The organism is Mycetohabitans endofungorum (assembly GCF_037477895.1).
Lineage (GTDB): Bacteria > Pseudomonadota > Gammaproteobacteria > Burkholderiales > Burkholderiaceae > Mycetohabitans.
The window spans coordinates 115,343-173,013 of sequence record NZ_CP132745.1 but is presented as its reverse complement, the minus strand read 5'-3'; the positions used below and the strand labels follow the sequence as shown (position 1 = coordinate 173,013).

At 58.5% G+C, this 57,671-nt stretch carries 37 protein-coding genes and 18 pseudogenes (2 of these 55 running past the window's edge); 23 read left to right on the top strand and 32 right to left on the bottom strand.

The features are described 5' to 3' along the window. From RA167_RS13050 to RA167_RS13040, 3 genes and pseudogenes are all read left to right on the top strand, one after another. Positions 1-3,342: pseudogene (locus RA167_RS13050) on the top strand (non-ribosomal peptide synthase/polyketide synthase) (its annotated part extends 16,425 nt beyond the left edge of the window); the annotation flags it as partial. A gap of 157 nt (positions 3,343-3,499) precedes the next feature. Continuing rightward, a complete protein-coding gene (locus RA167_RS13045) occupies positions 3,500-3,802 on the top strand; it encodes a hypothetical protein (protein ID WP_338877530.1) in 303 nt (100 codons plus the stop codon). Positions 3,803-3,883: 81 nt separating this feature from the next. Next, positions 3,884-4,675: a cupin-like domain-containing protein gene (locus tag RA167_RS13040; protein ID WP_175972477.1), complete on the top strand. Its 792-nt coding sequence runs from the start codon at positions 3,884-3,886 to the stop codon at positions 4,673-4,675. 677 nt (positions 4,676-5,352) lie between these two features. On the opposite strand, the pseudogene RA167_RS13035 reads toward RA167_RS13040, so the two are convergent. Beyond that, positions 5,353-5,718, bottom strand: a pseudogene (locus RA167_RS13035) (IS66 family transposase); the annotation flags it as partial. A gap of 249 nt (positions 5,719-5,967) precedes the next feature. Between RA167_RS13035 and RA167_RS13030 the strand changes: the two are divergent. The 3 genes and pseudogenes from RA167_RS13030 (at position 5,968) to RA167_RS13020 (ending at position 10,479) form a co-directional block, all read left to right on the top strand. After that, positions 5,968-6,989 (top strand): annotated as a pseudogene (locus RA167_RS13030) (IS481 family transposase). Between the two features lie 22 nt (positions 6,990-7,011). Continuing rightward, positions 7,012-7,439, top strand: a pseudogene (locus tag RA167_RS13025) (hypothetical protein); the annotation flags it as partial. 1,024 nt (positions 7,440-8,463) lie between these two features. Next, positions 8,464-10,479 carry a sigma-54-dependent Fis family transcriptional regulator gene (locus RA167_RS13020; RefSeq protein WP_076788606.1) on the top strand — a complete coding sequence of 672 codons (2,016 nt, stop codon included), beginning with the start codon at positions 8,464-8,466 and terminating at the stop codon, positions 10,477-10,479. A gap of 248 nt (positions 10,480-10,727) precedes the next feature. Here the strand turns inward: RA167_RS13020 and RA167_RS13015 are convergent, their stop codons facing one another. After that, entirely contained in the window at positions 10,728-10,931 is a 204-nt protein-coding gene (locus tag RA167_RS13015) for a DUF6900 domain-containing protein (protein ID WP_076788020.1), read from the bottom strand. Positions 10,932-11,032: 101 nt separating this feature from the next. Here RA167_RS13015 and RA167_RS13010 point away from each other — a divergent pair. The 3 genes and pseudogenes from RA167_RS13010 (at position 11,033) to RA167_RS13000 (ending at position 11,856) form a co-directional block, all read left to right on the top strand. Continuing rightward, positions 11,033-11,274 (top strand): annotated as a pseudogene (locus RA167_RS13010) (antitoxin). Then, positions 11,271-11,639, top strand: a complete 369-nt coding sequence (locus tag RA167_RS13005; RefSeq protein WP_217697110.1) for a PIN domain-containing protein — start codon at positions 11,271-11,273, stop codon at positions 11,637-11,639. Before RA167_RS13010 ends, RA167_RS13005 begins: the two are co-directional and overlap by 4 nt. Positions 11,640-11,658: 19 nt before the next feature. Continuing rightward, positions 11,659-11,856 carry a hypothetical protein gene (locus RA167_RS13000; protein ID WP_076788019.1) on the top strand — a complete coding sequence of 66 codons (198 nt, stop codon included), beginning with the start codon at positions 11,659-11,661 and terminating at the stop codon, positions 11,854-11,856. Between the two features lie 34 nt (positions 11,857-11,890). Here RA167_RS13000 and RA167_RS12995 read toward each other — a convergent pair whose 3' ends face one another. The 4 genes and pseudogenes from RA167_RS12995 to vapB all read right to left on the bottom strand — a co-directional run. Beyond that, the gene (locus RA167_RS12995) at positions 11,891-12,685 is read right to left on the bottom strand and encodes a Fic family protein (RefSeq protein ID WP_076788018.1); all 795 of its coding nucleotides are present in this window, start codon (positions 12,683-12,685) and stop codon (positions 11,891-11,893) included. 436 nt (positions 12,686-13,121) lie between these two features. Next, a complete protein-coding gene (locus RA167_RS12990) occupies positions 13,122-13,472 on the bottom strand; it encodes a type II toxin-antitoxin system ChpB family toxin (protein ID WP_076788017.1) in 351 nt (116 codons plus the stop codon). Continuing rightward, positions 13,466-13,717, bottom strand: a complete 252-nt coding sequence (locus RA167_RS12985) for an AbrB/MazE/SpoVT family DNA-binding domain-containing protein (RefSeq protein ID WP_076788016.1) — start codon at positions 13,715-13,717, stop codon at positions 13,466-13,468. The genes RA167_RS12990 and RA167_RS12985 overlap by 7 nt, the downstream gene beginning before the upstream one ends. 118 nt (positions 13,718-13,835) lie before the next feature. Further along, positions 13,836-14,005 (bottom strand): annotated as a pseudogene (gene vapB / locus RA167_RS12980) (type II toxin-antitoxin system VapB family antitoxin); the annotation flags it as partial. Between the two features lie 317 nt (positions 14,006-14,322). On the opposite strand from vapB, the gene RA167_RS12975 reads away from it, so the two are divergent. Further along, a complete protein-coding gene (locus tag RA167_RS12975; RefSeq protein ID WP_076788015.1) occupies positions 14,323-14,724 on the top strand; it encodes a GreA/GreB family elongation factor in 402 nt (133 codons plus the stop codon). 130 nt (positions 14,725-14,854) lie between these two features. Here the strand turns inward: RA167_RS12975 and RA167_RS12970 are convergent, their stop codons facing one another. The 10 genes from RA167_RS12970 to RA167_RS12925 all read right to left on the bottom strand — a co-directional run bounded on the left by RA167_RS12970 (position 14,855) and on the right by RA167_RS12925 (position 26,238). Next, entirely contained in the window at positions 14,855-15,556 is a 702-nt protein-coding gene (locus RA167_RS12970; RefSeq protein ID WP_076788604.1) for an ABC transporter ATP-binding protein, read from the bottom strand. After that, positions 15,556-16,323, bottom strand: a complete 768-nt coding sequence (gene livG / locus RA167_RS12965; RefSeq protein WP_076788014.1) for a high-affinity branched-chain amino acid ABC transporter ATP-binding protein LivG — start codon at positions 16,321-16,323, stop codon at positions 15,556-15,558. The genes RA167_RS12970 and livG overlap by 1 nt, the downstream gene beginning before the upstream one ends. Beyond that, complete coding sequence (locus RA167_RS12960) at positions 16,320-17,570, bottom strand: high-affinity branched-chain amino acid ABC transporter permease LivM (protein ID WP_370643033.1); 1,251 nt, start codon at positions 17,568-17,570, stop codon at positions 16,320-16,322. Before RA167_RS12960 ends, livG begins: the two co-directional genes overlap by 4 nt. Positions 17,571-17,578: 8 nt before the next feature. Further along, positions 17,579-18,505, bottom strand: coding sequence for a high-affinity branched-chain amino acid ABC transporter permease LivH (gene livH, locus RA167_RS12955; RefSeq protein WP_076788012.1), 927 nt, complete (start codon positions 18,503-18,505; stop codon positions 17,579-17,581). Positions 18,506-18,654: 149 nt separating this feature from the next. Next, positions 18,655-19,767: a branched-chain amino acid ABC transporter substrate-binding protein gene (locus tag RA167_RS12950; protein WP_076788011.1), complete on the bottom strand. Its 1,113-nt coding sequence runs from the start codon at positions 19,765-19,767 to the stop codon at positions 18,655-18,657. Between the two features lie 552 nt (positions 19,768-20,319). Next, a complete protein-coding gene (locus tag RA167_RS12945) occupies positions 20,320-20,589 on the bottom strand; it encodes an HU family DNA-binding protein (protein ID WP_076788010.1) in 270 nt (89 codons plus the stop codon). A 175-nt stretch (positions 20,590-20,764) separates the two neighbouring features. Then, a complete protein-coding gene (gene boxA, locus RA167_RS12940) occupies positions 20,765-21,985 on the bottom strand; it encodes a benzoyl-CoA 2,3-epoxidase subunit BoxA (RefSeq protein WP_076788009.1) in 1,221 nt (406 codons plus the stop codon). 22 nt (positions 21,986-22,007) lie between these two features. Continuing rightward, positions 22,008-23,435 (bottom strand): benzoyl-CoA 2,3-epoxidase subunit BoxB, encoded by a 1,428-nt coding sequence (boxB, locus tag RA167_RS12935; RefSeq protein ID WP_076788602.1) that lies wholly within the window; start codon positions 23,433-23,435, stop codon positions 22,008-22,010. 50 nt (positions 23,436-23,485) lie between these two features. After that, positions 23,486-25,156 (bottom strand): 2,3-epoxybenzoyl-CoA dihydrolase, encoded by a 1,671-nt coding sequence (boxC, locus tag RA167_RS12930; protein ID WP_076788008.1) that lies wholly within the window; start codon positions 25,154-25,156, stop codon positions 23,486-23,488. A gap of 116 nt (positions 25,157-25,272) precedes the next feature. Then, positions 25,273-26,238, bottom strand: coding sequence for a helix-turn-helix transcriptional regulator (locus RA167_RS12925; RefSeq protein ID WP_139337175.1), 966 nt, complete (start codon positions 26,236-26,238; stop codon positions 25,273-25,275). 181 nt (positions 26,239-26,419) lie between these two features. Here RA167_RS12925 and RA167_RS12920 point away from each other — a divergent pair, with 181 nt between their 5' ends. From RA167_RS12920 to RA167_RS12910, 3 genes are all read left to right on the top strand, one after another. Next, positions 26,420-26,887, top strand: a complete 468-nt coding sequence (locus RA167_RS12920) for a DUF4863 family protein (protein ID WP_076788600.1) — start codon at positions 26,420-26,422, stop codon at positions 26,885-26,887. A 99-nt stretch (positions 26,888-26,986) separates the two neighbouring features. Then, positions 26,987-28,591 (top strand): benzoate-CoA ligase family protein, encoded by a 1,605-nt coding sequence (locus RA167_RS12915; protein ID WP_076788007.1) that lies wholly within the window; start codon positions 26,987-26,989, stop codon positions 28,589-28,591. Between the two features lie 7 nt (positions 28,592-28,598). Further along, complete coding sequence (locus RA167_RS12910; protein WP_083706112.1) at positions 28,599-29,543, top strand: alpha/beta fold hydrolase; 945 nt, start codon at positions 28,599-28,601, stop codon at positions 29,541-29,543. Here the strand turns inward: RA167_RS12910 and RA167_RS12905 are convergent. After that, positions 29,509-29,979, bottom strand: a complete 471-nt coding sequence (locus RA167_RS12905; RefSeq protein WP_076788006.1) for an Lrp/AsnC family transcriptional regulator — start codon at positions 29,977-29,979, stop codon at positions 29,509-29,511. The two genes, RA167_RS12910 and RA167_RS12905, sit on opposite strands and share 35 nt — an antisense overlap. A 186-nt stretch (positions 29,980-30,165) precedes the next feature. Here RA167_RS12905 and RA167_RS12900 point away from each other — a divergent pair, with 186 nt between their 5' ends. From RA167_RS12900 to RA167_RS12875, 6 genes and pseudogenes are all read left to right on the top strand, one after another. Continuing rightward, positions 30,166-31,545, top strand: coding sequence for an amino acid permease (locus RA167_RS12900; protein WP_076788005.1), 1,380 nt, complete (start codon positions 30,166-30,168; stop codon positions 31,543-31,545). 31 nt (positions 31,546-31,576) lie between these two features. After that, positions 31,577-32,773, top strand: a complete 1,197-nt coding sequence (locus RA167_RS12895; RefSeq protein ID WP_076788004.1) for an amino acid aminotransferase — start codon at positions 31,577-31,579, stop codon at positions 32,771-32,773. A 6-nt stretch (positions 32,774-32,779) separates the two neighbouring features. After that, positions 32,780-33,074 (top strand): annotated as a pseudogene (locus RA167_RS12890) (hypothetical protein); the annotation flags it as partial. Between the two features lie 291 nt (positions 33,075-33,365). Continuing rightward, positions 33,366-34,015 (top strand): annotated as a pseudogene (locus RA167_RS12885) (response regulator); the annotation flags it as partial. A gap of 3 nt (positions 34,016-34,018) precedes the next feature. Continuing rightward, positions 34,019-35,320: an ATP-binding protein gene (locus RA167_RS12880; protein ID WP_076788001.1), complete on the top strand. Its 1,302-nt coding sequence runs from the start codon at positions 34,019-34,021 to the stop codon at positions 35,318-35,320. Between the two features lie 158 nt (positions 35,321-35,478). Next, positions 35,479-36,579, top strand: a pseudogene (locus tag RA167_RS12875) (IS3 family transposase); the annotation flags it as partial. Positions 36,580-36,876: 297 nt separating this feature from the next. On the opposite strand, the gene RA167_RS12870 reads toward RA167_RS12875, so the two are convergent. From RA167_RS12870 to RA167_RS12835, 7 genes and pseudogenes are all read right to left on the bottom strand, one after another. Continuing rightward, entirely contained in the window at positions 36,877-37,278 is a 402-nt protein-coding gene (locus RA167_RS12870; protein ID WP_076788000.1) for a hypothetical protein, read from the bottom strand. A 32-nt stretch (positions 37,279-37,310) separates the two neighbouring features. Further along, complete coding sequence (locus RA167_RS12865) at positions 37,311-38,396, bottom strand: hypothetical protein (protein WP_076787999.1); 1,086 nt, start codon at positions 38,394-38,396, stop codon at positions 37,311-37,313. Positions 38,397-38,512: 116 nt separating this feature from the next. Then, positions 38,513-38,794, bottom strand: a pseudogene (locus RA167_RS12860) (ISKra4 family transposase); the annotation flags it as partial. Positions 38,795-39,839: 1,045 nt separating this feature from the next. Then, positions 39,840-40,244 carry a hypothetical protein gene (locus RA167_RS12850; protein WP_076787996.1) on the bottom strand — a complete coding sequence of 135 codons (405 nt, stop codon included), beginning with the start codon at positions 40,242-40,244 and terminating at the stop codon, positions 39,840-39,842. Between the two features lie 32 nt (positions 40,245-40,276). After that, positions 40,277-41,362, bottom strand: a complete 1,086-nt coding sequence (locus RA167_RS12845) for a hypothetical protein (RefSeq protein ID WP_076787995.1) — start codon at positions 41,360-41,362, stop codon at positions 40,277-40,279. A 116-nt stretch (positions 41,363-41,478) separates the two neighbouring features. Then, positions 41,479-41,760: pseudogene (locus RA167_RS12840) on the bottom strand (ISKra4 family transposase); the annotation flags it as partial. Between the two features lie 435 nt (positions 41,761-42,195). After that, positions 42,196-42,618 (bottom strand): annotated as a pseudogene (locus RA167_RS12835) (integrase core domain-containing protein); the annotation flags it as partial. A gap of 46 nt (positions 42,619-42,664) precedes the next feature. Between RA167_RS12835 and RA167_RS12830 the strand changes: the two are divergent. Both RA167_RS12830 and RA167_RS12825 read left to right on the top strand, forming a co-directional pair. Then, the gene (locus RA167_RS12830) at positions 42,665-43,198 is read left to right on the top strand and encodes an IS110 family transposase (protein WP_217697109.1); all 534 of its coding nucleotides are present in this window, start codon (positions 42,665-42,667) and stop codon (positions 43,196-43,198) included. Continuing rightward, complete coding sequence (locus RA167_RS12825; protein WP_083706108.1) at positions 43,128-43,691, top strand: IS110 family transposase; 564 nt, start codon at positions 43,128-43,130, stop codon at positions 43,689-43,691. Before RA167_RS12830 ends, RA167_RS12825 begins: the two co-directional genes overlap by 71 nt. A 260-nt stretch (positions 43,692-43,951) precedes the next feature. Here the strand turns inward: RA167_RS12825 and RA167_RS12820 are convergent. From RA167_RS12820 to RA167_RS12790, 7 genes and pseudogenes are all read right to left on the bottom strand, one after another. After that, a pseudogene (locus RA167_RS12820) lies at positions 43,952-44,593 on the bottom strand (transposase); the annotation flags it as partial. Positions 44,594-44,818: 225 nt separating this feature from the next. Next, complete coding sequence (locus RA167_RS12815) at positions 44,819-45,280, bottom strand: rubredoxin (protein WP_076787993.1); 462 nt, start codon at positions 45,278-45,280, stop codon at positions 44,819-44,821. Positions 45,281-45,380: 100 nt separating this feature from the next. Further along, a complete protein-coding gene (locus RA167_RS12810) occupies positions 45,381-45,620 on the bottom strand; it encodes a DUF3597 family protein (RefSeq protein ID WP_083703593.1) in 240 nt (79 codons plus the stop codon). Then, positions 45,607-45,904 (bottom strand): annotated as a pseudogene (locus RA167_RS12805) (hypothetical protein). The gene RA167_RS12810 and the pseudogene RA167_RS12805 overlap by 14 nt, the downstream one beginning before the upstream one ends. A gap of 172 nt (positions 45,905-46,076) precedes the next feature. Continuing rightward, positions 46,077-46,443 (bottom strand): annotated as a pseudogene (locus RA167_RS12800) (transposase); the annotation flags it as partial. Between the two features lie 70 nt (positions 46,444-46,513). Beyond that, on the bottom strand, positions 46,514-53,578 hold the full coding sequence (locus tag RA167_RS12795) for an amino acid adenylation domain-containing protein (protein WP_286133136.1): 7,065 nt from the start codon (positions 53,576-53,578) through the stop codon (positions 46,514-46,516). Positions 53,579-54,385: 807 nt separating this feature from the next. Then, positions 54,386-54,607 (bottom strand): annotated as a pseudogene (locus RA167_RS12790) (transposase); the annotation flags it as partial. Between the two features lie 115 nt (positions 54,608-54,722). Here RA167_RS12790 and RA167_RS12785 point away from each other — a divergent pair. Continuing rightward, positions 54,723-54,845: pseudogene (locus tag RA167_RS12785) on the top strand (integrase core domain-containing protein); the annotation flags it as partial. Positions 54,846-54,989: 144 nt separating this feature from the next. Beyond that, positions 54,990-56,687: pseudogene (gene ligD, locus RA167_RS12780) on the top strand (non-homologous end-joining DNA ligase); the annotation flags it as partial. A gap of 352 nt (positions 56,688-57,039) precedes the next feature. Here the strand turns inward: ligD and RA167_RS12775 are convergent. Next, positions 57,040-57,671, bottom strand: the end of a protein-coding gene (locus tag RA167_RS12775; protein WP_139337171.1) for a hybrid sensor histidine kinase/response regulator. Its footprint extends 1,828 nt past the window's final position; the window shows 632 of its 2,460 coding nt (coding positions 1,829-2,460); the start codon falls outside the window, past its right edge; its stop codon occupies positions 57,040-57,042.

Here is a 57,671-nt window from a genome sequence, read left to right as displayed (position 1 = left end):
TCGGGCGAGCGACTCCAGCACCAGAGCGACTACTGGCGCACGACGCTTGCCGAGGCACCGGTGCTGCTTGAACTGCCAACCGATCGGCCTCGTCCAGCACAACAATCGTTTGCCGGCGCACACGTGCCGGTGCGCATTGATGCACCAACCACGCGTGCGCTCAAGCGCCTGAGCCGCGAGCATGACACGACACTGTTTATGACCGTGCTTGCCGCGTGGAGTGCGGTGCTCTCACGCCTGTCGGGTCAACACGATTTGGTTATCGGCACGCCAAGCGCTAATCGCAACCATCAAGCAATCGAGCCATTGATCGGCTTCTTTGTGAACATGCTCGCGTTACGCATTGATTTGTCTGACGAGCCAGATATAGCGCAACTGCTGCAGCGCGTACAGCGCAGCACATTGGCCGCTCAAGCACACCAGGAGTTACCGTTCGAGAAAGTCGTCGAGATCGTACAGCCGCCGCGCCGGTTAAACCATACACCGTTGTTTCAAGTCGTGTTCTCTTGGCAGAATAAAGAGTTGAGCGAGTGGCACTTGCCAAACATTAACGTAGTACCCGTTACGCCACGTTACGATGTTGTCAAGTTTGACCTTGAACTCAATCTCCAGGAGGAAGACGATGAAATTATCGGCAACCTAAGTTATGCCACTGCATTGTTTGATCCTCTAACCATTGAGCGGCATGTCGGTTACTTGCAAGTAATGTTGCGTGCGATGGTAACTGACACGAGGCAACCGATTGTGAGCGTCGATATTCTCGCGCCCGCTGAACGTGAATTGTTGCTTCAAACCTGGAATGCGACAGAAGCGCCTTACCCGCAACACCAGTGCATTCACCAGTTGTTCGAGGCACAAGTTGCACGCACACCGGATGCTATCGCACTGGTGCATGAGGACCAAACACTCAGCTATGCCCAGCTCAATGCTCGGGCCAACCGCCTCGCCCATCAACTGATTCAACTGGGCGTTGTGCCCGATGCTCGCGTAGCGATCTGTGTGGCACGTAGCCCCGCGATGGTGGTAGGCCTGCTGGCGATCCTGAAGGCCGGCGGTGCCTATGTGCCGCTTGACCCAGCCTATCCGTGCGAGCGTCTGGCCTACATTCTCGCCGATGCGGCACCGGCAATCGTGTTGGCGGATGAGACCGGTCACGCCGCATTGGGTCAAGCCGCGCTCGCCTGCTGCACCGTGCTGGACCCGAATGTGCTCCCGCCGCGTGCGGACGCCAATCCCCAGGTGCCGAGCCTCACCGCCCGTCATCTCGCATACGTGATCTACACGTCTGGCTCAACCGGCACTCCAAAGGGCGTCCAAAATGAGCACCGGGCGCTCATTAACCGTCTAACCTGGATGCAACAAGCTTATGGTCTAACACCTGATGACCGAGTTCTCCAGAAGACATCTTTTAGCTTTGACGTTTCCGTTTGGGAATTTTTTTGGACGTTGCTTAACGGGGCCACCCTTGTCATGGCAGCGCCTGATACCCACAAAGATCCCTCTGCTCTGTCGGACATAATAAGGCAACAATATATTACTACTGCTCATTTCGTGCCGTCCATGCTCAGTACTTTCCTGCATAGTGCATGCGTTCGGCGCTGTACGTCTGTAAAGCGGCTTATCTGCAGTGGCGAGGCCCTGCCGGCCGCAAGTGTCCGGCTTTGCCAGACACTGCTGCCTCATGCGCAATTGTATAACCTGTATGGTCCAACTGAAGCGGCAATTGATGTAACGGCTTGGACTTGTCCCATAAAATACACGGGAGAAAGTGTTCCGATAGGCCGACCGATTGCAAACACCCGGGTTTATTTGCTGGATGCTTACGGTCAGCCAGTGCCGCTGGGCGCGGCTGGAGAATTGCACATCGGTGGAGACGGTGTCGCACGTGGCTATCTAAACCGCCCCGAGCTCACGGCTGAGCGCTTCGTTCCCGATCCGTTCTCGGATGTACCCGATGCGCGGATGTACAAAACCGGCGATTTGGCTCGCTACTTACCTGATGGTAATTTGGAATTTCTCGGTCGCAATGATTACCAAGTAAAAATCCGCGGCTTTCGCATCGAGCCGGGCGAGATCGAAGCATGCCTGCTCGCACACCCACAAGTGCGTGACACAGTAGTGCTTGCGCGCGGTGAAGACCACAACACGCGGCTCATCGCATATACGATAGCCGATCCTGATGACTCGCTAGCCAGTACGCTGCGCGCGCATGCTGCGGCCCACCTGCCCGAGTATATGGTGCCAAGCGCGTTCGTGCGACTGGACGCGTTTCCGCTGACCCCGAACGGTAAGCTCGATCGCCGTTCGCTGCCCGTGCCGGATGACGACGCGCTCGTGCACCAAGCCTATGAAGCGCCGCAAGGCGAGCTTGAGACGACACTGGCAGCAATCTGGGCTGAGCTACTTGGCGTCGAGCGCGTGGGCCGGCATGATAGCTTCTTCGCGCTCGGCGGCCATTCGCTCCTCGCGGTGCGGTTGATCAGCCGTATTCGGGCAATATTAGGCATTGAACTTAACATTCGCGCGCTGTTGGAAGCACCCACTGTCGCGGGATTAGTTCATCGTTCACTTCAGCTAGATGGCACCGAAGACGATTCATTTGATGTTTTGCTCCCTATTAAATCAACAGGTAATCGGCCACCTCTTTTTTGCATCCATCCCGTCGGAGGTTTAAGCTGGCATTATAGAAGCCTGGTCAACCACTTAAATACTGACCAGCCTGTTTACGGACTTCAAGCCAGGGGACTCAACGACTTGCAACCAACAGCGGCAAGCATCGAGGCAATGGCGTCAGACTATATAAAGCAGATTCAACGCATCCAACCCAGCGGGCCTTATCATCTGCTGGGATGGTCCTTTGGTGGCAATGTCGTGCACAACATGGCAACACAACTCGAGCAACAAGGCGAAAAAATCGCATTACTAGTTTTGCTAGATAGTTATCCAGACCATACTAATCATGCTCAACAAAATGACGTGCCAAATAGAGACCTCTATATTAATTACATTACTCTGTATGGAGATAATAATCTTCCTGAAGTCGAAGAATATTTGTGGAAAAAAATCCAAAATGTTGTAAAAAACAACAACAAAATCATTAAAAACTTTTCCCCTTCAGTCTATTGTGGTGACATGCTATTCTTTCGTGCCACGATAGTAGAAAGTGAAGCTGTTCCACTTATCTCTTCTGACGTATGGCAGCCTTACGTGTTGGGAAATATTGAAACTTATGATATTCATTGCAAACACTCTGATATGAGCCATCCAACACCAACCGCTGAGATAGGCCAAATTTTGTCGCAAAAGTTAGATAAATTATCAAATTCCGATGTCGTTTCCTGATGATTTACATTTGAAGTCTACAGATTATTAGGAGGTACGCATGGATCCGAAGAAGTCAATAGCAGAAAGAGATGTATTTCGCCAGCCACATCACAAGCGGATTAAATTTAATTATTCTCCTAGTCAATTTCATCAATTAAATTGATTGAACGTCGCAATGAACATTAGCATTATTAATGCACAAAGGGCAGCCGGAGCTGTCTCAGCGGCTGAATTACTGTACATACAGCACGTACCCAAGCTGCCGGATGAAAAAATTGTCTGGCGATGGCTTAAGATCTGGCATCTGGCATCTGGCATCTGGCATCTGGCATCTGGCATCTGGCATCTGGCATCTGGCATCTGGCATCTGGCATCTGGCATCTGGCATCTGGCATCTGGCATCTGCATCTGGCATCTGGCATCTGGCATCTGGCATCTGGCATCTATTACAAATAAAAAGTTACCAAATTTTTCGTAACTTTGAATTAACAGCAAGTTGAATTATTCTATATACATGGAGGTGAGCAATATGATCCCCCGAGTTAATTTCAACAAATTCATGACTGATTTTTTTGAAAAAAATCAACCAGCCATAATAACAAACGCACTTACCGAGTGGCACATTGAAAAACTATGGTCTCCACAATACTTAATTTCGACGCTGAAGGATAAGGTGTTGGCTGTCAATATTTCAAAAAATGGAAAATTTGATTATACCCCAGCACATGAATTTAAAAATTCCACAAAATATGATAAAAAAATAATGACCTTTGGGGATGCCGGCAGAAAAATAATTGAGGGCGACGAAAATCAATGTCTATACATAATGCAAAAATCCATACCAGAGGAATTTCCGGAGATTATGAATAATATCATAATACCAAAGTTGATCATCCCACACAATCCAATAATCAATCTTTGGTTTGGAAAAAATACTATCACGCCATTACACTTCGACATGGCAAACAATTTTTTCGCTCAACTTAATGGCAACAAAAAATTCACTATATTTTCGCCTCATGATACATGCAACCTATACCCTTATCACCATGATCTAGCTTTTTCGCACATTTCGCACGTCGACGCAAGTAATCCAAATTTATTACAGTATCCAAATTTCAGCAAAGCTCGAGCCTACAAATTTACATTGAACTTCGGAGAATTATTATTTTTACCGGCTTACTGGTGGCATCATGTCAATGCAATTGGAACTTCGATATCAGTAAGTTTCTGGTGGCCGCAAGAAATATCACAATTTTTGGAATGCCCAAATTCCATGCTAACACTCAATAACTTATACAAAGAAGATAAATTTTCATCTTTTAAAGAAAAAACACTCAAAAAAAAATAACCTTGATTTTTGCAAATTTTCAAAAATTTTATTAAAAAACAAAAAGAAATGGGCGGCATCTATTTTTGCATTAACAGCGCTAGATGAATATATAAATAGCGCCTATAGTCAACACAATGCCTTCAGAAAATCCGAACGCTCGTTCAGCAATCTACAAAATGATTTGCGCTCAGCTTGTTCGGCAATTTTAACTGACAAAACACTATCATCACAGTGTAGACGAACCCTTGAAATGGCACCTTCACTGGCATCCCATGCTCCTTACATTGACGACTCTCGAATAGCAGAAAAAGATGTTCAGGCCTTGCTAGACACTATTACCACCTTGAGTCAGAGGTAAGCAACCGGCGAATATCTCTTTTATTACCGTCACTAAAGAGTCGGCCCTGCATAAGTTAGCTGAGGCAAGCGCAGCAAGACGCTGGAGGGCGATCATGATTGAGGGAACTCCCAGAATCGCTATTGATCTGGTTGGTTTCCTGGGAGTTTGCGAGCCACGCGGATGAGCATACCCGACCTTTCCGCAGCCGTCTGGACACGATGATCGAGCTTCGTCACCCACTGACGGTGTTGGCTACAAGCATGCCGTAGGGGTCCATCGAAGCGACGTTGGCGCCCATATTTGGGCGTAAGCGCGCAATAAACCACGTGGCTTGCGCGACGCGGCCGGTTGTACGTCAGTCTGTTGAAGTGGCGAGCCGCCACGGCATCAGCGCCTCGTAATCGTCGGCAATGTTTGCGAGTGGCAATGCCTTGAACAGCGAGACGAGATAACCGTATGGTTCGACGCTATTTGCCTTACACGTTTCGATCAATGAGTACAGGTTGGCTGCGGCATTCACTCCAGCGACCGTGTCGTAGAAGAACCAGTTTTTTCGGCCGACGGTAAATGGCCTGCTCGCGTTCTCGCAAGGGTTGCTCGAGATAGGCCGGGCGCCGTTTTCGATGAAGCGGATTAGTTTTGGCCTTTGGCCCTGCAGGTAGTGCAGCGCTTTGCCGAACGCACTATGCGGCAACACTGCATGCAACTGCTTCAGGGAAAGTCATACTGACTTACGCTAGCGCGTCAGTTCGTCGATGACCACGGAATTCGTTCTGGATGCACTTGAACAGGCGCTGTACGCTGACCCGCCCCTCTTCGTTAGTACCAGCCGGCTTCTAGCAAAGTCCTTTTAAGCCAGCTCCTGGAAAGCGGCAGGAGCATCCGTTATTGTCCGACGTTTCGCTGCAAATTCTGCGGGCAAAAGGTAATTTGCGCGATTCATGGACATCGTTTCAACTAAAATGAGGCAATGGATCGAGAGATCGCCACGCGATTACGTTGGGTGTACATGTATCATGAGGCCGGCAACGTCCGCCCCGTGTGTGCTCGGTGTGGCATCTTCCGACCGACACTTCGCAAATGGCTACGTCTCTATCAGGAAGCCGGCGAAGCAGGTCTGCCATCCCAAAGCCGCCGTCCACACCGAAGTCCAAACCAGAAGGTCTCTGAGAGCGATCGAGCAGCGATCCTCCGACTGCGTGCCGAGCACAAAGGCGCGCGGCGGATCCAGAATGAGTTGCGATTGCACGAGCAAAGAGAACTATCGCTCGCAACCATTCACAAGATCTTGTGCCAGGCGCGTGTGAAGCCATTGATTCGACCCGGGCGAGCAGCGCAGCCCAAACGTTATAGCCGTCCGGTGCCGGGCGATTGCGTCCAGATGGACACGATGAAGATTGCGCGGGGCGTCATCAGTACACCGCCGGCGACGATTGTTCTCGCTTGCCCGTACTAGCCGTCTATTCGCGTAGAAATGCACGTAATACGTTGCTTTTTCTTGATCGCGTCATCGAGGAAACGCCGTTTCCGATTCAACGCATCCAGACAGATCGGGGCAGCGAGTCAGTGCAGCGGTGCCTGATGAGCGAGTGCATCAAATTCCGACCAATCCCACCACGCTCGCCACACCTCAATGGCAAGGTCGAGCGTTCGCAACTCACTGACTTGAACAAATGCTGGTCACGTCATGGCCTGACCGAAGGCGGGATCGAGGAGCAAATTGAACAGTGGCAGTTCGACTATAACTGGCGCCGCCCGCACGGATCACTCGGTGGCAAGACGCCCGTCGATCGCATCGCAGAACTGGGCGAACTGACACCTCTCGCGCAAGAGGTAGTTGGTGCCTACGATGAACTGAAAGAGCGCCTCCAACACCGCGAATGGCGAATCGACAAGGCCCTTGCTATACATCACCGGCGCGTGTTGGAACTCGTGGCTCCGATAGGCGATGCAAGTTCCAACACGCCACGAAAACGGCCCTCTAAAAAGTGAAACGATGTCCGTGAATCGAACACCTTATGGCGGTCATACGCTGGCCCAAGCGCTGCAACAGGCGTCAATCTTGAGCGAGGTCCAACCGCAGATCGCGGCTACAAGAGTTTAGCCATCGATGGTGTGAAAATCTATCACCCGGGTTTGCGTCGTGGCATCATCCGCGGCTTGCGGGCAATGATCCGGCGACGCAGTGCAATCGGGCCGGTCATTGGCCATATGAAAGCAAACGGTAAACTCGATCGCGCAACTGGTACAAAGGGGCGCTGGGAGATGCCATCCATGCAGTGCTGGGCGGCGCTGGCGCACAACGTGCGCATGATGCTCAGCAAGCTGCGGCTTTTGTACGCCCTAATCGCCGAAGACGCCGCAACGTGCCTCAGTCTCGCATCTCGCCACTCGAGAAGCTGCGATGTCCTGAAGTCGGCAAGTTTCATAGCCGCAAGCTGAGGAAAGTCGCGTGCGAACGCCTCGAAGCGCAGCTTTTCTGCAGGGGGATCGCTCTTATTCGGCAATACCTTTACGCGTATCTAGTCATCATGTCTGCGACCGTGTGTAGTTCTTGATTTTTGCGTTGGTCCCGGGGACCGGACTCGAACCGGCAAGCCGTGAAGCGGCGGATTTTCTTCACACTACGCCTTTCGGCGCCGCCGGCCTCGCGATGGCCGACGTTCGTGCGCTGGACTATGCCTTCGCCATCGCGCGGTGCCGCTCATATTACCGCGGTATCGCGCATTAGGCGCCCTCCGTCTAGTCTCTACACCTTCCTGCAAGGCCCCAGCGGGCCCCACGGGCTTGGCTCGGCGTTGCCTCGGCTCATGCGCCAGGGGGTTCGCCGAATTTGAAGGGTTCTACATCGACCGTTTCCAGCCGTGCACTCAAATTGTTAAGTCCGCTATGTTTACCAATTTCATCACCCCGGGAAAGGGCGGAGTGCATTCTACCATCCAGGCGCGCAAGAAAGAAGCCATAGTGGCACACGAAGCCACCGCCGTGGTCAGTTGAGTGGTGGAGACCATGACCGATATCAGCGCCAACTCGACCACGTAGCCGAAATTGAATATCACTATGTCTCATCCGTTAGTCAGTAACGATCCGCAATCGACGTCCAGCATATAGAAGGGCGGCTCGTTCGAGCTGAGTGTCAAGCGCCGCGTCCGGCTCGGGAAGGAGAGGCGGGGAAATAGCTCGACTACGTCTGCCATGAACTGGTAGACGCGCTCGTGCGCGCCAACTGAGCGCTAATTGCGTCAAACACGGCTCGCACGACACGCACGGACACATCATGGTCTTACCGAATCCCATGCCACTGGCGCAGCCCCCACTTCCAGGGTACTGTTTACACTTCGCATTGCCGGGCCCACGATGAACGTGATCCGGCGGTCCATGTCGAGTCGAATTTTCGGCATGGAATTGCAAAATTCCCCGGCCCGGCGTTCCGGCGATATAACCAGAATCGCACATGGAGGAGATCATGGCAGAGGATGCCCGTTATGCCGCTACCGCCTCGCAATCGAGCGAGTTCGGCTGGCTCACCCCATCGATCCAGAAATCGCACGAGCGCTCCGAAACCTATGGATTGCGCGAACTGGCGCGCCCGGACTACGACGTGCTGAGCAGCCCCGAACTTAACTTGAAGCGCGAACAGAACCGGATGCTGTGCGCACACGCGATGCCGGTGATGGAAACGTTGCATGAACAAATCGTCAACACGCAAAGCATGATTGTGCTGACGGACGCGCACGGGCTAATCCTGCACTCAATCGGCGACGACGACTTCCTGGCGCGCGCCGAAAAAGTCGCGCTGCGCCCTGGCGCAAATTGGGCCGAGGACCGACAGGGCACCAATGCGATCGGCACCGCGATCGCCGAGCGCTGTCCGATCGTCGTGCATGGCAAGCAGCACTACCTGGCAGCCAATCGGTTCCTGACCTGCTCCAGCGTGCCGATCCTCGACCCATACGGCGATCTGATCGGCGTGCTGGATGTGACCGGCGACTATCGCAGCTACCATCAGCACACGATGGCGCTAGCCAGGATGTCGGTGCAAATGATCGAAAACCAGTTGTTCACCAGCACCTTCCGCGAGACGCTGCAGGTCGCCTTCCATGCGCGCAAGGAGTTCCTCGGCACGCTGATGGAAGGCATCGCCGCGTTCACCAGCGATGGCCGCTTTCTGTCCGCGAACCGCAGCGCGCAGTTTCAGCTGAACCTGCCGCTCAGTGCGCTGCGTGCACACACATTGTCCTCGCTGTTCGGCGTGAGCAGCGCGCAACTGATGGACACGGTACGCCATTGCCATGGACAGCCGGTGTCAATGAATCTGCACAACGGCGCGGTGGTGTGCGCGCGCGTCGAGTTCAAACGCGCGCCAGTCACGCCGACCGCGTCGCCGCACGAGGCCGGCGCCGAGTTGCGCGCCACGGCGCGGAGCACGGTCCGCCTGGCCCCGCCGGCGCCGGCGTCGCAATCGCGGCTAAGCCATCTCGACACCGGCGATCCGCAAGTCGCGTCGGTGATCGCCAAGGTCCGCAAGGTACTCGGCAAGGACATCCCAGTCTTGATCAACGGCGAGACGGGGACCGGCAAGGAGTTACTCGCGCAAGCCATTCACAACGATTCGCCGCGCCGTGATGGGCCGTTTATTGCCGTGAACTGTGCGTCGATTCCGGAGACACTGATCGAGTCGGAATTGTTCGGCTACGAGGAAGGCGCGTTCACTGGCGCCCGGCGCAAGGGCTCGATCGGCAAGCTGCTGCAGGCCAACGGCGGCACGTTATTTCTCGACGAGATCGGCGACATGCCGTATCCATTGCAAGTCCGGTTATTGCGTGTCTTGCAAGAGCGCGTCGTCAACCCCCTCGGATCGAGCCGCTCGATCCTGGTCGATATCGCAATCGTTTGCGCCACCCATCGCGACTTGCGGGAAATGATCGCGCAAAACCGCTTCCGTGAAGACCTGTACTACCGGCTCAATGGACTGGTCGTCAAATTGCCGCCGCTGCGTGAGCGCACCGACCTCGCAACGGTCGTGCAACGCATGCTGCAACTGGAGTCGGGGCACGGCGCCGCCAGCGCACCGCCGCTGAGTGTGGACAGTGATGTGATGAAGCTGTTCGAGCAATGCACGTGGCCCGGCAACTTCCGGCAACTGGGCAATCTGCTGCGCACGGCAGCCGCGATGGTAGAAGATGACGGCGTGATCCGGCGCGAGCATCTGCCGGACGATTTCTTCGAAGACCTGCGTCCGGCACGAGGCGATGCGCGTGCCGTGGCTGTCGGCCCGGATGCCGTCTCTTTCGGCGGCCTCGCCCCATTGCCGCTGCACGCACGGCTGCAAGACGTCGAGGCCTGTGCGATCGCCGCCGCTATTGCGCGCCATGGCGGCAACGTGTCGGCCGCAGCCCGCTCGCTCGGGATATCGCGCAATACGATCTATCGCAAGATGCCCAGCGTGGCAGGTGCATCTGGTCCTTCGACCGATCATTAACGCCGCAGCGGAGCAGCTGCGCACCGCGCGCTGCTCCATTGACCTGTCCATGTTTGCCCTCACTGCGTCCGAATCATGCGATCAGTGTAGGTGGCGTGTTGCCTCATGGGATGATGTTACTGTCGTACATGAACGCCCCCGGCTTGCCAAGCTCTCAGTAGATGACGACGCGAGGTAAAGATTGCACCCGTACAATTGGGACCACTGATCACGTTCACCGAAATACGCAGTATGCTATGCCAGCAGCCTTAACTGTCGAGGGCGAAGTACGGTGTGCAGCCTCCGCTTTCTGCACGCTCGACCTCGAAGGCCGTAAGCAGCGCTGACCGAAGACAGTAGAGAGCAACGTTGTAAAAATCAAGGCGATCCAAGTAGCGCGTTTTGAGCGTGGGAATGTCCAGATGTTCGCATGCGATCGTCTCCAGCAACCTGTTGAGCTTAAGCACTACCATCGTCATTGCCTCACGCTGTGACTGATAACATCCAAGGTTCCCATTCCAACTTTTTCGCTATAGCGATAGATACTATTGGTACCTATCATACGAGGCACATCATGGATACAGCTAAAATGTTTTGGACCGGCCGCTCGCAGGCCATCCGCTTGCCCAAGAACTTTCGATTTGACGCTACGAGGTTCGAACCCGTCGCCACGGCGCACAGGTCATCCTAGAACCAGTACCGAACAGTTGGGACTGGCTCGCGCCGCTTATCGGTCCGCTCGATACCGAATTTGAGAGGGCTGCTACCGAACAGCCCATCGGGCAAACACGCGCAGCTTTAGATGTGTTCCAATGAAATACTTGCTTGGTGCGAATGCGATCATCGCAATTCTGAAAGGGAAACCAACCCTACTGACGCGACTACAAGCGCATACCCCCAAGGACTTTGGCTTACCACCAATCGTCGCTCATGAACTATTCTACGGTGCTTATAAAAGCCAGCATATCGATGCCAATCTCGCACGTATTGAAGCGTTGCAGTTAGAGACGCTGGCGTTTGATCGAGAGAATTGCGCAGCATGCCGGCGAAATTCGCGCACAGCTTGCAGCCGCAAGCCCCCCATTGGCCCCTACGATATGTTAATCGCCGGTCAGGCCCGCGCACGAAACCTCGTATTACACGTAACATGCGAGAGTTCATGCGTATACCGAGCCTTATGATAGAAGATTGAGAGAGCTGATGCATGGTGACCTGCCTGAAGTCGCCAGTGATGTGCGCAGCGCCGACGCTAAACGGATGCTCGAAGTAGAAACTCAGCACGGCCAGACCAAGACCTGGGCAAAGCTCTTGGCTTTTTATCCAGGAAAACTGCCCACACTGCGAGACGCCATTGTAAAAATCGGCGCGTGGACTTTCAGCATTCAGACGCGCGCGTAGCACGCATTTTCCGATCCGATTGTTTTCTTTACATCTAAAAACCGGGTGACGGCGACTTATCGTCGGACCGGTGATCCCCACGCAGACCGAGCACATCAAGGTATGCGTCGAGAGCACGCTGAACCGACGCAGCGACCAACCGCGTAATGCCACTGTAATCGCCTGTCACGCACGCCTCATCCAATGAGTCGTAGTAAGCAAGGCGATCCTCTTTACGGATAACGGCAGGTGGATAGCCAAACTTCATCAACTCGAAGTTTAGCAACAGTCGCCCCGTTCTGCCGTTACCGTCCACAAACGGGTGGATCTTTACAAACCGTGTATGCAGCTCGGCCGCACGCGTGACAGGATGCACCGTCTGCGCTTGCGCGTGCCAGTCAATGAGCGCGGCCATTTCGGCCGGCAGATGCAGGAAGTCCGGCGGCGTCGTGCTAGCGCCTGCGATTACCACGTTCTCATGGCGATACTGGCCGGCCTCTTTGTCATCGATCCCTTTCAGCACTAGGCCGTGAATGTTGCGAATCTGCCATTCGGACAGCGCCTCGTTCTTCGCGACGATCTCCTCGACGTAGAGAATAGCGTCGCGATGGTTCGTGGCCTCGAAGTGCTCACGCAGCGACTTGCCCCCCACCGTAATGCCTTCCAGTACCACTTTCGTCTCGCGCAATGTTAGCGTGTTGCCTTCGATTGCGTTCGAGTGGTACGTCCATTCCAACATCAGCTTTTCGCGCAGCGATGCGACCGTATGCGGCGGCAGTGGACGCGCCGCATCAAGCTCCGCCTTGGCGACGTTAACAGCTTCCAGCATAGGCTGTAGAGACGAATCCATCACTTTCTCTCATCACAATTTTTGACCTGCCACGCCTGCACGCGAAATCTTACAGTTTGTAGCGCCGACGGGCTTCATACCCATGACATGAATGCCGCAGGCTTCGCTCCTTCTGACGTCAAGGCTTGAGTGCGAGTCTAACGTTCGAGTCGCGAAGCGACGCCTCGGCCTGCTCGGCACTGACATTGCGTAACGAGCTGCTATTTTCCATTACCACTGAGCCGCCTGGCGATACGCGTTTTCGCGCCCGCTCTCATACAGCCGCTCGCCTGCCTTATGATGCTCGATCCAGGCACGCCAGCCGTTCTTGTTGATGACGGAAGCACCTTACATCGCAGACTAGCGCGCTTGCGGATTGTTCGCGTCGCCGACCTACCGCTGCGTGTTGCCCAGCGCGTACATCCGGTTCCAGAACTCGTTGCTCATCGCGTTTTCCTCACTCGATAATCGCCTGAAACCGAGCCAGCGCGTCCTCAACCACTTCAACCGGTGCGCGTTCGACCTTACGCGCGCCGCGCGCCTCCAAGTCGAGCATACGCGCCATGTTGACGAGCGCAACACCTTGCGTCTCAGCTCCAGAACCGCAAAGCGGTACGGCGAAGCCAGCAAAGCGAGCCAATTCGCCGCCCTGGGTGATCGGGGCAACGAGCGCCACGCCTAAGGCGTTGAACGCCGCCGGAGATAGAACGAGCGCCAGGCGAAAATCGCCTTGCTGCTCTCGCCCCACAGTCGGATTCAGGCTCACGCGCACGATATCGCCGCGCTCGAACTTGACCCGCCTCACCATGCTTCACGTCCCACCGATTTGACCTCGCCCCATGCCGCCATGTCGCCCGGAAAAACCGCCTTCGTGTCGCACTGGGCAACAAGATCGTCCAGCAAATACTTGCGGCGGGTCGGGGTCAGCATCACGCCATCCGGGCGCACGTCGGCGTTGAGCGAACTGCCGACCGACGCGTTGATCTGTTCAAGCAGCACACTCGGCAAACGAACTGCAGCGCTATTGCCCCATTTTTGAATCTTGAGTTCCATCACGACCTCCTAATGTTTATCCATTGTAGAAACACGCAACAAGATTGGCAAGCACTTTGCATCTTCAATGAAGATACCGGAAGCGCTGCGTCAAGACAGGGCCAGGCTAGTAGTAGTTCTCGGCTTTGGCCTCATTGGCAAACGAAGTCCAATTTGCCCGCACCGGACGCAGCAAGATCGTGCTTCCTTCCCGCCGGATTTCCAGTTCCGTGACGCCCTCAACTTGCATATCCTTGGGAATGCGGATCGTCTGATTCGCATTGTTTTTGAAATAGACACAGTACGCATGGTCTGCACAGCGACCTGATACGGCACGCTGTGATAGCATCGTGTTATTTTCTTCATTCTCCGTTCTCCGGTCGAGCCCCGCCATGCGCGTGTTCCTGTTCCCGATGCGTTTGCGACGTCGCCACACCGCGCGCGTGGCGGCAGACGCGCGCGCGATCCGGACGGACCGACCCGGTACCGACCTGCTCCGATACATTGCTGCGGCACCGCTTTCATCGGCCCGGCACTCGCACTGAGCGGCCCCTGTTTCAGCCGCTGTCTGGGCGGGTACCGGGCGCCCCCAACTATTTAACTTTTCGTTGTGTTGGAGAAACGAGATGAAGACCTGCTATTTGACAGAAACCGACGTCGACCGACTCGAGCGCCATGCGGCACAAGCGAGCTCACAATCCGGCTACCAGGCGATGCTCGATGCCCTGCTCGAGCGCGCGGCCGTGGTCGAGGCCACCGACATCGACCCGAGCGTCGTCACGATGAATTCGACTGTGACGCTGTCGAATCCGTCGTCCGGCGAACACATGACGTGGACCGTCGTTTACCCACCAGACGCCGACTTCTCGCAAGGACGGTTGAACGTGTTCTCGCCGGTCGGCCTCGCGCTGCTCGGCGCGAGGCCGGGCGACGAATTGCGCGTAACGCCCCCTAGCGGGGCACCGCAAATGCTAAAGGTCGAGCAGATCGTGTTCCAGCCCGAGGCGGCTGGCGACTATCGGCTTTGACCACATGGCCGCACCGGTCTGGCGGCGTGGCCGTGCCACCGAGTGTGGCCATGCCGCCGGATGTGACCATGCCGTCAGATGTGGCCGTGCCGTCAGGTGTGACCGTGCCGTCGTCAGGCGCGCCGTGCGGTCAGCCGCCGAGATACGCGTTTTTGACGCGTTCGTTGACCAGCAGATTCGCGCCGGTATCGGCCAGTATCACGCGGCCGGTTTCCAATACGTAGCCGCGATCGGCCACCTGCAGTGCCTTGTTCGCGTTCTGCTCGACCAGAAACACCGTCACGCCCTCGTCGCGAATCGCGCGAATAATATTGAAGATCTGTGCGATCACCAGTGGCGCGAGCCCGAGCGTGGGCTCATCCAGTAACAGCAAGCGGGGCCGGCTCATTAGCGCGCGCCCGATAGCCAGCATTTGCTGCTCGCCACCCGACATCGTGCCCGCGCGCTGGTGCATGCGGCGCTCCAGTTGTGGAAAGAGCTTGTACACGTGCGCAAGCCCTGCGTCGATCTCATGCCGACTCGCGAAGAAGCCTCCCATCTTCAGATTTTCGAGGACGGTCAGGCTCGGAAACACGCGCCTTCCTTCTGGCGAAATCGCCAGTCCCATACGCATAATCTCGTGCGTGGGCAGTGCCGTGATATCCTGCCCATCGAACAGCACCCGTCCACTTGATGCCCGTGGCGTGCCGCATACGGTCATCATCAACGTTGTCTTACCCGCCCCGTTGCTACCGATCAGCGTGACGATCTCGCCGCGCCGGACCTCCAGCGACACCCCCGAGAGCGCCTCGATTGCACCGTAGTGCGTGTGCACCTGCTCCAGCCTGAGCATCACTCCTCTCCCAGATAGGCCTTGATCACGCGCTCGTCATTGCGCACTTCGTCCGGGCGGCCGGTCACGATCGGCCGGCCGTGCTCCATCACCAAAATGCGGTCCGACACGTTCATCACCAGCCCCATGTCGTGCTCAATGAGTAGGACCGCCACGCCGAATTCCCGGCGCAGCCCGTCTATCAGCTGTTGCAATTCGATCTTCTCTTGCGGGTTGAGCCCCGCAGCCGGCTCGTCGAGCATCAGCAAGCGCGGCCCGGTGATCATGCAGCGCGCAATCTCCAAGCGCCGCTGGTGACCGTACGACAGTGTGCCCGCAGCCCGGTTAGCCACCGCACTCAATCCCATGCGCTCGAGCCAGCGCGCCGCACGCGCTAGTGCATCGCGCTGCGCGCGCCGATATGCCGGCGTGGCCAGCAACCCGCGCAACAGTCCGCTTTGTGTCAACCGGTGCTGCGCGACTAGCAAGTTCTCGACCACCGTCAACGACTGGAACAGTCGGATGTTTTGGAACGTGCGCACCAGCCCACGTTGCGCAATGAGGTGACTGCTGAGCCCCGCGATCGATTCGCCATCCAGCGCGATCCGCCCGCTCGAGGGCCGATAGAATCCGCCCACACAATTGAACACCGTCGTCTTACCCGCGCCGTTCGGCCCGATGATCGCGAACACTTCCTCGCGCCGCACGTCGAACGCGACGCCATCGACCGCGAGCAGCCCGCCAAAGCGCATTTGCAGGCCCGATACTTCCAATAGCGCGGCGCTCATCGCGGCAACTCCACGTGTACGCGGCTAGCCGGCAACAATCCTTGAGGGCGCCACATCATCATCAGCACCATCACCAGGCCGAACAGCAGCATCCGGTATTCCGCCAGCCCACGGGCGAGCTCCGGAAGCACCGTCAGCACAATCGCGGCAAGGATCACGCCAAGTTGCGAGCCCATCCCGCCCAGCACCACGATCGCCAGGATCAGGGCGGACTCGATGAACGTGAACGACTCCGGATTAACCAGCCCTTGGCGCGCCGCGAAGAACGCACCGGCGAGCCCGGCGAACGACGCCCCGAGCGTAAAAGCCGACAGCTTGATGCGCGTGGGATTCAGCCCGAGCGAGCGGCATGCAATCTCGTCCTCACGCAGGGCTTCCCATGCCCGCCCCATCGGCATGCGGATCAGGCGGCTTGTCACGAACAGCGTGAGGCCCGCCAGCAGCAGCGCCAGTAGGTACAGAAAGATCACCATGTGCTCGCCGCGGTACGCCAGGCCCAGCACTTCATGAAAAGTGCGCGTGCCTTCCACGCTGGCGCTGCGCGCCATCTCTAAGCCGAACACGGTCGGCTTCGGCATACCGGAGATACCATCCGGACCACCGGTCAGGCTGGTCAAGTTATTGGCCAGCAACCGGATGATCTCGCCAAAGCCCAGCGTGACAATCGCTAGATAGTCACCGCGCAAGCGCAGCACTGGGAAGCCGAGCAGGAAGCCCATGATCGCCGATGCACCGACCGACAGCGGTAGACATTGCCAGAACGACAACCCGAAGTAGTGATTCAGCATCGCATACGTGTAGCCACCCACCGCGTAGAAGCCCACATAGCCCAGGTCGAGCAATCCCGCGAAGCCCACCACAATGTTCAGCCCGAGTCCCAGGATCACGTAGATGAGCGCCAGCGTAGCGATGTCTACCGCACCGCGCGAGCCGAAAAACGGCCAGACCAACCCCACGCCGAACAGCGCCCAGACCAGCCGCCGCTGGTGCCGTGCACTGAGCGGCGGCAACGTCGGCAGCCGCACGCCGTGCGTGGCGCGCGCGAGCAGCGGCTTGCACAGCTGGAACACGAATACCGCGCCCACCGCGAGCCACACCGGCCGCCAGTGAGGCTCAAGCACCACTTGATAGCCTTCAAGGCGCAGCCGCAGGCCCAGCACCGGCACCGTCAGCAATGCTGTGAGCAGCGCCGCAAGCGCGGCATGCTTGACCGTCTGCATGCCGACCGTCGTTTGATATGCGCCCATGGTCGTCCTCATACCTTTTCCACGTCGAGCCTACCCAACAAGCCAGTCGGCCGGAACAGCAGAATTAGCACTAACAGCCCGAAGGCCACCACATCCTTGTATTCGGCTGGCATGTAGCCCGATGCGAACGTCTCGGCCAGTCCCAGCAGCACGCCGCCAAGCATCGCGCCCGGAATGCTGCCAATGCCGCCGAGCACCGCCGCAGTAAACGCCTTAATGCCGGCCACGAACCCGATGTACGGATTCAGCTTGCCGATCGACAAGCCAATCAGCACGCCGCCCACCGCCGCGAGCATCGCCCCCAGCACGAACGTAAATGAAATGACCCGGTTCGTGTCGATGCCAAGCAAGTTCGCCATTTGCATGTCCTGCGCGCACGCGCGGCAGGCACGGCCCATTCTCGAGTGCCCAATGAATAACGTGAGTGCGATCATCAGCACGAGCGTCACGCCGACGATGACCAGGCGCGAGTACGGCAGTGTCACGTCGAAGCCGTCGCCGAACTGGAATTCGAGCGCGCCGGAGATGAGCACCGGCACCGACAGGTCGCGCGATCCCTGACCGACCTGCACGTAGTTCTGCAAAAAGATCGACATGCCGATCGCCGAGATCAACGGCACCAGCCGCGGTCCGCCGCGCAACGGGCGGTATGCGACGCGCTCGATTGCGTAGCCGTACGCGCCGGTCACCACCACCGACACCACTAGCGCCACGCCGAGTACGAGCAGCAGCGGATAACCTGCTTGCACGCCGATCGCCGTGAGCGCGACCAGCCCCACGTACGCGCCGATCATATAAATCTCGCCGTGCGCAAAGTTGATCATGCCGATGATGCCGTACACCATCGAATAGCCAATCGCGATCAGTGCATAGATTGCGCCCAGCGTCAAGCCGTTGACCAACTGCTGGGCGAATTGAGGAAAAAAGTCGTTCATGCGGGAGTCCCCGTGGGTGCCGGCACGGCATTGCCCCACATCGCGCCACGCATCAGACGCAGTGCGGCAGTGACACGTGCTAACGCGCAAGTATGCCGCTCGCAGAGCCGGCATGCAGCCGGTGTGGGCCCCGAGGCGGCGTAGGCGGATCAGTTCGCGACAGTCTTGCTCGCATCCTTGTGCCAGGTGTAGACCACGAACTTGAACGACTTCAAGTCGCCCTGCGCGTCATAGGCCACCTTGCCGATTGGCGTGCTGAACGTATGCTGGTGCAAGTACGCGGCCACCTTCGCCGGATCCGTCGACTTGCTTCCCGTGATCGCTTGGGCAATCACCTGCACCGCCGCGTAGGCGGGCATCTGAAACGGCCCGTTCGCGTCACGCTTCTTGTCCGCAAACGCCTTGACCAGTGCCGCGTTGGCCGGATCCGCCGTGAAGTCTGCCGGCAACGTCACCAGCATCCCTTCCGAGGCCGGCCCCGCAATCGCCGTCACGTCCTTGTTCCCCACCCCTTCCGGTCCCATGAACGTAGCCTTCACCCCCTGCTCGCGCGCCTGCCTCAACAACAGCCCCATCTCCGGGTGGTACCCGCCAAAGTACACGAAGTCCACCCCCTGCGACTTGAGTTTCGTGACGATCGCCGAGTAATCCGAATCACCCGCGTTCAGCCCCTCGAAAATCATCACTGGAATCTTGGCCACCTCCAGGCCCTTCTTCACCGACGTCGCGATCCCTTGCCCGTACGACTGCTTGTCGTGCAGCACCGCCACCTTCTTCGGCTTTACATGCCCGATGATGTACTGCGCCGCCACCGGCCCCTGCTGGTCGTCCCGCCCGATCGTGCGAAAAATGAAGTGCCGTTTCTTGCCCTCGGTCAGCTGCGGCGCCGTCGCCGACGGCGTCACCATCACGGTCCCCTCGTTCTCATAGATATCCGAGGCTGGAATCGTCGAACCCGAGCACACGTGCCCGATCACGTACTTAATGTGCTGGCTCACCACCTTGTTGGCCACCGCCACCGCCTGCTTCGGTTCACACGCGTCGTCCAGCAACACCGCCTCCAGCTTGTTGCCCCCGGCTCCTCCCGCCGCGTTGATCTGCTCAATCGCCGTCAGCGCGCCGGCCTTGACCATGTCGCCGTACTGCGCCACCGAACCGCTCATCGGTCCCGCAATGGCAATCTGCACCGTCTCCGCGTGCGCCGCCGCGCTTAGAGCAAAACAGGTAACCGCAAAGCAGATAGAGGAAAGACGTGACAGCATGTTCAGGGCGCTCCTCGATTGTAGGTATCAGTCATTCGGCAAACGAAATGACTTGCGCAATCGAACAATACCCGCAGCGGGACGCGATTGGCGTCCGTCGATGGGACTCGGGCCTGCGATGAAGACAGCTTGCGCGGGACCCGACGTGCGACCGCCTCCAAGTTGGAGGCCTAGGTTCGGAAAGACAACGTGCGTCTTGTATTGCGCAAGCGATTCGCCTGCCCCGCTCACCACGCTCGCGCACCGGAGGTTGTTCCAGCTGCGGCCGGCAAAGCTGGGGCAATTATAGGAGCGTTTTTCGGTTGTCAGGTAGAAAACCTTCGGAGAAAAGTTAGAATACTTGCCCCACGGACTTTCCCTCCCAGGGTGCGCGACGCGTGGCGCGATGCTCGCCTCGCGCCCGTGTTCGGAACACATGCTGGCACGATCGAATCGATCGATGAAACAGGGCGAACGTTGAGGAGCACGGTCAAATGGATCAACCTGTCCGGCCTGGGTCAGCAGCTGTTTTGACATCGAGCGCAGGTAGACATGCCTGCGCACGGCGCGGCGTCACGCGGCGTTCACCGCGTCCTTGAACGCCTTGCCGGGGATGAACTTGACGGTCTTGGCTGCGTCGATCTGCATTTGCGCCCCCGTTGCCGGATTGCGGCCGATACGCGCTGCCCGGGCGCCCGTGCCGAATCCGATCAATTGCACGGCTTCGCCGTTGACAACCGTCGTGGTCACGGTACCGATGATCGCACCTTGTCCATCCGACCTGGCACGACTGCGTGTAGAATCGAGCGCCGCACGTGCGACAGTGGCACCTCGGTTGGCCAGGAGGTCGGCGGTGCTCCCGCGGTGGTATCGCCGTTAATGAGCGACCGGTGCAAGGCACACGCGGCATCTACTGAGTCCACTCCCGCCATAGCGTCAGTCTGTTGCGTTCCGGATGCCGACACGCGCTCGGAGTCTCCTTCCATAACGCGCGCTAACGTAGCGCGGTCGCCGCCGATCAATAGATTTCCAAATGCAGGCGTCCTTCACGTCTGAGGTCGGCCCACACCCGCTGCCAATCCAATCCATGGCACTGTGCAATGTCCCTGAGCGCGAGCAGCACCCCTTCTTCCATTCCCTTCAGGCCGCACACATAGACATGGGTATTGCGGTCCGCCAGCCATGGCCCCACGTCGGCCGCTCTTTCGCGCAGGGCATCCTGCACGTACCGCTTCGGCCGTCCCGGCACGCGCGAGAATGCAAGGTCGGCATCGATGAAACCCTTGGGCAAATTCGTCAGTGGCCCGAAATAGGGCAACTCCTGCGGCGTGCGCGCGCCAAAGAACAGCATCAGCTGGCCGGCCGCACCGTCGCATTGATGTCGGCGGCGATATTCGGTCATCGCACGCATCGGCGCGGCGCCCGTGCCGGTGCAGATCATCAATAGGTGTGAACCGGGGTGGTTCGGCATCAGGAACGTACTGCCGAATGGACCGATCACCGCCACCCGGTCACCTTTGCGCAGATCGCACAAGTAATTCGAACACACGCCGCGGGTAGGGTTGCCATCGTGATCGCGCATCACGCGCTTGACCGTGAGCGATACATTGTTGCAGCCGCGTCGCTCTCCGTCGCGCGGATTGGCCAGCGAATATTGGCGCGCGTGGTACGGCCTGCCATTGGGCGCAGCGCCCGGCGGCACGACACCGATTGATTGGCCTTCGAGTATGGGGAAGAACGTCGTGCCAAAGTCCAGCACGATGTGATGGATGTCGCTGTCGGCAGTCTCGTCCGTCAAGCGATAGTTGCCCGCCACAACTGCCGTAGCGGGCGCCTCCTGTTTATATAAATTCACATGCGCTCTGGCCGCCGACCACGGCGGCACGCTGGCACCCCGCAGCACGTCGCTGCCGCTATCCGACAAATGTTCCAACCGGTGCGAAACGCTCGCGACGCTCACGCCGGCGCCCTGCTGGGCGATCGGCTGCTGAGACGGGAGTTCGTCCCAGGCAAACTGGGCGTCGATACTGTACGCATCGGCCTCGGACACCTGGCGCCAATTGTCGATCGCGCCGGTCGGACACGGCGGCACACACGCCATGCAGCCATTGCAGACCTGCGCCTTCACGACATAGTTGTTCGCATCGTGCGTGATCGCATCATTCGGGCACGTCTCCTCGCACGTATTGCAACGGATGCAAATCTGCGGATCGATCAAGTGTTGATTCAACATAGCCATCGGCGCCGGCGCATTTCAGCGGTCAATTAAACCTGACATATTCGAAGTCGATGGGCTGCCGGTTGATGCCCATCACCGGCGGCGCGATCCAGTTTGCGAACCGGCCCGGCTCGACCACGCGGCCCATCAGCGAGGCCACGAACGCGCGATCCTCCGGCGTCGGCAGCCAACTCGCCTCGTTGGCCGTCCATTCGGCTTCGTCGATCACCCGACCGTCCGGCGACACGCGCATGCCGGCAAACGCGCCGATTTTGCGGTTGAATGCCTTGTGCGGCACGCTCAGTCTCGACTCGATGCCCGCCTTCTCCAACACCTTGTTCCAACGGTTAACGCCGGCCATCGAGTCTTTGATATAGTCGTCACGCAGCACTTCGTTTATCGCGTTGAGCATCGGCACCTCGCGCTCGACCAGTTGAGCGTCGTGCACGTCGAGTAGCCGGTAGTGCTGTGTATCGAGCCGATGATCGTCATCCCGCTTGCTTTCCTCAAAACGCCCCTTCAAACCTAATGAGTAGAACGCCGCGGCATTGGATGATTGGTCTGCGCCGAATAGGTCGATGGTCACCGAGTAATGGAAGTTCAGATAGCGCTGGATTGTCGGCAAGTCGATCACGCCCGCCGCCCGCAGTGCACTCACATCGTCTGTACGCAGCGTGTTCATGACCTGAGCGGTACGCTGGATCACCCGCGACACGCCAGACTCGCCGACGAACATATGGTGCGCCTCCTCCGTCAGCATGAAGCGGGTCGTGCGGGCCAGCGGATCGAAGCCCGATTCGGCCAACGCCGACAGTTGAAACTTGCCGTCGCGATCGGTGAAGTACGTGAACATGAAAAACGCCAGCCAGTCCGGCGTGCGTTCGTTGAACGCGCTAAGGATGCGAGGATTATTTTCGTCGCCGGAGCGGCGCTCCAGCAGCGCCCCCGCTTCCTCGCGGCCGTCGCGACCGAAATAGCGGTGTAGCAGGTACACCATCGCCCACAGGTGCCGGCCTTCCTCGACGTTGACCTGAAACAGGTTACGCAAATCGTACAGCGATGGCGCGGTTAGCCCGAGGTGCCGCTGCTGCTCGACCGACGCGGGCTCGGTATCGCCCTGCGTGACGATAATGCGCCGCAGGTGCGCGCGATGCTCGCCGGGCACGTCCTGCCACGCCGCCTCGCCGCGGTGCTCGCCGAAGTGGATCTTACGGTCGGGCTCGCCAGGCGCCAAAAAGATGCCCCACCGGTAATCTGGCATTCTGACATAGTCGAAATGGGCCCAACCGCCGGGCTCGACGCTCACCGCGGTGCGTAGGTAGACGTTGTCGAGTTGACTACCGTATGGCCCCATGTCATTCCACCACGACAAGAAATTCGGTTGCCACTGCTCGAGCGCACGCTGCAACACGCGGTCATCGGCCAGGTTGACGTTGTTGGGGATCTTGTCGCTGTAGTTGATCGAAGACATGATCGATTCCTTGATCACAAAACGTTGCATGCATGCGCCAGCAACTCGCCTCAAACGCGGGCGACGTCGAACTGAGGCTTGGCGCCCTTACCATAGGCCTTCAACGCACCTTTGTCGCCGGCCGCGTTCGGGCGATTGAAAATCCAGTTCTGCCATGCACTAAGGCGTCCGAAGATCCGCGACTCCATCGTTTCGGGCCCGTTAAAGCGCAGGTTGGCCTCCAGGCCGGTCAACGCATCCGGCGACATCGCGGCGCGTTCCTCGAGTGCGATGCGGATCTCATCGGGCCAGTCCAGGTCGTCAGGCGCGGCGGTGACTAGACCCAGTCGTTCTGCCTCCAGCGGATCGACCGGCATACCGATCTTGTCGCGCAGCGCCTCGAACAACGCGTCGTCGCCGTAGAAGCGCCGCGCCAGCCGCGGCTGCCGCGTGACCATGGGGTACAGGCCGAAATTGGCCTCAGACAGCACGATCGCCGGCTGCTGCGACGGGTTGTCCGGCAGCGCCTGCATGTAGGAGCGGTCCGCCGCGAACGCGAGTTCGGCGAGTATGCCGACAAAGCATGACCCGGATTCAATTAGCGCGAACAACGATCGCGATGACACGTCGATGCGCGCCAGCGCGCGACGCAGCAAGCCAATCGTCTCGCGCACGAACCAGTGATCGCGATGGCTCACGAGTGCGGCATCGACGTCGAGCACAGCCCGCGCATCGCCCGATGTCCTTAGAATCCACGTGCCAATCTCGCCTTCGTTCGTGCGCAGCGACAGAATCGCATCATCCAATTCGCGGCCGAACCGCAGCGGCCACCAGTTGGCCCCGGCCGCAACGATTGCATCAATGTCCGCGGGCTGCGGCCCACACGGCGCCTTCGCGGTCAACGTCGCGATGCGCGCGGCCCGGTCCAGCGTGACCGCGAGCGTCTGGTACGCGATGCCGTTGTCGCGGGTGCTGCGCTCGATCGGGGTCAACGCGACGCCCCGCGCGTCGCAGGGACGATCGCTTTGTGCCGCCAGTTCAAGCGCGCGCGCCTGGACTGCCTGTGCAAACTGGCTAGGCTTGACCACCTCGTCGACCAACCGCCATTGTTTCGCGCGCTCGCCTCGAATGCCCTCCACCACAGTGCAGAACAAATCAGCCCGGTCGTGTCTGACCTTGCGCTTGTCGGTCAGCCGCGTGAGGCCACCGGTGCCAGGCAGCACGCCAAGCAGCGGTACCTCCGGCAACGCGACAGACGATGACCGGTCATCAACAAGCCAGATCTCATCGCAAGCCATCGCTAGCTCGTAGCCACCACCGGCGCACGCACCATTCACGGCGGCCAAAAACTTCAGCCCCGAATGGCGCGATGCATCCTCAATGCCGTTGCGGGTTTCATTGGTGAACTTGCAGAAGTTGACCTTCCACGCATGCGATGACATGCCGAGCATGAAAATGTTCGCGCCGGAGCTAAACACCCGCTCTTTGCTGCTCGTGAGCACGACGGCGCGTACCTCGGGGTGCTCGAAGCGGATACGCTGCAATGCATCGTGCAGCTCGATGTCCACGCCCAGGTCGTAGGAATTGAGCTTGAGCTTATAGCCGCTGCGAATGCCACCCTCCTCATCCACATCGAGCGCCAGCGTCGCCACTGGACCGTCGAAGCACAGCTTCCAGTGCTTGTAGCGCGACGGATCGGTACGAAAGTCGACGGGAACAGCAACGGGTTCCAGCGAGGCCATAGGCGTCTCCGAACAAGGCAGCACACAATTGTTTTTTTGAATTATATTGCACAACAACATCAATTCAAAGACGAAAAATGAATTCTATTTCATATTTCCATTTATTATTCAGCTGCTTACGATTCATAATCCGCCGATAGCCGTACGGCCAGCCGATCGCGCAACTGCAAATAAGCATCGGCCAACGTCTTGTCGTTGGTATCGAAGCTCAGGTCGGCCCGGCCGTACAGCTCACCGCGCCCCGCCAGAATCCGCTTTAAATCTTCCATGGCTTCGCTGCTGCCCGACATTGGGCGCAGATCACCTTGGGCGATGACGCGACGCATATGCTCATCCGGACTAGCCTGCAGCCATACCGTGAAGCAATGCGCGAGCAGCACGTTGAACGTGGCCGGCTCTGACACAAGGCCGCCCGTTGTCGCGATCACCACGCGCGGATGTTCGGCGATCACCGCCTCCAGTGCGCGATGCTCGTAGCGCCGATACGCGTTAGCGCCATATAGCGAGTGAATGTCGGACGGGGAGCCCCCGGCTAACTGTTCGATCACCCGGCTTAGCTCGATAAACGGCACCTTGCGCTCTTGCGCCAGCATCCGGCCAAGCGTGGACTTGCCGGCGCCTCGCAAGCCGATCAGCGCGAGCCTATGGTTCCGGTCGGGGTCGCGCCGCACCTGCTCGAACAAGTCAGCGAGCGCCACGCGTGCGCGCTGCAATGACGCCGGATCACGCCCGTGCAGCAACTGGCGAATCAACAGCCATTCGGCCGACGATGTGGTCTCGTCGCCAATCACTTCCGCGAGCGGACAGTTCAAAGCCAGCGCGATCTGGCGCAGCACCAGCACCGAAGCGTTACCGACGCCGGACTCTAAATTCGCTAGATGCCGCTCTGACAAGCCGGTTTCAGCCGCCAGACTCTTGCGCGTCATCCCGCGGCGCGCCCGCAGCAACCGCACCCGCTCGCCCATGGCAGTTAGAAACGGATCGCGCGAATCACGTCCGGCGCCCGAACCGTCGTTGGCCGGCAACTCGGGACCGCGCTCAACGGACGCATCGGCAAGCCGCGATGTATCACTGTGCTTCATCTTCAGCCACGTTTGTCACTCTGTCACTTTATATGCACTATATTGCTTGACAATGGCATGCTCAACGACTAATTTCATCGCCATCGCACTGAATGATAACCGTGGCCAGCCACCGGCATCGCATCACGGCGGCATACCAATGCCGCTGACCGACGCCCGCAACGCTATCCCGGAGACCCGCATGTCGCCACAAGACTTTCACCGCATGATCGCGCGTGTAACGGAACCGTTGGCCGGACGTGAACTTGACGGCGCGCTGGCTGACTGGCTCAATGCCCGCTGGTCGCCGCAGAGCGCCGAATACCGCGAGCTGGCGCAAGCCTGTCAGGCCGGCGTCGCACAGGGTTGGATGTGCAACCGCGAACACGCAGGCATCCGTTATGGCCGAATTTTCGAACCCGACGCCAGCACTAGCGGCTTTTCCGTCGATGTCGTCGACATGGCCGATGTGGCCGGCCCACATCACATCCATCCGCACGGCGAGATCGACCTGATCATGCCGATTACGCCGAACGCAACATTTGACGGCCACGCTGCCGGTTGGTGCGTCTACGGTCCCGGCAGCGAGCATCGGCCAACGGTCTCGAACGGCCGCGCGCTGGTGATGTATCTGCTGCCCCACGGCGCAATCGAATTCTCCCCCGCCTGATTGGCACACCAGGCTGCACGGCATGCTCGGCGGCCCACCGCTCGCGCGCCTGCGCGTTGGCGTGTCATGGCCCTCTTTCGCGTCATTGTCGGAGGAAAAATGCAAGCCTTAAGAGAGTCCCACGCTGGCGCGACGATCTCGGCCAGCTCGCCGCCGGCCCAGTTCAACTTCGCCACGCATCTATTCGATCTGAATCGCCAGCGCGCGCAGCGATTGGCCTACATCGACGACGCCGGTACACTAACTTATGGGGCGCTACAGGAGCATGCACGCCGCTTCGCGAGCGTCATGCGCGCGCGGGGAGTGCGGCCGGAAGAGCGGATCCTGCTGGTGATGCTGGACACCGTCGAGTTGCCGGTCGCGTTCCTCGGCGCGCTTTATGCTGGGGTAGTACCGGTCATTGCCAACACGCTGCTCGGCCCAGGCGAATACGCGTACATGATCGAGCACAGCCGCGCCCGCGTCGTCATGGCTTCCGCGTCGCTGCTGCCCGTTGTCCTGCCGGCACTGGATCAGGCACAGGCCGATTCGTGTGAGCTGATTGTCAGTGGCGTCGACCACAGTGCGATGCCAGCATCCCGCGATGATGCTGCGCCCGTGTTGCAACACTTGCTGGACACCGCGATGCCCATGGCCGAGTCGATCCGCAGTAGCCGCGACGACATCGCGTTCTGGCTCTATTCGTCCGGTTCGACCGGCAAGCCGAAGGGTACCGTGCATACCCACGCCAACCTGTACTGGACCGCGGAACTGTATGGCAAGTCGGTGCTAGCCATCAACGAGCATGACATCGTATTCTCGGCGGCCAAGCTGTTTTTTGCCTACGGATTGGGTAACGCGCTGACATTTCCACTCTCGGTCGGCGCGACCACCGTGTTGATGGCTGAACGCCCCAACGCAAACGCGGTGTTCGCACGACTCGTGCGGCATCGCGTCACGATTTTCTATGGCGTGCCCACGCTGTACGCGAACATGCTTGCCTGCCCGCGCTTACCCGCGCGCGAGCAGGTGGCGCTGCGCATCTGCACGTCCGCCGGCGAAACGCTGCCCAAGGCGATTGGCGAGCGATTCAGCGCGCACTTCGGCTGCGAGATCCTGGATGGCATCGGCTCAACGGAAATGCTGCATATTTTCCTGTCGAATCGGCCGGGCGACGTCGAATATGGCACCACCGGCACGCCGGTGCCCGGCTACGAGGTCGAACTACGCGACGAAACTGGCGCGCCCGTCGCGGACGGCGAGATCGGCGACCTGTTTATCAAGGGCCCCAGCGCGGCGCTGATGTACTGGTGTAACCGCGAGAAATCCCGTACAACGTTCCTCGGCGATTGGTTACGCAGCGGCGACAAATTCCGCCGTCAGTCCAACGGCCGCTATGTGTACGCGGGCCGTAGCGACGACATGCTCAAGGTCAGCGGCCAGTACGTCTCGCCCGTCGAAATCGAGATGTCGCTGGTGTATCACGACGCGGTGCTGGAGGCCGCCGTCGTCGGCGTCGAGCACGACGGTTTGTTGAAGACGCGCGCGTTCATCGTGCTCAAGGCTCACGTGAGTGCCTCGGATGCGTTGGCCAACAAGATCCGGGCATTCGTCAAGCAACGGCTCGCACCGCACAAGTCTCCGCGCGAAATCGTGTTCGTCGACGAGTTGCCGAAGACCGCAACAGGTAAAATCCAACGCTTCAAGCTGCGAGCACGAACCTGAGGTCTCCATGCATCATTGCGCAAGTTCCGCAAAAGCGCACACCGCCGAAGCCAGCACACCAGGCCAAGTCACCGCCGATGGTGGACTAACGACGCTGCCCGCCGGCGCGACGCACGGCGCGCTGCAGATCGAGTATCGTTGGCTGAACCGCACGCGCTACGACGCACCGATCGCGGTATTCTTGCATGAGGGACTGGGCAGCGTGGCGATGTGGAAGGACTGGCCACAAACGCTGTGCGACGCGCTCGGTTGGCGCGCACTGGTCTATTCGCGGCCCGGCTACGGACGTTCCACGCCGCGCGAGCCGGGCGTTAAGTGGCCCGTGCAGTTCATGCACGAGCAGGCTTACGACGTGCTGCCGTCACTGCTCGATGCGCTAGGCATCGACGCGGACGCGCGAGCGCGGATGTGGCTTATTGGGCACAGCGACGGTGGCTCAATCGCGTTGCTGTACGCCAGCGCGTTTCCTAACGCGCTGGCCGGTGTGGTCGTCATCGCGCCGCACGTGATGGTTGAGCAGGTATCGGTGGACAGCATCGCGCAAATGAAGATTGACTACGAGTGCAAGAGCCTGCGCGACAAGCTTGCGCGCTACCACGACGATGTCAATTCCGCATTCTACGGCTGGAACGACATCTGGCTGGATCCGGCGTTCCGTAACTGGAACATCACCGGCGTGCTACCGCGCATCCAATGCCACCTGCTGGCGATCCAAGGCTACGCCGACAAGTACGGCACGATGGCGCAAATCGATATGATCCAGCACAATGTCCGTCACGCGCGGCTGGCCAAGCTGCCCTCCTGCGGCCATTCGCCGCATCGAGACGCGCCGGCCAAACTCAATCGGGTGATCGCGGATTTTGTTTGCGCCGCCACAAGCTTGAGCGGACCACCACGGCCGCCTTGCTGCGCCACGCTCACAGCTCGAGCGGCAACGCACTCGTGCACTTGATCTCGTCCAAACATACACTTGAGCGCACTTTGCTCACGCCCGGGATCTGCAGCGTATCGAGTAGAAACGCCGACAACGCCTTTAAGTCCCGCGCCACGACCTTCAATACGTAGTCGATGTCCCCTGTTACCGAGAAGCACTCTTGTATCTGCGCCAGTTCGGCAACCAGTTCGCGAAACCGCGCCATGTTGTGGATATGTCCGCGCTCCATCGTCACATGGATAAACGCGACAACGCCAATGCCCAGTTGCGGTGCATTGAGGCGGGCCTCGTACCGTTTGATCAAGCCGAGTTCCTCCAGGCGCCGATGGCGGCGCAGCGTCTGCGCCGGCGACAGCCGTATCGCCTCAGCCAGTTCCAAGTTTGAAGCACGCGCCTGTTCCTGTAGTACGGTTAATAACCGGCGGTCTGTACGATCGAGCTTGAGTACCTGCACTTGGCTTTCCCGTTCGCTGCAAAACACAAAACTTTATAGCATAAGCAAGGGTTTGCCCCGGCGGAGTGCACAATACTATTTCCCGGCACACTCGATAAACTCAGCCTGTACTCAAGGGCCGTGCGGCCGGCCGGCAACCCCCATCGACGCGGCACCGCGTCTCATTCCACAAGAATAGAGGGAAACATGGCAGTAGCAGACAATACAGATACCGCGCTCAAGCGTGGATTGAAAAACAGGCATATCCAGTTAATTGCGCTAGGCGGCGCCATCGGCACCGGTTTGTTCCTGGGCATCGCGCAGACGATCCAAATGGCGGGACCGTCAGTATTGCTAGGCTACACATTGGCCGGCGGCATCGCTTTTTTGATCATGCGGCAGCTCGGCGAGATGGTGGTCGACGAGCCGGTCGCCGGCTCGTTCAGTTACTTCGCCGACCAGTACTGTGGCCGCTTCGCAGGCTTCCTGTCCGGTTGGAACTACTGGGTACTGTACATTCTCGTGGGCATGGCCGAGTTGTCGGCGGTCGGCATCTATATCCAATATTGGTGGCCCGGCGTGCCGACGTGGGCCTCAGCGCTGGCGTTCTTCGTGCTAATCAACGCGATCAACCTGGGCAGCGTAAAATCATACGGCGAGGTGGAATTCTGGTTCTCGATCGTCAAGGTGGCCGCGATCGCCGGCATGATCGTATTCGGCGCCTACTTGCTGTTGTCCGGCTCGGCGGGCCCGCAAGCGAGCATTGCCAACCTGTGGCAACACGGTGGTTTTTTCCCGAACGGCGCCAATGGTCTGGCAATGTCGATGGCGGTGATCATGTTCTCGTTTGGCGGCCTAGAGTTGGTCGGCATCACGGCTGCCGAGGCCGACGATCCGCACAACAGTATCCCGCGCGCCACCAACCAGGTCGTCTACCGAATCCTGATTTTCTATGTCGGCGCGCTCGCCGTGCTGCTGTCGCTCTATCCATGGCAGAATGTCGCCAGCGGCGGCAGCCCGTTCGTGATGATCTTCCACGCGATGAACAGCAACGTGGTGGCCACCGTGCTCAACGCCGTGGTACTAACCGCCGCGCTGTCAGTTTATAACAGCGGGGTCTACAGCAACAGTCGGATGCTGTACTCGCTCGCTCGGCAACGCAACGCGCCGCGCGCGCTCGGCACGGTGAACCGGCGCGGCGTGCCGGTCGCCGCCCTCGCGGTATCGGCGGCGATCACCGGCGTGTGCGTGGTCATCAATTATGTGATGCCGGCCCGGGCGTTTGAACTGTTGATGGGATTGGTGGTATCAGCGCTGCTGATCAACTGGGCCATGATTAGCATCATCCACCTGCGTTTTCGGCAGCACAAGCGCAGGACTGGCCAAACGAGCCACTTCGCCAGCGTCGGCCATCCGTTCACGAACTATCTGTGCCTGACGTTCCTTGCTGCGATCCTGGTCGTGATGTACTGCACGCCGACGTTGCGCCTGTCAGTCTACCTGATTCCTGCCTGGCTGGCGGTGTTGGCGATAAGCTATCGCTTTCGCCGGCCCGGTGCGCCGTTGGCGATATCCGGGGACCTCTAGGCGATAACGTCTTACCTTTTCAGGCTATTCCATGTTCGAACACGTCGAAGCGTTTCCCGGTGATCCAATCCTGTCGCTCAACGAGGATTTCCAAGTCGATCCTCGAGCCGACAAAGTGAATCTGAGCATCGGCATCTATTTCGACGCGCACGGCAAGCTGCCAGTGATGGCTGCTGTGCGCGATGCGGAGCATGCGCTGGCCGGCGAGATCGGACCCCGTCCCTACCTGCCAATGTCGGGACTGCCTGCCTATCGCGACGCAGTACAGCAGCTGGTGTTCGGCAACGCATGCGGCGCGCGCGCCGATCGGCGCATCGCGACGCTGCAGACGCTGGGCGGCTCGGGTGCGTTGAAGGTCGGCGCAGACTTCCTGCAACGCACCTTCCCCGACGCGCAGGTGTGGATCAGCGACCCCAGTTGGGAAAACCACCGCGTGGTATTCGAACGCGCCGGCTTCACGGTGAACACCTACCCGTACTACGATGGCGCCACCGGCGGCTTGCGCTTTGACGCGATGCTCGATGCGTTGCGCGCGATTCCGAAGCGCCACATCGTGCTACTGCACGCGTGCTGCCATAACCCGACCGGAGTCGACCTGGACCGCGACCAATGGCGCGAGGTCATCTCGCTCATCGAGCAAAACGAGCTGTTGCCGTTCGTCGACATGGCGTACCAGGGTTTCGGCACAGATCTGGACGATGACGCCTTCGCGGTGCGAGAGCTGGCCGCGCGCGGCCTATCGTGCCTGGTCGCGAACTCGTTTTCAAAGAACTTCTCGCTGTATGGCGAACGCTGCGGCGGCCTGAGCGTCGTGTGCCAATCCGCTGACGAGGCAACGCGCGTACTCGGGCAGCTGACCGGCGCAGTACGAGCTAACTACAGTAACCCGCCGACCTACGGCGCTAAGGTGGTCCACAAGGTGCTCTGCACGCCAGCGCTACGCGCGTCGTGGCAGTCCGAGCTAGCGTCGATGTGCAAGCGCATTGCCGCGATGCGTCGTGCAATCCACCAGCGGTTGCAGGGCCGTGTCGTCGACGATACATTGTCACGCTATATCCAACAGCGCGGTATGTTCACCTATACCGGGCTGAGCGCCGCGCAGGTGGACCGGCTGCGCACCGAGCACGGCGTATATCTGGTTCGCTCCGGGAGAATGTGCGTCGCGGGCCTGAACGAGCAGAACGTCGGCATGGTCGCCGACGCCATCGCGAGCGTGCTGCGCGCGTGACGGCTGTTCTTCCTGTCGCCGCAATTGGCGCGCTTCAGCGCGCACCACCCCGACATCTCAATCGACCTGCTGCCAGTGCCGCATCTCGTGAGCCTGTCCAAGCGCGAGGCCGATCTGGCGATCATGCCTGTGCTAGCAGATGAAGTATTCGTCACGCGTCGCTTCTGGCTATGCTGCCGCAAGGATTTGCGCAAGCTACGCCGCATCACGTCCCTGTGGAACTTACCTGCGCGCGGTCGCCGACGCCAACCACGCGTTTCTGATAGGCGACAACGCCCAGATGGTGTACGTGCCGGCGTGAAACGGTGAATAGCCTACACCGCCGCCGGCCATGATCGTATAAGTGTTTCGGCATGAGCCGGTAGCACGACAGGCAGCGTGGCCAGCGGTAACGTCAGGGAAAGCAGACGTTTGTACGCGAGTCAGAAAAAAGGTTGTGGTGGAAACAATAATCTAAGACCGCCGACTTCACCTCTATTCTCAAGTTGTGCAGATTTGTGTCCAAGTTTAACTGGTTGTCCTGGGTTGTCTGCGCACTATCCATGGCACCGCTAGGCCGGATAGAATCGGCTAGTGCGACACAAAAAAGACCATGGAAGACGTACTGCTTAAACATAATGTCCTGCTAAGTGAGGATGACGACCCGCTCGCGCAGTGGGTGCGCGAGATCCTCGACAGCGACAAATTCTTGGTCCATGGGGTCCGGCGCGGGAACGTCGCGCTAGATGCACTGCGCGAGCACCATCTCGCGCTGATGATCCCGGACCTGATGCTGCCAAATCTGAACGACATGGCCGTGTGCCGCTGCATCCGCAAGCTGCTCAGCTTGCCGGCGCTGGTCCTGACCGCACGCGTGGACCTCGACGCTCAGGTCGCCGGCCTGCAGACCGGCGCAAACGACTACAGGGTCAAGCCCATCGAGCTGCGGCTGCTGATCGCGCGGGCGCGAGCACGAGCGCTGCTGTGCCGGATGCATCCGGCGCCGGCGGCAGTTGGCGCCCCGCCGGTCGGCGACGCGCTGAAATCCGACAAACTCGTGATCTCGCCGCCGAACCGCAAGGTCACATGGCGCGGCAACATTCTGAAAGCACTGCGCGGTATCGAATTCGGCGCACTGGACCGTTCCGTCAGTTCCAGTATCTCACCACTCAAGCGACGCTTCGCAGACGCTACGTCAGCGCCGTGCAAGCTCAAGACCATCTGGGACGCGGCTACCTATTCAGCCCGTTTGCGTGGGAGGAGTCAATGCTTCGTTCGCTGATCCGTCTGTACTTGGCCATCATCGTCGTCGCGGGCGCTGCCATCACATTGGTCAACGTGTCGTTCGTTCGTATTTTTCACGAGCGCGCCAGCGAGCAGGCGCGCAATTCGCTGACCACTTACGCGTTCGTGCTGACCGACTTTCTCAAGCGGCACGCCGGCGATCAGCGCACCGCGGCGCTACGCGAGTTGAGCAAGCATGGCAACGAGGGCCTCAGCTTCATGACATGGCATGACGTCGAGCGGTTGCTCGAGGCGCGGCAGTCGAGCGAGCTACGTGCCGGCAAGATCGCGCTGAGCATGGGTACCAAGCATGACGACATGCCAATGCCAGACGGCATGGTTGTGCACGCCAGTCCGGAGGAGCCGACCCATCTGGACCTCCAGATCTACGCATACGGATTTATCGCGTTCGCCACGCTGCTGGCCGTCTGGACATGGATTCATTACCACTGGCGCGATCTACACAAGCTCGAGGCCGCCGTCCGTGCATTCGGCGCAGGCAAACTGTCCACGCGGGCCCAGGTATCCAGCAAATCCAACATCTATGCGCTGTCGCGGCAATTCAACGAGATGGCCGAGCAGATCGAGGCCTCGATCCTGCAACAGCGTGACATGATGTACGGTATTTCGCACGAACTGAAGACGCCGCTGGCCAGGCTCAAGTTTGGGCTGGCACTGCTTGCATCGCCGGACTCGCCTGAGCGCCAGCGCGAGCGCCACGACGCGCTGCACGCCGACGTGCGGGAACTCGATGATTTGATTACCGAATTGCTAACGCTATGCCGTCTTGAGCAGCTGGCGCCGCATAAGACGCCGACGTGCGTGGCGGTCGACGAACTGCTCTACAGCGTCGCCGGCAGCGTCGCGCATGACGTCGGCGACCGAGGGCTGACGCTATCGGTATCGATGCAGGGCTCGCCACAACGATACGTATGTGACCCAAAGCTGGTTGCCCGCGCGTTATTGAACCTAGTCCGCAACGGCCTGCGCTATGCAAACAGCAACATCACGCTGAGCGCGACGACTGACGCGCATGGCGCGCTGCAGCTTGTTGTTGAGGACGACGGCCCGGGCATCCCCGTTGAAGATCGGCAACGGGTATTCGAGCCGTTCTACCAGCCGCATTCCAGCCGCGACCTGCAAACCAGCGGCTTCGGCTTGGGACTGGCGATCGTGCGACGCATCGCGCTGCTGCACGGCGGCCGCGTATGGCTCGAACAGGGTGCGCTCGGCGGCGCGCGCTTTGTCATGACGTTGCCTGCGCTGCCGGGTGAAGAACCCTAACAATCGCCGGCGGAGCGAGCACCCGCCGCTGCGTGAAGCGGCCTTCGGTGAACTGCCCCAGTTTTAGACCGGTCTGCAGCTAGAGTCCGAGGTTTGTAGTGGTCTAATGAAACCGGACACTGATCTAGGCGAAAATGCTCGCCATGAAGAGGTGTCTGATGAAGAAGCAGCGACGTACGTTTTCCCCGGAATTCAAACAGCAAGCCGCCTGTCTGGTGCTCGAGCAGGGCTATAGCCATATGGAGGCGAGCCGTTCGGTGGGCGTTGGCGAGACGGTACTGCGTCGCTGGGTGCACCAGCTTCAGCAGGAACGTCAGGGCATCACGCCGCAAGGCAAGGCGATCACGCCAGATCAGCAACGCATTAAAGAACTCGAGGCGCGTATAGAACGCCTCGAACGTGAGAAGGCCATTTTAAAAAAGGCTACGGTAGGTTCAACTGATGGAGTTGCAACGACCGGTTGAACCTACCACCGCGCTCTTGATGTCGGAAGGCATCGAACGTACGAAGTAATTGATCGGATCTGCGGGAGCGAATCGGTCGAACTGATCTGCTCGGTATTAGGCGTATCGCGCTCCTGTCTGTATGCGTACCGGGATCGTGCCAAACACGTTGATGCCCAACGCATGGCGTTGCGTAGCCGAGTTCACGAGCTGTTCGTCCAGAGTCGCAGTTCTGCCGGCAGCCGCAGCATCATGAGCATGATGCGGGAGGAAGGCACAGCGATTGGCCGTTTCAAGGTCAGTCGCTTGATGGAGGAGCTGGGACTGATCTGCAAGCAGCCTGGTGGCCATGCGTACAGGCAAGCGACGGTTGAGCGGATCGATATTCCGAACCATCTCAACCGTCAGTTCGAGGCTGATGCGCCGAATCAGGTTTGGTGCGGTGACATCACGTATGTCTGGGCGCAAGGCCGTTGGCATTATCTGGCGGCGGTGCTCGACCTGTTCACGCGGCGGGTTGTTGGCTGGGCGTTCTCGACGCGTCCAGATGCCGACTTAGTCGTGCAGGCGTTGGAAATGGCCTATGAGCAGCGTGGCCGAGCGCAAGGATTGTTGTTCCACTCGGATCAGGGCGGTCAGTATACCAGCCGGAAATTGCGTCAGCGGCTGTGGCGCTATCGGATAAAGCAGAGCATGAGCCGTCGCGGAAATGGTTGGGACAATTCGCCGATGGAGAGGTTGTTGCGCAGCTTTAAGACAGAATGGCTGTCACCAATGGGTTACATGTCGGCACAGGACATCGAGATCGACTTTTCATTGCCGTCGGAGTGGGCGTGCGCTACGACAGATCATCGGTTGGCGTGGCCGGCCGTGAGCGATACGCGGTGACGATGACCCAAGTACCTAAGCGCTGCGATCGCCGAATGGGTCCGGCAGTATGGCATCTGGCTCGACTATATGCAGCCCGGCAATCCCTAGCAGAATGCGTATGTCGAGCGATTCAAGCGGGCCTTGCGGTACGCATGGCTATTCCAGATCTGCACCATGGATTGACCCTACGATGACGCAATAGCCTCATTGCGTCATCGTAGGGCCAATCCCACAACCCACTCGTCATGAAGAGGAGGAGGTGGGTGGCACTGTGGGGGTATCCGGCTGTGGAGTGGTGCCGGGGTACTTGCTCGTGGTTTGATCGGCTTGGCTCATGACCGAGGAGGCCGTGTTCACCGTTGTAGCCGGGTCGTTGTTGGCCGTGTTTTGTTGTGCAGCAGCCTGTCCCAAGGTTTGAGTCAATGTGCTGACAAAATTTAACATGACTTGAGCTTGGGGTAAGGTCTCACGCACAATTTTGGGATCCTGTGATCCTGGTGGTGTAAACGGCTTCGATGGGTCATGCGGTGGTACGGTGATGGACTCAGCGGGCGTATTCGGGATGTAGCCGTCGACGCCATTTCCCGCGACGGTCCCTGTTTGGGAGACGCTTTGGGCGGTTTGAAAAATATTTTCAAAGACCATGATAATTACCTCGTTTATTTCTTAGGTGTGGGTTACAGATAGCGGGGCTGTTTTATGTTGAGGGCGCTGTTCGCTGCATTAATCGGATCTGCTGCGAAGACGGCGTGGTCCACTTCGAGGGCCGACACCGTTTCCGCCAACCCTTTTACTAAAAAGGGTTGGCCAGTAGGCCGCAGGTTGTTGAGGTAGGCAACATTGCGAGCAATCACATTGACCTTTTCCTGTGACGGGTCTTGCGGAGGGGTGTCTCCTACGGGGACTGGCTCGGGGTAATGCAAAGCGACGAACCCCGCCGTCGTGACGGGTAAGGTATAAGTGTATTGCTGGACCTGGCGCCGTTGCGTGGCTATCGTCTGCACCTGACTATTCCCTCCGATGTTACCAGATAACGAAGAAGTCGACTTCCACGATGTGGTCAACGATCCACTGATCGAGCCGGTGATGCCAAGCATCAATTGGGCATTGACCTCTCCGGTGCCTGTGGCGGAGCCAGTTCCCGTTATGGTATCCGTGGCCGTCGTGGTTTGTTGGGTTTGACTCGCATCGGAGGTTTGACTCTGATCTTCGGTACCGATGTTGTCTTCGTGATTGTGGTTGATATGCGTATTCGATGTTGTATGCGTAGACGAATCCATCAGCGCAAAACTACTTGCCAGGCTTTTTTGCAGCTGTGCGGTCATTGATGCCGTAGCACTACCACCAAATGTGAGCTGCGCAGTTCCCTGGAGAGACCAGCTGAACGTATTGGAGACAGTGAACCCTATCGACTCATTGAAGGTTCTGGTATCGCCGGACCGATTCGCATAGGTACGAATAGACAAGACATCTGCTGGAGGTTGAATAATGTTAGCGCGCTGCTCAATCTCAGGTTGGCCGACATTCATGTAGAGCAACCAACCCAATTGCGACGCGGTTGGACCAGAATAGTTACCGAAGGTAGACTCATTGATTGAGATGCCGTCCGGTGATTGGTCATTGATTTTCAAACTGGGGGACGCCAGAAAAGTCTGTAGCGTGGGCCAGTCAAGACCGAGCTCCGCTAGATTTTGCGTCGTTATAAGGTGGCGTACTCCGTTGTCGATGCCATAAGTTGGTGCAGTCGCAGTTACTGTGCTCATTTCCCCTTCCTTTAAATTAAAAGGTCATATTCTACAGCGCCTCGATTCATGAAATTATGTAGTCGGCCCTAAACAATTCATTTTAGGAGAGTTTGCCAAACCGGGAGCTAAAATTTCTAAGCTGCCTCTTTTAACAATACCGGCTCATCCGCTTTCATTGCGTAGAACCAGCGACAAAAGGTTTTGCGCAAATCACCGTTGAGCACTTGCACGCGGGTTTGCAGCAGCAGATGCGCGCCACGCCGGTTCCAACGCATTTGTTGTTTCTTCACAAAGCATTTGCTGACCACATAATTGACGGTCGATTCGACAAACGCCGTTGAGATTGTTTCGTGGTGCCGGTAGCGATCACCGTAGTTGGGAATAAACGCTCGGTTTGCCTCAATATAGGTGTGAAACAGTATGCAATAGATGGGACAAGCAGATGCATTGCACAGGTACAGCGCCATTCGGTTCAGACTGGGGTACTTCTTCATTTTGTTCCCTCCAGACATCACAGGTATCAATCAGCGAATGGCAATTGCCATGCCCCGCTCGTTAATCCATTGCTGCATCAGGAAAGCGCTTCATTTAACGCGCGCCAAAGCGTCGTGCTGCGTTGTCCTATGCGACTTCAGCAATTGGATTGGCGACCACTACAGAGCACTATAGAGCACGCGTGGACAGCTCTCAAGCCCATTCCCTTCGCTTAAACCGACAAATATAGAAAAAAAGCGGATAAAGCGATACAGGCGGTAACTGGCAAAGGCATCTATCGTAGTTTACGATGGTGTCAAATAAGTCGCAATACTGAGCATCCGTCCCTCTCTATTGGGCAGTGGGTATTCCAGCCCAACGTGACCGGACGTTCCGGGTGAACCTGACCGATTCGACGTTGCGGCCGACCTCGGTGAGACGAAACTCACGCTCATCGCCATGCCCAACCGATCCCAGTCGATCAGTTTGGCTAATTGCACCAACGAATGCTTGAAATTGATCTGCTCGCGTAGCGGCGCACGGAACAAATCTCCATCTGGCAACAACGTCTTCAACCCCAACCAAACCCCGTCAGAATTCTCAGGTTTCATGCGTCAATATGCACGCTCCTTGCAAAAATCACAACGCCATTTCGACCTCACAGTCTTGCTACGGGTGCCTTACAGAATTGTTCAGGATCGGCTAGATAGAGTCCGTCAAGATGGTGTAATTTCCGCATCGTACTCCGGCTCGGCTTGTTGTCGCTACACCCCAAGCCTCAACGGGTTCCACCATCGTGTGCTGCGGCATGTAGCGATGCTGCAGCTGCCCCTCTTCGTTCTGCTCCATCAGCACCGCACTAATCAGGCGCCGAAGGCAGCGATTTATCTATAAAACCGAACAGTCCAGATCTGCACCATGGATTGACCCTACGATGACGCAATGAGGCTATTGCGTCATCGTAGGGTCAATCCCACAACCCACTCGTCATGAAGAGGAGGAGGAGCTGGGTGGCACTGTGGGGGTATCCGGCTGTGGAGTGGTGCCGGGGTACTTGCTCGTGGTTTGTTCGGCTTGGCTCATGACCGAGGAGGCCGTGTTCACCGTTGTAGCCGGGTCGTTGTTGGCCGTGTTTTGTTGTGCAGCAGCCTGTCCCAAGGTTTGAGTCAATGTGCTGACAAAATTTAACATGACTTGAGCTTGGGGTAAGGTCTCACGCACAATTTTGGGATCCTGTGATCCTGGTGGTGTAAACGGCTTCGATGGGTCATGCGGTGGTACGGTGATGGACTCAGCGGGCGTATTCGGAATGTAGCCGTCGACGCCATTTCCCGCGACGGTCCCTGTTTGGGAGACGCTTTGGGCGGTTTGGAAAATATTTTCAAAGACCATGATAATTACCTCGTTTATTTCTTAGGTGTGGGTTACAGATAGCGGGGCTGTTTTATGTTGAGGGCGCTGTTCGCTGCATTAATCGGATCTGCTGCGAAGACGGTGTGGTCCACTTCGAGGGCCGACACCGTTTCCGCCAACCCTTTTACTAAAAAGGGTTGGCCAGTAGGCTGCAGGTTGTTGAGGTAGGCAACATTGCGAGCAATCACATTGACCTTTTCCTGTGACGGGTCTTGCGGAGGGGTGTCTCCTACGGGGACTGGCTCGGGGTAATGCAAAGCGACGAACCCCGCTGTCGTGACGGGTAAGGTATAAGTGTATTGCTGGACCTGGCGCCGTTGCGTGGCTATCGTCTGCACCTGACTATTCCCCACGATGTCACCAGATAACGAAGAAGTTGAAGTCCACGATGTGGTCAACGATCCACTGATCGAGCCGGTGATGCCAAGCATCAATTGGGCATCGACCTTTCCGGTGCCTGTGGCGGAGCCAGTTCCCGTTATGGTATCCGTGGCCGTCGTGGTTTTTTCAGTTTTAGTCTCATCCGATATTTGACTGTTGTCTTGGGTACCAACATCGTTTTTATGATTGTGGTTGATATGCGTATTCGATGTTGTATGCGTAGACGAATTCATCAGCGCAAAACTACTTTCTAGGCTTTTTTGCAGTTCTTCAGTCATCGATGCCGTAGCACTGCCACCAAATGTGAGTTGCGCAGTTCCCTCGAGAGACCAACTGAAAGTATTTTCGATGGAAAATTCGATCTCGTCATTGAAGGTTCTGGTATCGCCGGACCGATTCGCATAGGTGCGAATAGACAAGACATCTGCTGGAGGTTGAATAATGTTAGCGCGCTGCTCAATCTCAGGTTGGCCGACATTCATGTAGAGCAACCAACCCAATTGCGACGCGGTTGGACCAGAATAGTTACCGAAGGTAGACTCATTGATTGAGATGCCGTCCGGTGATTGGTCATTGATTTTCAAACTGGGGGACGCCAGAAAAGTCTGTAGCGTGGGCCAGTCAAGACCGAGCTCCGCTAGATTTTGCGTCGTTATAAGGTGGCGTACTCCGTTGTCGATGCCATAAGTTGGTGCAGTCGCAGTTACTGTGCTCATTTCCCCTTCCTTTAAATTAAAAGGTCATATTCTACAGCGCCTCGATTCATGAAATTATGTAGTCGGCCCTAAACAATTCATTTTAGGAGAGTTTGCCAAACCGGGAGCTAAAATTTCTAAGCTGCCTCTTTTAACAATACCGGCTCGTCCGCTTTCATTGCGTAGAACCAGCGACAAAAGGTTTTGCGCAAATCACCGTTGAGCACTTGCACGCGGGTTTGCAGCAGCAGATACGCGCCACGCCGGTTCCAACGCATTTGTTGTTTCTTCACAAAGCACTTGCTGACCAAATAATTGACGGTCGATTCGACAAACGCCGTTGAGATTGTTTCGTGGCGCCGGTAGCGATCACCGTAGTTGGGAATAAACGCTCGGTTTGCCTCAATATAGGTGTGAAACAGTATGCAATAGACGGGACAAGCAGATGCATTGCACAGGTACAGCGCCATTCGGTTCAGACTGGGGTACTTCTTCATTTTGTTCCCTCCAGACATCACAGGTATCAATCAGCGAATGGCAATTGCCATGCCCCGCTCGTTAATCCATTGCTGCATCAGGAAAGCGCTTCATTTAACGCGCGCCAAAGCGTCGTGCTGCGTTGTCCTATGCGACTTCAGCAATTGGATTGGCGACCACTACAGAGCACTATAGAGCACGCGTGGACAGCTCTCAAGCCCATTCCCTTCGCTTAAACCGACAAATATAGAAAAAAAGCGGATAAAGCGATACAGGCTGACCTGCCCCCGGTTTTAGTACGGAGCACAGTTAGAGTCCGCGGTTAAAAATTCCTTCGCTTCGTGCGCCTGCGCGAACTGCACCGGCGCCAGCTAGCCGAGCGAGCTGTGAGGCCGCTCGGTGTTGTACTCGATACGCCACTGCTCAATCAAACGCTTGGCATGGTGCATGGAAACGAACCCGTGCTCGTTCAGACATTCGTCACGGAATCGAGCATTGAAGCGCTAGATGTAGGCGTTTTCCACTGGCTTGACGGGACGGATGAACGAGAGCATGACACCTACTTCGTAAGCCCATGCATCCAGCACTTTACCAGCGAACTCCGGACCGTTGTCCAGCGTGATGGAGGCGGGCAAGTCTCGTCTCTCTCGTAACCGTTCAAGCACCTGCTTCACTCGCAGGCCTGGCAACGAGGTATCGACCTCGATAGCCAGGCACTCACGCGTGTAATCGTCAACCACGTTCAGGCAACGAAAGCGCCGACCAGAGGCCAACCCGTCGCTGACTAATGGTATTGTCCACCCGCTTCTTCTATCGTAGTGGTACATTGCTCAAATGGAGGTAGTCATGAACGCGACTACACTGGGTATCGACCTCGGTAAGCGCTGGTTTCATGTTGTTAGATGCGACGCATCGGGACATACTGTCTTGCGCGAGAAACTCAATCGCAATCAGCTTCTGCAATTTATGGCCCAGCATTCGGCCTGTCTGGTAGGAATCGAGACATGCTGTGGCTCTCAGTATCTGGCCCGTAAATTTCAAAGCTTCGGGCATAACGTTAAGCTTCTACCCGCCCAATACGTCAAACCATTCGTCAAGTCACAGAAGAACGACTTCAATGATGCACAGGCGATCGCCGAAGCAGTCAGATTGCCAACGATGCACTTTGTGCCAATCAAGACGGAAGACCAAATGGACGTTCAGGCACTGCATCGCGCCCGGGAGCGGATGCTACAGCAACGCCTTGTGCTGACCAATCAGATTCGCGGGCTGCTACTGGACAGAGGCATCGAGATTGCCCAGGGCTTTTATGCGCTGCGTACCGTCCTGCCTACGTTGTTGGAGGACGAACAGTCCGGCCTCAAGTCCAATAATGCGTAATCTTGGGCACATGTTACTTGACATGTGGAAGCGCACGGAAGCAACCATTGAACAGATGAACGAACGGCTCAAGCGCTTGGCACGCGAGAGCGAGCTTTGCCGACGGCTCCAGACCATTGCGGGTGTCGGCGTCTTGCTCTCGAGCGCGATAGTCTCAGCCATTGCAGACGCATCAACCTTCAACCGGGCACGTGACCTTGCTGCCTGGGTGGGTCTTGTGCCACAGCAACATACAACGGGTGGCAAACCGCGCCTACGGGGTATCACCAAACGGGGAAACTGCTATTTGCGGCGTCTGTTTGTCCAGGGCGCTCGTGCGCTATGGGTATGGAAGGACAAGCATCCCGACGCTCCCCTGCAGCGCTGGCTCGTGCAGCTTGCACAGCGTCGGCATGTGCATGTTGCAGTCTGCACGCTGGCAAACAAACTCGTACGCATCGCGTGGGCCGTCTTGCGAACTGGGGCAGACTTCCAGTTGCATCACTGCAGATAACCTACTAACGCTGTCTGCGTTGTCGTTATTATCTTGCGCAACTCGCGCAGCCAATCAGCATGGCGCAAACGACCATTCGTCGCTCCCTCAAACCCGTCTGGACTTCCGGCATCGACCATGCCGCGCCACTCATTGGGAAGGAAGCGTGCGACTACATCATGCAGGCCAGATCTGGAAATGCCCGGATCACCACAGGCCGAATAGATAAACGCGAGTCGTTAACCGCCACCAGTCTGCGCTTGCGGTTTGCGGGTGGACCATAGAAAGTCCATCGACCAGAGCTGGTTGACGGCAGTGGGCACCGACAGCGGTTCCGGAACCTGCCGGACCAGCCGCTTGCGTGGCTTGATCCGCAGGTTCAACTCCAGTTCGCGATAGATCCGGTACACGCGCTTGTGATTCCAGCCCAAACCCTTCACATTGCGCAGGTACAGGAAGCACAGCCCGAAGCCCCAGTTCCGGTGGTTGTCGGTCAGACGCAGCAGCCAGTTCGCAATCTCCTCGTTCTCGGCATTGCGCAGGCCAACGTACCGATAGCAGCTCTGGCTGATCCCAAACGCCTCACATGCCAGCCGGATCGATATGCCTCGGCTGGACACCGCGTGCATGGCCATCTCGCGCCGGCGAGATGGCCTCAGTCCTTTTTTGCGAGTGCCTCCGAAACGATTTCGGCCTTGATCTTCTCCTCGACGACCATCTTGCGCAGCCGGGCATTCTCGGCCTCCAGTTCCTTCATCCGCGCAATCAGCGACACGTCCATGCCGCCGTACTTCGAGCGCCACGTTGTAGAACGTCGCCGTGCTAATGCCCAGCTCTCGGCACAGATCCAGTACCGCCAGCCCTGCCTCCACGCGTTTGAGCGCCTCCACGATCTGGCTGTCCGTGAATCTCGACTTCTTCATTGCGTAGAACTCCCTTAACGAGAAAATTCCACTTCTGTTCCCACCGGTTTTTTGGGGGGATTACCGGATCATGACGAATTGCTCCTCGTGACAAGAAAACAACGCGGGATGCGACCGTGCCGATCGGCCACGACCGGCTTCAGCCGCGCTGTGCAAAGTATGCCATGCAAGCCTGCCGGGCCTCCCCGACGCATGCCGGTGAACCGTGACACCGATTGATATCGGTCAGAACTCGACCATTGCGAAGTCCGCCTTACCGACGTCGCAAAGCGGGCACCGCCAATCGGCCGGCACGTCGTCCCAACGGGTCCCAGGCGGGATCCCGTCGTCCGGCGCGCCGTGCGCCTCGTCATAGACCCAGCCGCAGATCACGCAGACCCATTGCCGAAACGCGACCTCGTCTGACTCCGCCGAAGCCGGCTGGGCTGCTGCGGCGGTATCGAGCCTTACAGCGGGGCCCACCTGACGTGGTGCGTCACGTGCCGAGTCGTGTCTGGCCGCCGGTGCATCCAGCGATACGATAAGCGGTTGAGCCGGCGGCGTTGCATTAGCCAACCTGGCGTGCAATTGCCGATACAGAGTCATCGCCTCGTCTGGGTCCAGGTCGATCCAGTACGGCTCCCCTGCATGGTCGTTGAGCCGGTTAGCGGTGAATTGAATCTCGACAACAGCGCCTTTCTTATACATATGGAAAATCGTGACAAGGAGGAAAGCGCGACGCTCCGACCGCCAGCGCGAAGCCGATATTCTATCGACAACATCCAGTTGGATTGTGTCATTGGCATTGTCAATCGGTTTCGTTATTCGCAACATCGCGCCGCCAATCCAGCGCACGTCCACTTTCACGCACCCGGACATCCAGCACGGCGGCGACATCGACACCACTCAGCGGTGTCGGCACCGGAATCGGCGCGTCGGTCGACGCGGTAGCCGCTGCCGGGTCCGGCGCGGGTTCCGGCGAAACGATGCATGCATCTGGCCTAGCGCTACGCAGCAACTTACTCACGATATCATCAAAGATCGTCATCGCTTCCTCCGCAGACTTGAAACACCGAGCGGCAACGGCAGTCCCAACGGCGCTCTTCTATGCTACGAGACGCCGTAACAATGGTTCCGCCATTTATATTGGATATTCTCAATGGCCAGTGGCTACGCGATCGCTTCTTCACGTCGAGCGTGTTGGCCCGTAGCGCGCTCTCCATGCCATGCTTGCCGCCCTCGAACCCAGTGCTCGATCTCCGAAAGCGACAGTCCAAAGGCTCCACTGGCTTCGGCCACCGTCGTCTTGCCCTGGACGATGTTCAGCACCAGCGCGCTCTTGCGCTTGGCCGTCTAACGCTTGATTTCCTCTTCCATCCTTGTACTCGTCATCTTCCTTTTCCCGAAGTATGACGTGTGCAGGCTTCCGGTGGGTCAATACACGCGCCAGTTTTACCAGGTGCACCCTCAGCGCTTCATTCTCATGGTCCGGCTTCGCTTCGTCATGCAACACGCTGCGAGACAGCCCGACAAGCCGGCAGGCGCGGCGCTCTGAGATGTTCATCTTCTCCCGAATCGCCGCCACTGCCTGGCGCTTGGCTTGCGGCTCAAGGCTTTGCCTTGACGACAACCTTCAACGCTTGCATATCGAGCATCGCCTCGGCCAGCAGCTTCTTCAGCCGCGCGTTCTCGGTTTCCAGCTCCTTGAGCCGGCGTGCTTCCGACACCTCCATGCCGCCAAACTTCGCGCGCCACGTGTAGAACGACGCGTCGCTGAACCTGTACTGACTGCACAACTCTTTGACCAGCATGCCGGCCTCGGCTTTCTTCAGAAACCCGATGATCTGTTCTTCCGTAAAGCGCTTTTTCATGTTCGTCTTCTTCGAAAACGAACTTTACTAGGTGCTGGCTAGCCCTGTTTGCAAAGGGCGGGTCAGTGCCTCAGCTTTCCCACTCATCTAGCTTACAGGCTAAGATGGGACCAATAATCGCCGTGGGTCCTGGGCTAAGCATTTCTCCGTGGCGACAGTGAACGTCACGAACCTCTATCTCCCCGAACACATACGGTTTCCACGCATCAGGCGTGACGAGCGTTTCACGTCCCGCCTCTGCTACCGTGGCTCGAAACAATAGCGCATCACCGCCATACTGAGGTAAAGAATAATCTCTCACGATACGCCCATTATTCTTTGCAATTTCCTCGGTATTTTCCAATAAACGCTCATCCATCGACGAGACTAACTCATTGCCATAGTGGGCGGCAAACACCTCTCTAATCATCGCCTGGTCAAGTTGATTTTCTTTCTCTGCAAAGGCGTTGCTGCTTACAAGAGGGGCACTATCCAGTAACGCCAGCAACGCCACTTTTTCGCCCTGGTGTTCGAGTCGAACAGCCATGCTATGCGCCACATTGCCGCCGAAGCTCCATCCTAATAAGCAGTAAGGCCCTTTGGGCTGAACCCGGCGCATTTGTTCAAGATAGTCTGACACCATCTCGTCAAGGGTCGATGCAAGCGGGCTTATTCCATCTAACCCACGAGCCTGCAGGCCATAAAGGGGCTGGTTCGGGGGAAGGTAACTGGACAGCTCCATATAGCTCCAGCTCAAACCCAATGCGGGATGAATGCAGAAAAGAGCAGGATGACTGCCTGTGGGCCTAAGAGGAAGCAGAACGGAAAACGAGTTTTCCTGGATCCCGTCACGCTTAAGTAAATGGTGTGCTAAGCCTGCGAGGGTGGGTGCCTCAAACAGCGTACGAATAGCAAGGTCAACCCCTAACGCTGTGCGTACACGACTGATCAGGCGCATGGCCAGCAGCGAGTGGCCCCCGAGTGCAAAGAAGCTGTCGTGCCGGCCCACACGTTCGACACCCAATAGCTCGGACCAGATCGTCGCCAGCGTCGTCTCAAGATCGCCTTGTGGCGCTTCGTACGCTTGATGCGCGAGCGCCTCGTCATCCGGTGCGGGCAGCGCACGCCGATCGAGCTTGCCGTTCGGTGTCAGCGGCCACGCGTCCAGCCGCACAAACGCACTGGGCACCATATACTCGGGCAGGCTCGCCGCTACCTGTGCACGCAGTGTGCTCGCTAATTGCTCATCCGCTTCGGCTTGTACATACGCCACCAGCCGCTTCGCCGAGCCCTCACCGCATGTGAGCACCACCGCATCACGCACTTGCGGATGCGCCGTTAAGCATGCTTTGATCTCACCCGGTTCAATCCGAAAGCCGCGAATCTTCACTTGCTCATCGTTGCGCCCCAATAACTCCAGATTACCGTCCGGTAAATAACGCGCCAAGTCCCCGGTTTTGTACAGCCGTGCATCAGCGTCATCGGAGAACGGATCCGGCACAAAGCGCTCAGCGGTCAACTCCGGGCGGTTCAGGTAACCCCGTGCGACCCCCGACCCACCAATATACAACTCGCCGATCGCACCCAGGGGCACCGGCTGACCAGACGCATCGAGCAGATAGATCCTTGTGTTCGCAATCGGCCGACCAATCAAAACCTCACCGCTGAAATCACGTGCACCACGCCATGCTGTGGCACAAACGGTCGTCTCCGTAGGGCCGTAGGCATTAAAGACCGTGCCTTGATCGGCCAAGTCTCGAACCAACGTTGCACTGGGTGCTTCACCTCCCACAATTAGAGTTAAAGGGGTATGCAGGTAAGGCAGCCCCTCACCATTTTGAAGCAGCGTAGGGGGCAAGGCGGCATGCGTGATCTGATGCCTGATCAAATAGTTCCATAATCCGTTTCGATCATGCCGAGCCCTCTCAGGAGACAGATACAAGCTTGCCCCGCAACCTAAAGCTGTAAAAATGTCGGAGGCGCTTACATCGAAACTGAACGAGACAAACTGCAAAATGCGGCTGGCTGGCTGCACCCCAAAACAGGCAATCTGCGCCAGAGCAAGGTTCACCACGCCCCGATGCTCGACCATCACGCCCTTCGGGGTACCGGTGGAGCCCGACGTATAGATTACATACGCCAGATGCCGGGCCGTCAGGCCCGTCACCGACGGGTTCGTGTCCGGCAACGCCGGCAGGGTGGCTGGATCGAGCACCGTGCATGACGCGAGCGCCGCCTCGCCCAATGCAGCACGCCCGGCCGCATCCGCGAGCACAATGTTCGGTGCCGCATCGGCGAGAATGTGCACCAAGCGCTCGCCTGGGTAGCTCGGATCGAGCGGCACATACGCGCCACCCGCTTTCAAAATTGCCAGCAGCCCCACGACCAGCGCGGCACTGCGCTGAACGCAGATTGCCACCCGTACATCGGGCTTGACGCCTAACTCGATCAACTGGTGCGCGAGACGATTGGCTTGTGCGTTCAGCTGCGCATAGCTCAACGTTTGGTCTTCAAACACCAGCGCCGGCGCCTCGGGCGTGCGCTCGACCTGCGCTTCGAATAGCTGATGCACACACCAGTGCAACGGATACGCCTGCTGCGTCGCATTCCATGTCTGCAGCAGCAACTGGCGCTCCGCCTCGGGCAGCACCTGCAGCTGCTGCACTGCGGTGTCGGGCGTCGCCTCGAGCGCGTCGGCCAAGCTGTGCAGCGCCTGCTGCATATACGCGCACACCCGCTCGGGCTCTAGCGACGGCACGCTCTGGGCCGTCAGCTCCAACGATTGCCCATCATCGTCCACTGACAGCCCGATGGGGTAATTGGTGCGCTCCTGGGCGCTCAACCATTCCACCCCTAGCAGCCCGCTGCGCTCGCTTGAATCCATCGCATTGTGCCGGTAATTGAGCAGCGCGCTAAAGAGCGGCGTGCCCGCCGGCACACCGCTGCAGCGCTGTGCGAGCGCCAACGACGCGTGCTCATGCTCGAGCAACGCCGCCAGCCGCGCATGCGTCGCATGCACGGCGGCCTGCACACTGCCGTCCAGATCTACGCGCAGCGGCAGCGTATTAATAAAGAGCCCCATCGCACGATCGGCACCGCTACCGGCTTGCATCCGACCAAACAGCACGGTGCCAAACACTACGCGTTGTTGGCCGCTCGCGCGTGCAAGCACCTGCGCCCATGCCAAGTGGCACAAACTCGCCAGACTTACGCCCAACCGTTTGGCGTGCGCGCGCAGCTGATCGTTCAACGCCGGCGGCAGCCTCCGGTGTGACTCGCTCACTTCACTGCCGTCGTGCTGTACCTGCGCGAGTCCAAACGGCAAGGTCGGCTCCACATCCGCGAGCAGCTCGGTAAAAAAGCGCGTATGCGCGGCTTCACTCACGCCTAGCCTCGCTTGCGCGACTAGATGGCGGAACGGCTGCGCCGGCGGCAGCGTGTCGCCTCGACCCTCGACGAACGCCCGCACCTCCGCGTGCATCACTTCCAGCGTCGAGTGATCGATAATCAAATGGTGCAGCCGCTGCATGAGTAGCCAGCGGCCCCTCCTATCCTGGGCGATCGCACAGTGCAGCAGTGGCGCTTGCGTCAGATCCAGCCGCGTGTGACGCGGATCAAAGCGCCGCGTCAATTGTTCGGCGATCGGCCCGTCAGCGGCGTCCAACGTCAGCTCGGTCACCGGCAGCCGTGCGTGGCGCCACACCACTTGCGCGGGCATGGACACGCCTTCCCACACGAACGCGGTGCGCAAAATATCGTGGCGATCGATCACCTGCTGCAGCGCGTGCAGATACTGGTCAAGCCGCTCGCGCGTGTCAAAGGCCAGCTGCACCATCAGCAGATACGGATCGCCTGTGCTGGCCAGCAGATGGTGAAACAACAGCCCGTCTTGCAGCGGCGACAGCGCATAAATGTCTTGGATATTGGCCACACCACCAGACACCTGCTCGACAACCTTGTCAATGTCCGCTTGTGTCAGCTCAATGAGCGGCAGCATCGACGGCGTAATTGCAGTCGTGTCGGGCGTGATCGCGTTCGCAGGCACCGCCACATCACGGCGCTGACCCAGCGTCTGCGCCAACGCACTGAGCGTCGGTGCCTCAAACAGCAGCCGCACCGACACACTCAAGCCCCGACGCCGCAGGCGCTCAATGAGTTGCACCGCCAGCAGCGAGTGGCCCCCGAGCGCAAAAAAGCTGTCGTGCCGACCCACATGTTCGACACCCAATAGCTCCGACCAAATCGCCGCGAGCGTCGCCTCCAGCTCGCCTTGCGGCGCTTCATATGCTTGATGCGCCAGCGCGGCAGCGTCCGGTGCGGGCAGCGCACGCCGATCCAGCTTGCCGTTGGGCGTCAGCGGAAACGCGTCCAGCCGCACAAATGCACTGGGCACCATATATTCGGGCAATGCTGCCGCCACCTGCGCGCGCAGCGTGCTCGCTAGCGCGTCATCGGGATCGGCCACCACATACGCGACCAGCCGCTTGTTCTGCCCTTCGCCCAACGCCAGCACCACCGCCTCGCGCACCTGCGGGTGCACCGTTAAGCACGCTGCGATCTCCCCGGGTTCAATCCGAAAGCCGCGAATCTTCACTTGCTCATCGTTGCGCCCCACAAACTCCAAATTGCCATCCGGTCGGTAACGCGCCAAATCACCGGTCTTATACAACCGCGCATCCGCGTCCTCTGAGAACGGATCGGGCACAAAGCGCTCAGCGGTCAGCTCCGGACGGTTTAGATAGCCCCGTGCCACCCCCGCGCCACCAATATACAGCTCGCCGACCGCACCCAATGGCACCGGCTGCCCATGCGCATCGAGCAGATAAACACACGTATTCGCTATCGGCCGGCCAATCGGGATGCTGGCGTTTCTTTCCGGCACGGACGTGATCTTGTAAGTCGTCGCAAACGTGGTGCTTTCGGTTGGACCATAACCGTTGATCAGTTGCTCAGGAGGTGACCCGCGCATCACTTGCGCAACCCACCTCGCATCCAACACGTCTCCTCCGACAATCAATGCCTTCAGTTGAGAGAAGGCCGTGTCCACTTGTGTGACCATCTGATTGAACAAGCCAACGGTGAGCCACAAAATGCTGATGCGCTGTTTGCGCAAAGTGTGCGCAAACGCAGCGGGCCTCAGCACCGTGTCATGATCAATCACCACAACGGTGGCGCCGTTTAACAACGGCGCCCACACTTCAAACGTGCTCGCGTCGAAGGCCGGGTTCGCTGCGAACGCCACATGATCATCGGTGCGGATGTCAACATAGCCATTGTTGATAACCAGCCGCGCAATCGCACGATGCGGCACCATTACCCCCTTAGGTATACCGGTCGAACCCGACGTATAAATCACATACGCCAGATGCTGGGCGGTGAGCTCGGCTACCGACGGATTCGTGTCCGGCAATGCCGGCAGGGTGGCCGGATCGAGCACCGTGCAAGACACGAGCGCCGCCTCCCCCAATGCAGCGCGCCCGGCCGCATCAGCCAGCACAATGCGAGGTGCCGCATCGGCGAGGATGTGCGCCAAGCGCTCACTCGGATAGCTGGGATCGAGCGGCACATACGCGCCGCCGGCTTTCAAAATCGCCAACAGCCCCACGACCAGCGCGGCACTACGCTGCATGCAGATCGCCACGCGCGTGTCCGGCTTGACGCCTAACTCGATCAGCTGGTGCGCGAGGCGATTGGCCTGTGCGTTCAGCTGCGCATAGCTCAACGTTTGATCTTCATACACCAGTGCCACTGCCTCGGGCGTGCGCTCGACCTGCGCTTCGAATAACTGGTGGATGCATAAGTACGACGGGTAGTCCCGCTGCGTCGCATTCCACTCGGCCAGCAGCCGATACCGCTCGTCGGCGTCGAGCAGATCGATCTCGCTAATCGGTTGCATGGCATCGGCAGCGAGCACTTGTATGAACCGGATAAACCGGCGCTGATGCGTGTCGAGCATCTCCGCGGTGTAGCAAGCCGGATTGGCATCAAAGTCGATCCGTAATTGACGGCTATTGGGTGTCCAATAAACACCGATCATCAGATCCTCAACCGGACCCGCGAGCAGATTATGGCTCGTCGATGAATGCCCGCCAAACGACAGCGCGTAGTCAAACGGCATCACGTTGACCTTGATGCCCAATAGTGACTGCCCGGGCGCCAGCCCAAGTTGACGCTGCAGCGCTTCGCTCGGGTAGCGTTGATATTGCAGTGCGCTTTGGATTTCCTTCGCCGCCTGCCGCATCAACGACAATAAGTTGATCTCCGGCTCGAATCTGAACCGCAATGGAACCGTATTGGCGACCATGCCAGGAATATGCCCGTCTGCCCCCAAGCGGGCAGTCACTGGAAAACCGAACACCACGTCCTGCGCGCCGGTCATGCGATGCAGATACGCGGCCAGTGCAGCGCTCAAGAACTGCGCCAGCCGGCCCGCATCCAGCACATAGTCGTCTACCCATTGAATGGCCAGGTCAGTCGTCTGACGCAGCCGCTGCTGGAAAGCCGGGGCTGCGCGGCTTGCCAGCGTCGCCGGCTCAGGCCAACGGGCGCAGTGCTTAAGCCAATACGCTTCGTCTTGTGCCCGTTGGGCGGAGGTCTGATATTGCGCATCGCTTTCCAATAGCTGTCGGATCGAGCCAAAATCACATGCCGCCGGCGCCGTTCCCGCGCACAGCGCGCTATACACGTGTGCAACGCGTTGTGCGATCAGGTACTGACCATATCCATCCGTCATGATATGGTGATAGCGCTGATACCAAATCCACTGCTCGGGTGCCACTTTCAGCAACGCATAGCAAAAAAGCGGCCCCTGCATCAGATTCACCGGCTGCTGATAATCGGCCCGCATCCACGCCTGGGCCGCTGCCTGAGGATCGGATTCTGCCCTGAGGTCCAGCACCGGCATTGACCATGCGGGTGTACCGATTCTTTGCCGCAGTCCGTCATCGCTATCGACAAATTGCAAGCGCAGGGTATCGGCCTCATCGATGACTTGACGCAATGCCGCTTCAAAGACGGCCGCCTCAATTTCGCCTTCGATCACCGTGTACTGCGCAATGTTGTAGACAGGGCTATCTGGATGCAGTTGCTGCGCGATCCAGATCTCCGTTTGGGCAGTGGTTAATGCATACGTAACGGGCGTGATGCTAGCATCCATAACAAAACTCCGATTCAGGCGACTAAGCAGCCTGTTAATTAATAGGTGTACCAATTAATATAACGGCGCAATCAGAACCTATCGTTGCTCGCCGGGAACCAATACGGCTTTTATGACACGTCGCGTGCAATCCCTAACCATTCACTGGGGCGACCAGGGCCACTCATCGGCACGCGTCAGTGCGCCACTCGTGCTACTTAGCCAGCCAGTGAGTACGCCACGATCAATTTATGTCAAACTTTAGCGAAAACACTGGACATAACGCGCGTGACGCTGCGCGTGGATTGGCATTACAGTCGGCCAAGCAAGACAGTTAAAAAGAACAGGACCAGCACCTGCACCGTACAGGCGCAGCGTCTTGGGGTTCAGTACTGGGGTACTTCTTCCTTTTTCCCTTCAGACATCGTTTTTATTGTATTTAGCCATACGGCTACGGCAACGCACCCGTTCCCGGCCCCATCAGCTCGACGCTAACTGCTTCACGTCGCGCAAGCACCGTGCCCAACTGTCAGGAGCCGCTACAACGGTTCAGGTCATCGCAGCACTTAGCGCCGGGTTGAAAGACTGTAAAGCGCACATCATGATGCACTCAAGTCCACTATCTTTGCTTAAACGACAAGTCTTGAACAAACGAAACGATAAAGCCGAAACTTGCAACCCACAGCAAAAGGCAAGCCATTGCGATTCGCCACTGTGCCAACCTATCAGCGAGGCTTGGCACGTGCTTAGCTGAGACTGCTTGAGCAGTAAAACACATCAGATGCGGATGTGTCAGGAATCTTGTATGCCGAGGTCGGCTAAAAGATTTCAGTTCATGGCGTTCGTGAACCGGTCGCCGAATAGAATGTTGAATTGATTGACCGCCTGCCGCCAAGTGATAGGTAGCATCTTCCAATCCTTTTTGATATTGCGCAAATCCAGATACAGCAGTTTGCTGGCGGCCTCGTCGCTCAGGAAGTGGCCGCGGTTCTTCACAATCTTGCGCAACTGCATGTGCATGCTTTCAATGGCGTTGGTAACTGGCGTGATATGAACCGATGCCCTGCGTGTTCCCGCCGCGAAGTTTTAGGGGTATGGTACGACCATCCGGGACAGGAGCACCGGGAAGCACTTCGGGTGGGCAGGCCGTTCGTCTGCGACGAATCGCGATTACGTTGCGTTTATGCTGAAGCCTGACGCCGCAACCGCCGTGTACAACCTGGCTGTCGCCTTTGAACACTACAACGAAAAGCACCCGCATAGCGCGCTGAAATACCGCTCGTCGCGGGGGTGGACACCTGGGTGCGCGACCGGCCGCAGGCGAGTGACCATGCACCAACCTGGATTGAATTGCGATGGGATAGAGACGCGGACGGCGGGCCGGCACACCCCAAGCGCGGCACACAGGCCCGACACACGAACGGAGACCATGATGCGCAAGGCACTGGATGAATACACACGTAAGCGCGACTTCGACACCACCCCAGAGCCGCCGGGGAAAACGGGCAAGCCGTCGGCACGACGGGAGCGCACCAACCATGCATTGCAGTTCTGCGTGCAGAAGCACGACGCGACGCGGTTGCACTACGACTTTCGCCTCGAGTTGGATGGCACATTGAAAAGCTGGGCGGTCCCAAAGGGGCCAAGCCTGGACCCACATGTCAAGCGCATCGCGATCCATGTGGAGGATCACCCGCTTGAGTACGCGGCATTCGAAGGTCATATCCCGAAAGGTCACTACGGCGCCGGCGACGTGATCGTATGGGACCGAGGCGTCTGGATGCCGGACGGCGATCCCGCCGAGGCCTACCGAAAAGGCCGACTGACCTTCCGCCTTGACGGTGAAAAGCTCGCCGGCCGCTGGCATCTCGTACGCACCCGGCTGAAAGGCAAGCAAGAGCAATGGCTGCTGATCAAATCGGACGACAACGATGCGCGCCCGGAATCCGAGTACGATATCGTGCAAGCGCTACCGGACAGCGTGCTCAGTGACCGTACTCTTCGGCCCGCGACATCGGCCCGACACCCCGCGACGCGTCAGGCGGCGCGCAAGCGCCAACCTGGGACGGCAAGCGACGCGTCGGCGCAAACGCTCCTGCGCAAGCCCGCCTCGCCACAGAACCGGCGTGAGTCCCGCAAGCCCGCGCTGGACGGCGCCCGCGCCGCACCGCTGCTCGAATCGCTTAAACCGGCGCTCGCGACGCTGGTGGATGCCGTCCCAGCCGGCCACTGGCGGTATGAAATCAAGTTCGATGGCTATCGAATCCTGGCGCGGATCGACGGCGATGAGGTCAAATTGTTCACCCGTAACGGTAACGACTGGACCTCGAAGATGCCGCGCCAGGCCGAGGCGCTGAGCCGCCTGGGACTAAACTCAGCATGGCTAGACGGCGAAGTAGTAGTTTTCAACGAAGCGGGACTGCCCAACTTCCAGTCATTGCAAAACGCGTTCGATGCGCGGCGCGGCAACGCGATTGTCTATTACTTGTTCGACGTGCCTTACCTGAATGGCCTAGACCTGCGCAATGTGCCGCTGGAGCCGCGCCGCGCCGCGCTGACTGCGCTGCTCGAGCACCACGAAGGCGATGTGCTGCGGCTGTCGCGCGATTTCGATGAGTCACTGGAGTCGATGCTCGACAGCGCGTGCGAGATCCAACTCGAAGGCGTGATCGGCAAGCGGGCTGGCAGCCTGTACGCGTCGCGCCGCACCACCGACTGGATCAAGCTCAAATGCAAGCACCGGCAGGAGTTCGTCGTGGTCGGCTACACCGAGCCGAAAGGTAGCCGGCAGGCATTCGGCGCATTGCTGCTCGGCCTACACGATCCCGATACCGGCGCACTACGATACGCGGGCAAAGTCGGCGCCGGATTCAGCGAAGCCACGCTGCGATCCGTGCGCGGGCAGCTGGACCCGCTGCGCACGAGACGTGCCGCGCTGGACAACCGGCCGAGCGCACGCGAGGCAACGGGCGTGCACTGGACCCGGCCTGAATTGCTTGCCGAAGTGGCCTACGCAGAAATGACGCGTGAGGGCATCATCCGTCATGCCGTCTTTCGCGGATTACGCACCGATAAGCCAGCTAGCGACATCAGGCCAGAACATGCGGTACCGGCCGACTCTGTTGCAGCCGCTGCGCCCGCAAAAGTGCCAATCAATGGACGATCGCCAACCTTCACCACCGTCTCGCCGAACAGGATACCGATCCGTGGCACAGCTATGCCCGCGTACGGCAGACGATCACCGCGCAGATGCGCGAGCGGATCGGCATGAAGCGATCCGCCTGATCCGCGGCGCCGCTTAATGACCGAAATAGACCGAGTTCACTGAGTTCGCTGGCCTCGCTATCTTGTCGCAGCCTGCGCTAGATTGCACGATACCGTTCATCGACGAGCCAACGCTGGTGTGCGCCACACTCTGTTGAGCATTGGCGCGCGCCTGCGCAGCCTGAATGCTGGTATCGTCCGCGCATGGCTCGCGGCGGTCACGGCCGCCTCAGTACGGCGCCTAACTGCTCCGCGGTGTACGGTTTGCGTAACGCTTCCCAGGCGAAACCCAAGTCATAATCGCACGGCACATCGTTGCCAGAGGCAAAGACCACGCGCAGACTGCGCTGTACGTTCACCGAGCGTTGCGCCAATTCGATCCCCGACATGCCAGGCAGCGTGACATCAGTGAGCAATACGTCGAAACGGTCGCGCCGGATCACGTCCAGCGCATCCTCCGCCGTGCCCGCCGCGATCGTCACGTGCCCTTGCATTGACAAGATTTCCCGTACCGCCTCGGTCGCCGCTGCGTCGTCGTCGACCAGCAGGATGCGCAAGCACTGCTCACGCGCGGCCGAATCGTCTGGCGTCGAAGGCTGACACGCACTAGCCGCCCCCTGCGACGGCGGATCGGCGCGTTCCGCAGACTGCAGGGCGCGGCAGGACGCGGCAGCCGCATCGCCCGAAGCCGGCACCGGAGAGCGTGCCCGGCCTGCGGCAACGGACACGTCGTGGCCGCTGAGCACGGCGCGCAAACGTGCCGCCAACTGCTCACGGCTATATGGCTTGCGCAGCAATTCGACACTATCGTCCAGCCGCGCGTTGTCCTCGATCGCATCCTTGGTATAGC

Coding starts and splice junctions, on each gene's coding strand:
- RA167_RS13045 (WP_338877530.1), top strand. CDS start 3,500: ATGAACATTAGCATTATTAATGCACAAAGGGCAGCCGGAGCTGTCTCA.
- RA167_RS13040 (WP_175972477.1), top strand. CDS start 3,884: ATGACTGATTTTTTTGAAAAAAATCAACCAGCCATAATAACAAACGCA.
- RA167_RS13020 (WP_076788606.1), top strand. CDS start 8,464: ATGGCAGAGGATGCCCGTTATGCCGCTACCGCCTCGCAATCGAGCGAG.
- RA167_RS13015 (WP_076788020.1), bottom strand. CDS start 10,931: ATGGTAGTGCTTAAGCTCAACAGGTTGCTGGAGACGATCGCATGCGAA.
- RA167_RS13005 (WP_217697110.1), top strand. CDS start 11,271: ATGAAATACTTGCTTGGTGCGAATGCGATCATCGCAATTCTGAAAGGG.
- RA167_RS13000 (WP_076788019.1), top strand. CDS start 11,659: ATGCATGGTGACCTGCCTGAAGTCGCCAGTGATGTGCGCAGCGCCGAC.
- RA167_RS12995 (WP_076788018.1), bottom strand. CDS start 12,685: ATGGATTCGTCTCTACAGCCTATGCTGGAAGCTGTTAACGTCGCCAAG.
- RA167_RS12990 (WP_076788017.1), bottom strand. CDS start 13,472: ATGGTGAGGCGGGTCAAGTTCGAGCGCGGCGATATCGTGCGCGTGAGC.
- RA167_RS12985 (WP_076788016.1), bottom strand. CDS start 13,717: ATGGAACTCAAGATTCAAAAATGGGGCAATAGCGCTGCAGTTCGTTTG.
- RA167_RS12975 (WP_076788015.1), top strand. CDS start 14,323: ATGAAGACCTGCTATTTGACAGAAACCGACGTCGACCGACTCGAGCGC.
- RA167_RS12970 (WP_076788604.1), bottom strand. CDS start 15,556: ATGCTCAGGCTGGAGCAGGTGCACACGCACTACGGTGCAATCGAGGCG.
- livG (WP_076788014.1), bottom strand. CDS start 16,323: ATGAGCGCCGCGCTATTGGAAGTATCGGGCCTGCAAATGCGCTTTGGC.
- RA167_RS12960 (WP_370643033.1), bottom strand. CDS start 17,570: ATGGGCGCATATCAAACGACGGTCGGCATGCAGACGGTCAAGCATGCC.
- livH (WP_076788012.1), bottom strand. CDS start 18,505: ATGAACGACTTTTTTCCTCAATTCGCCCAGCAGTTGGTCAACGGCTTG.
- RA167_RS12950 (WP_076788011.1), bottom strand. CDS start 19,767: ATGCTGTCACGTCTTTCCTCTATCTGCTTTGCGGTTACCTGTTTTGCT.
- boxA (WP_076788009.1), bottom strand. CDS start 21,985: ATGGCTATGTTGAATCAACACTTGATCGATCCGCAGATTTGCATCCGT.
- boxB (WP_076788602.1), bottom strand. CDS start 23,435: ATGTCTTCGATCAACTACAGCGACAAGATCCCCAACAACGTCAACCTG.
- boxC (WP_076788008.1), bottom strand. CDS start 25,156: ATGGCCTCGCTGGAACCCGTTGCTGTTCCCGTCGACTTTCGTACCGAT.
- RA167_RS12925 (WP_139337175.1), bottom strand. CDS start 26,238: ATGAAGCACAGTGATACATCGCGGCTTGCCGATGCGTCCGTTGAGCGC.
- RA167_RS12920 (WP_076788600.1), top strand. CDS start 26,420: ATGTCGCCACAAGACTTTCACCGCATGATCGCGCGTGTAACGGAACCG.
- RA167_RS12915 (WP_076788007.1), top strand. CDS start 26,987: ATGCAAGCCTTAAGAGAGTCCCACGCTGGCGCGACGATCTCGGCCAGC.
- RA167_RS12910 (WP_083706112.1), top strand. CDS start 28,599: ATGCATCATTGCGCAAGTTCCGCAAAAGCGCACACCGCCGAAGCCAGC.
- RA167_RS12900 (WP_076788005.1), top strand. CDS start 30,166: ATGGCAGTAGCAGACAATACAGATACCGCGCTCAAGCGTGGATTGAAA.
- RA167_RS12895 (WP_076788004.1), top strand. CDS start 31,577: ATGTTCGAACACGTCGAAGCGTTTCCCGGTGATCCAATCCTGTCGCTC.
- RA167_RS12880 (WP_076788001.1), top strand. CDS start 34,019: ATGCTTCGTTCGCTGATCCGTCTGTACTTGGCCATCATCGTCGTCGCG.
- RA167_RS12870 (WP_076788000.1), bottom strand. CDS start 37,278: ATGGTCTTTGAAAATATTTTTCAAACCGCCCAAAGCGTCTCCCAAACA.
- RA167_RS12865 (WP_076787999.1), bottom strand. CDS start 38,396: ATGAGCACAGTAACTGCGACTGCACCAACTTATGGCATCGACAACGGA.
- RA167_RS12850 (WP_076787996.1), bottom strand. CDS start 40,244: ATGGTCTTTGAAAATATTTTCCAAACCGCCCAAAGCGTCTCCCAAACA.
- RA167_RS12845 (WP_076787995.1), bottom strand. CDS start 41,362: ATGAGCACAGTAACTGCGACTGCACCAACTTATGGCATCGACAACGGA.
- RA167_RS12830 (WP_217697109.1), top strand. CDS start 42,665: ATGAACGCGACTACACTGGGTATCGACCTCGGTAAGCGCTGGTTTCAT.
- RA167_RS12825 (WP_083706108.1), top strand. CDS start 43,128: ATGCGCTGCGTACCGTCCTGCCTACGTTGTTGGAGGACGAACAGTCCG.
- RA167_RS12815 (WP_076787993.1), bottom strand. CDS start 45,280: ATGTATAAGAAAGGCGCTGTTGTCGAGATTCAATTCACCGCTAACCGG.
- RA167_RS12810 (WP_083703593.1), bottom strand. CDS start 45,620: ATGACGATCTTTGATGATATCGTGAGTAAGTTGCTGCGTAGCGCTAGG.
- RA167_RS12795 (WP_286133136.1), bottom strand. CDS start 53,578: ATGGATGCTAGCATCACGCCCGTTACGTATGCATTAACCACTGCCCAA.